Annotated in this window: 63 protein-coding genes and 2 tRNA genes (2 of these 65 only partly in view); 50 read left to right on the top strand and 15 right to left on the bottom strand. The window is 60.4% G+C overall.

What is annotated here, in order from left to right; all coding sequences use genetic code 11:
- The 43 genes from HU739_RS11830 to recX all read left to right on the top strand — a co-directional run.
- Positions 1–7 carry the 3' end of a phage holin family protein gene (locus tag HU739_RS11830; RefSeq protein WP_186550225.1) on the top strand. 332 nt of this gene lie to the left of the window's left edge, so 7 of the gene's 339 nt are visible here — the last part of the coding sequence; the start codon falls outside the window, past its left edge; it ends in the stop codon at positions 5–7.
- Between the two features lie 72 nt (positions 8–79).
- Positions 80–592, top strand: a complete 513-nt coding sequence (locus HU739_RS11825) for a hypothetical protein (protein ID WP_186550226.1) — start codon at positions 80–82, stop codon at positions 590–592.
- Between the two features lie 3 nt (positions 593–595).
- Positions 596–1204, top strand: coding sequence for a phage baseplate assembly protein V (locus tag HU739_RS11820; protein ID WP_186550228.1), 609 nt, complete (start codon positions 596–598; stop codon positions 1202–1204).
- Between the two features lie 15 nt (positions 1205–1219).
- The gene (locus HU739_RS11815; RefSeq protein WP_186550230.1) at positions 1220–1552 is read left to right on the top strand and encodes a phage baseplate protein; all 333 of its coding nucleotides are present in this window, start codon (positions 1220–1222) and stop codon (positions 1550–1552) included.
- Positions 1549–2544 (top strand): baseplate J/gp47 family protein, encoded by a 996-nt coding sequence (locus tag HU739_RS11810; RefSeq protein WP_186550232.1) that lies wholly within the window; start codon positions 1549–1551, stop codon positions 2542–2544. Before HU739_RS11815 ends, HU739_RS11810 begins: the two co-directional genes overlap by 4 nt.
- Positions 2541–3176 carry a phage tail protein I gene (locus HU739_RS11805; protein WP_186550234.1) on the top strand — a complete coding sequence of 212 codons (636 nt, stop codon included), beginning with the start codon at positions 2541–2543 and terminating at the stop codon, positions 3174–3176. The genes HU739_RS11810 and HU739_RS11805 overlap by 4 nt, the downstream gene beginning before the upstream one ends.
- Complete coding sequence (locus tag HU739_RS11800; protein WP_186550236.1) at positions 3177–5108, top strand: phage tail-collar fiber domain-containing protein; 1932 nt, start codon at positions 3177–3179, stop codon at positions 5106–5108.
- A gap of 24 nt (positions 5109–5132) precedes the next feature.
- Positions 5133–5678 (top strand): DUF4376 domain-containing protein, encoded by a 546-nt coding sequence (locus tag HU739_RS11795; RefSeq protein ID WP_186550238.1) that lies wholly within the window; start codon positions 5133–5135, stop codon positions 5676–5678.
- Between the two features lie 102 nt (positions 5679–5780).
- Positions 5781–5966 (top strand): hypothetical protein, encoded by a 186-nt coding sequence (locus HU739_RS11790; RefSeq protein WP_186550240.1) that lies wholly within the window; start codon positions 5781–5783, stop codon positions 5964–5966.
- Positions 5967–5968: 2 nt separating this feature from the next.
- Positions 5969–7135: a phage tail sheath protein gene (locus HU739_RS11785; protein WP_090282035.1), complete on the top strand. Its 1167-nt coding sequence runs from the start codon at positions 5969–5971 to the stop codon at positions 7133–7135.
- Positions 7135–7641: a phage major tail tube protein gene (locus HU739_RS11780; RefSeq protein ID WP_186550242.1), complete on the top strand. Its 507-nt coding sequence runs from the start codon at positions 7135–7137 to the stop codon at positions 7639–7641. Before HU739_RS11785 ends, HU739_RS11780 begins: the two co-directional genes overlap by 1 nt.
- Positions 7642–7789: 148 nt before the next feature.
- Positions 7790–8371 (top strand): phage tail assembly protein, encoded by a 582-nt coding sequence (locus HU739_RS11775; RefSeq protein ID WP_186550244.1) that lies wholly within the window; start codon positions 7790–7792, stop codon positions 8369–8371.
- A 128-nt stretch (positions 8372–8499) separates the two neighbouring features.
- Positions 8500–10893, top strand: coding sequence for a phage tail tape measure protein (locus tag HU739_RS11770; protein WP_186550246.1), 2394 nt, complete (start codon positions 8500–8502; stop codon positions 10891–10893).
- Positions 10890–11273 carry a phage tail protein gene (locus HU739_RS11765; RefSeq protein ID WP_186550248.1) on the top strand — a complete coding sequence of 128 codons (384 nt, stop codon included), beginning with the start codon at positions 10890–10892 and terminating at the stop codon, positions 11271–11273. Before HU739_RS11770 ends, HU739_RS11765 begins: the two co-directional genes overlap by 4 nt.
- Positions 11266–11478 (top strand): tail protein X, encoded by a 213-nt coding sequence (locus HU739_RS11760; RefSeq protein WP_186550250.1) that lies wholly within the window; start codon positions 11266–11268, stop codon positions 11476–11478. Before HU739_RS11765 ends, HU739_RS11760 begins: the two co-directional genes overlap by 8 nt.
- A 9-nt stretch (positions 11479–11487) precedes the next feature.
- Positions 11488–12510, top strand: a complete 1023-nt coding sequence (locus HU739_RS11755) for a phage late control D family protein (RefSeq protein WP_186550252.1) — start codon at positions 11488–11490, stop codon at positions 12508–12510.
- Between the two features lie 145 nt (positions 12511–12655).
- Positions 12656–13240 carry a phage tail terminator protein gene (locus HU739_RS11750; RefSeq protein WP_186550255.1) on the top strand — a complete coding sequence of 195 codons (585 nt, stop codon included), beginning with the start codon at positions 12656–12658 and terminating at the stop codon, positions 13238–13240.
- Entirely contained in the window at positions 13237–13419 is a 183-nt protein-coding gene (locus HU739_RS11745; protein WP_186550257.1) for a DUF2635 domain-containing protein, read from the top strand. Before HU739_RS11750 ends, HU739_RS11745 begins: the two co-directional genes overlap by 4 nt.
- Complete coding sequence (locus HU739_RS11740; RefSeq protein WP_186550259.1) at positions 13419–14915, top strand: phage tail sheath subtilisin-like domain-containing protein; 1497 nt, start codon at positions 13419–13421, stop codon at positions 14913–14915. Before HU739_RS11745 ends, HU739_RS11740 begins: the two co-directional genes overlap by 1 nt.
- Positions 14916–14983: 68 nt before the next feature.
- Positions 14984–15331, top strand: a complete 348-nt coding sequence (locus tag HU739_RS11735; RefSeq protein WP_007908779.1) for a phage tail tube protein — start codon at positions 14984–14986, stop codon at positions 15329–15331.
- Positions 15328–15624 carry a phage tail assembly protein gene (locus tag HU739_RS11730; RefSeq protein ID WP_007908778.1) on the top strand — a complete coding sequence of 99 codons (297 nt, stop codon included), beginning with the start codon at positions 15328–15330 and terminating at the stop codon, positions 15622–15624. Before HU739_RS11735 ends, HU739_RS11730 begins: the two co-directional genes overlap by 4 nt.
- A 130-nt stretch (positions 15625–15754) precedes the next feature.
- Positions 15755–17530 carry a phage tail tape measure protein gene (locus HU739_RS11725; protein ID WP_186550261.1) on the top strand — a complete coding sequence of 592 codons (1776 nt, stop codon included), beginning with the start codon at positions 15755–15757 and terminating at the stop codon, positions 17528–17530.
- On the top strand, positions 17517–18755 hold the full coding sequence (locus tag HU739_RS11720; protein WP_186550263.1) for a DNA circularization protein: 1239 nt from the start codon (positions 17517–17519) through the stop codon (positions 18753–18755). Before HU739_RS11725 ends, HU739_RS11720 begins: the two co-directional genes overlap by 14 nt.
- Before the next feature lie 3 nt (positions 18756–18758).
- The gene (locus HU739_RS11715) at positions 18759–19802 is read left to right on the top strand and encodes a phage baseplate assembly protein (protein WP_186550265.1); all 1044 of its coding nucleotides are present in this window, start codon (positions 18759–18761) and stop codon (positions 19800–19802) included.
- Positions 19803–19945: 143 nt separating this feature from the next.
- Entirely contained in the window at positions 19946–20455 is a 510-nt protein-coding gene (locus HU739_RS11710) for a phage baseplate assembly protein V (RefSeq protein WP_041478093.1), read from the top strand.
- On the top strand, positions 20455–20853 hold the full coding sequence (locus HU739_RS11705) for a phage GP46 family protein (RefSeq protein ID WP_102355692.1): 399 nt from the start codon (positions 20455–20457) through the stop codon (positions 20851–20853). The genes HU739_RS11710 and HU739_RS11705 overlap by 1 nt, the downstream gene beginning before the upstream one ends.
- Complete coding sequence (locus HU739_RS11700) at positions 20843–21889, top strand: baseplate J/gp47 family protein (protein ID WP_186550267.1); 1047 nt, start codon at positions 20843–20845, stop codon at positions 21887–21889. The genes HU739_RS11705 and HU739_RS11700 overlap by 11 nt, the downstream gene beginning before the upstream one ends.
- Entirely contained in the window at positions 21877–22476 is a 600-nt protein-coding gene (locus HU739_RS11695) for a YmfQ family protein (protein WP_186550269.1), read from the top strand. Before HU739_RS11700 ends, HU739_RS11695 begins: the two co-directional genes overlap by 13 nt.
- 14 nt (positions 22477–22490) lie before the next feature.
- Positions 22491–23642 carry a phage tail protein gene (locus HU739_RS11690; RefSeq protein WP_186550271.1) on the top strand — a complete coding sequence of 384 codons (1152 nt, stop codon included), beginning with the start codon at positions 22491–22493 and terminating at the stop codon, positions 23640–23642.
- Positions 23639–24154, top strand: coding sequence for a phage tail protein (locus HU739_RS11685; RefSeq protein ID WP_186550273.1), 516 nt, complete (start codon positions 23639–23641; stop codon positions 24152–24154). Before HU739_RS11690 ends, HU739_RS11685 begins: the two co-directional genes overlap by 4 nt.
- Positions 24155–24287: 133 nt before the next feature.
- Positions 24288–25325 carry a phage tail protein gene (locus tag HU739_RS11680; protein WP_186550276.1) on the top strand — a complete coding sequence of 346 codons (1038 nt, stop codon included), beginning with the start codon at positions 24288–24290 and terminating at the stop codon, positions 25323–25325.
- Between the two features lie 41 nt (positions 25326–25366).
- On the top strand, positions 25367–25951 hold the full coding sequence (locus tag HU739_RS11675; RefSeq protein ID WP_186550278.1) for a tail fiber assembly protein: 585 nt from the start codon (positions 25367–25369) through the stop codon (positions 25949–25951).
- Between the two features lie 83 nt (positions 25952–26034).
- Positions 26035–26958: a hypothetical protein gene (locus HU739_RS11670; protein WP_186550280.1), complete on the top strand. Its 924-nt coding sequence runs from the start codon at positions 26035–26037 to the stop codon at positions 26956–26958.
- The gene (locus tag HU739_RS11665; RefSeq protein WP_186550282.1) at positions 26958–27425 is read left to right on the top strand and encodes a phage tail assembly chaperone; all 468 of its coding nucleotides are present in this window, start codon (positions 26958–26960) and stop codon (positions 27423–27425) included. The genes HU739_RS11670 and HU739_RS11665 overlap by 1 nt, the downstream gene beginning before the upstream one ends.
- Positions 27426–27461: 36 nt before the next feature.
- Entirely contained in the window at positions 27462–28202 is a 741-nt protein-coding gene (locus HU739_RS11660; protein WP_186550284.1) for a gp53-like domain-containing protein, read from the top strand.
- A 2-nt stretch (positions 28203–28204) separates the two neighbouring features.
- Positions 28205–28627 carry a phage tail assembly chaperone gene (locus HU739_RS11655; protein ID WP_186550286.1) on the top strand — a complete coding sequence of 141 codons (423 nt, stop codon included), beginning with the start codon at positions 28205–28207 and terminating at the stop codon, positions 28625–28627.
- A gap of 10 nt (positions 28628–28637) precedes the next feature.
- The gene (locus HU739_RS11650; RefSeq protein ID WP_186550288.1) at positions 28638–29798 is read left to right on the top strand and encodes a glycine-rich domain-containing protein; all 1161 of its coding nucleotides are present in this window, start codon (positions 28638–28640) and stop codon (positions 29796–29798) included.
- Entirely contained in the window at positions 29798–30052 is a 255-nt protein-coding gene (locus tag HU739_RS11645) for a hypothetical protein (protein WP_186550290.1), read from the top strand. The genes HU739_RS11650 and HU739_RS11645 overlap by 1 nt, the downstream gene beginning before the upstream one ends.
- 36 nt (positions 30053–30088) lie before the next feature.
- Complete coding sequence (locus HU739_RS11640; RefSeq protein ID WP_186550292.1) at positions 30089–30655, top strand: glycoside hydrolase family 19 protein; 567 nt, start codon at positions 30089–30091, stop codon at positions 30653–30655.
- Positions 30634–31152, top strand: coding sequence for a lysis system i-spanin subunit Rz (locus HU739_RS11635; protein ID WP_186550294.1), 519 nt, complete (start codon positions 30634–30636; stop codon positions 31150–31152). The genes HU739_RS11640 and HU739_RS11635 overlap by 22 nt, the downstream gene beginning before the upstream one ends.
- Positions 31153–31220: 68 nt before the next feature.
- On the top strand, positions 31221–31721 hold the full coding sequence (locus HU739_RS11630; RefSeq protein WP_186550296.1) for a CinA family protein: 501 nt from the start codon (positions 31221–31223) through the stop codon (positions 31719–31721).
- Between the two features lie 83 nt (positions 31722–31804).
- A complete protein-coding gene (gene recA, locus HU739_RS11625) occupies positions 31805–32863 on the top strand; it encodes a recombinase RecA (protein WP_186550298.1) in 1059 nt (352 codons plus the stop codon).
- 8 nt (positions 32864–32871) lie between these two features.
- On the top strand, positions 32872–33339 hold the full coding sequence (gene recX, locus HU739_RS11620; RefSeq protein WP_186550300.1) for a recombination regulator RecX: 468 nt from the start codon (positions 32872–32874) through the stop codon (positions 33337–33339).
- A gap of 57 nt (positions 33340–33396) precedes the next feature.
- On the opposite strand, the gene HU739_RS11615 is transcribed toward recX, so the two are convergent.
- Positions 33397–34515: an LOG family protein gene (locus tag HU739_RS11615; protein WP_186550302.1), complete on the bottom strand. Its 1119-nt coding sequence runs from the start codon at positions 34513–34515 to the stop codon at positions 33397–33399.
- A 318-nt stretch (positions 34516–34833) separates the two neighbouring features.
- Here HU739_RS11615 and HU739_RS11610 point away from each other — a divergent pair, with 318 nt between their 5' ends.
- Positions 34834–35028 (top strand): hypothetical protein, encoded by a 195-nt coding sequence (locus HU739_RS11610; RefSeq protein ID WP_186550304.1) that lies wholly within the window; start codon positions 34834–34836, stop codon positions 35026–35028.
- Here HU739_RS11610 and HU739_RS11605 read toward each other — a convergent pair whose 3' ends face one another.
- Positions 35029–35454 (bottom strand): PA3611 family quorum-sensing-regulated virulence factor, encoded by a 426-nt coding sequence (locus HU739_RS11605; protein ID WP_186550306.1) that lies wholly within the window; start codon positions 35452–35454, stop codon positions 35029–35031.
- 190 nt (positions 35455–35644) lie between these two features.
- Between HU739_RS11605 and HU739_RS11600 the strand changes: the two genes are divergently transcribed.
- The 3 genes from HU739_RS11600 to HU739_RS11590 all read left to right on the top strand — a co-directional run bounded on the left by HU739_RS11600 (position 35645) and on the right by HU739_RS11590 (position 37702).
- The gene (locus HU739_RS11600; RefSeq protein ID WP_186550308.1) at positions 35645–36391 is read left to right on the top strand and encodes a tRNA-uridine aminocarboxypropyltransferase; all 747 of its coding nucleotides are present in this window, start codon (positions 35645–35647) and stop codon (positions 36389–36391) included.
- A 223-nt stretch (positions 36392–36614) separates the two neighbouring features.
- Complete coding sequence (gene erdR, locus HU739_RS11595; RefSeq protein ID WP_186550311.1) at positions 36615–37265, top strand: response regulator transcription factor ErdR; 651 nt, start codon at positions 36615–36617, stop codon at positions 37263–37265.
- Positions 37266–37339: 74 nt separating this feature from the next.
- On the top strand, positions 37340–37702 hold the full coding sequence (locus HU739_RS11590; RefSeq protein ID WP_003222276.1) for a diacylglycerol kinase: 363 nt from the start codon (positions 37340–37342) through the stop codon (positions 37700–37702).
- Here HU739_RS11590 and HU739_RS11585 read toward each other — a convergent pair.
- Positions 37699–38625: a LysR family transcriptional regulator gene (locus HU739_RS11585; RefSeq protein WP_186550313.1), complete on the bottom strand. Its 927-nt coding sequence runs from the start codon at positions 38623–38625 to the stop codon at positions 37699–37701. The genes HU739_RS11590 and HU739_RS11585 overlap by 4 nt on opposite strands.
- A 132-nt stretch (positions 38626–38757) precedes the next feature.
- Here HU739_RS11585 and fpr point away from each other — a divergent pair, with 132 nt between their 5' ends.
- The gene (fpr, locus tag HU739_RS11580) at positions 38758–39537 is read left to right on the top strand and encodes a ferredoxin-NADP reductase (RefSeq protein ID WP_007908723.1); all 780 of its coding nucleotides are present in this window, start codon (positions 38758–38760) and stop codon (positions 39535–39537) included.
- 156 nt (positions 39538–39693) lie between these two features.
- Here fpr and tsaA read toward each other — a convergent pair whose 3' ends face one another.
- The 6 genes from tsaA to rimO all read right to left on the bottom strand — a co-directional run bounded on the left by tsaA (position 39694) and on the right by rimO (position 44945).
- Positions 39694–40392, bottom strand: a complete 699-nt coding sequence (gene tsaA / locus HU739_RS11575; RefSeq protein WP_186550316.1) for a tRNA (N6-threonylcarbamoyladenosine(37)-N6)-methyltransferase TrmO — start codon at positions 40390–40392, stop codon at positions 39694–39696.
- 181 nt (positions 40393–40573) lie between these two features.
- Positions 40574–41344: an SDR family oxidoreductase gene (locus HU739_RS11570; RefSeq protein ID WP_186550318.1), complete on the bottom strand. Its 771-nt coding sequence runs from the start codon at positions 41342–41344 to the stop codon at positions 40574–40576.
- Positions 41345–41474: 130 nt separating this feature from the next.
- Positions 41475–41945 (bottom strand): YehS family protein, encoded by a 471-nt coding sequence (locus HU739_RS11565; protein ID WP_186550320.1) that lies wholly within the window; start codon positions 41943–41945, stop codon positions 41475–41477.
- A gap of 70 nt (positions 41946–42015) precedes the next feature.
- Entirely contained in the window at positions 42016–42726 is a 711-nt protein-coding gene (locus tag HU739_RS27145; RefSeq protein ID WP_186550322.1) for an rRNA pseudouridine synthase, read from the bottom strand.
- 189 nt (positions 42727–42915) lie between these two features.
- Positions 42916–43389, bottom strand: coding sequence for an acetyltransferase (locus HU739_RS11555; protein WP_186550324.1), 474 nt, complete (start codon positions 43387–43389; stop codon positions 42916–42918).
- Positions 43390–43607: 218 nt separating this feature from the next.
- Entirely contained in the window at positions 43608–44945 is a 1338-nt protein-coding gene (gene rimO / locus HU739_RS11550; protein ID WP_186550326.1) for a 30S ribosomal protein S12 methylthiotransferase RimO, read from the bottom strand.
- A 349-nt stretch (positions 44946–45294) separates the two neighbouring features.
- Here rimO and HU739_RS11545 point away from each other — a divergent pair, with 349 nt between their 5' ends.
- Positions 45295–47136, top strand: coding sequence for a potassium transporter Kup (locus tag HU739_RS11545; protein ID WP_407681958.1), 1842 nt, complete (start codon positions 45295–45297; stop codon positions 47134–47136).
- A 475-nt stretch (positions 47137–47611) separates the two neighbouring features.
- Here HU739_RS11545 and HU739_RS11540 read toward each other — a convergent pair whose 3' ends face one another.
- From HU739_RS11540 to HU739_RS11525, 4 genes are all read right to left on the bottom strand, one after another.
- On the bottom strand, positions 47612–48907 hold the full coding sequence (locus HU739_RS11540) for a virulence factor family protein (protein ID WP_186552631.1): 1296 nt from the start codon (positions 48905–48907) through the stop codon (positions 47612–47614).
- The gene (gene mprF, locus HU739_RS11535; protein ID WP_186552632.1) at positions 48907–51546 is read right to left on the bottom strand and encodes a bifunctional lysylphosphatidylglycerol flippase/synthetase MprF; all 2640 of its coding nucleotides are present in this window, start codon (positions 51544–51546) and stop codon (positions 48907–48909) included. The genes HU739_RS11540 and mprF overlap by 1 nt, the downstream gene beginning before the upstream one ends.
- A gap of 279 nt (positions 51547–51825) precedes the next feature.
- A tRNA-Met gene (locus tag HU739_RS11530) sits at positions 51826–51902 on the bottom strand.
- A 220-nt stretch (positions 51903–52122) separates the two neighbouring features.
- Positions 52123–52199 (bottom strand) — tRNA-Met (locus tag HU739_RS11525).
- Positions 52200–52477: 278 nt separating this feature from the next.
- Here HU739_RS11525 and dinB point away from each other — a divergent pair.
- Positions 52478–53539 (top strand): DNA polymerase IV, encoded by a 1062-nt coding sequence (gene dinB, locus HU739_RS11520; RefSeq protein ID WP_186552409.1) that lies wholly within the window; start codon positions 52478–52480, stop codon positions 53537–53539.
- Positions 53540–53653: 114 nt separating this feature from the next.
- On the opposite strand, the gene HU739_RS11515 is transcribed toward dinB, so the two are convergent.
- Together HU739_RS11515 and HU739_RS11510 are read right to left on the bottom strand one after the other, a co-directional pair.
- A complete protein-coding gene (locus HU739_RS11515) occupies positions 53654–54607 on the bottom strand; it encodes a hypothetical protein (RefSeq protein ID WP_186552410.1) in 954 nt (317 codons plus the stop codon).
- A 16-nt stretch (positions 54608–54623) separates the two neighbouring features.
- A protein-coding gene (locus HU739_RS11510; protein ID WP_186552411.1) for a proline--tRNA ligase crosses the window boundary here: on the bottom strand, positions 54624–54745 show its end. The gene runs 1594 nt beyond the window's last position; the window shows 122 of its 1716 coding nt (coding positions 1595–1716); its start codon lies beyond the right edge, outside the window — the gene reads right to left on this strand; it ends in the stop codon at positions 54624–54626.

The raw sequence follows: 54745 nt of genomic DNA, 5'->3' as shown, positions 1-54745 counted from the left end.
ACAGTAACCCATCACTTTCCTGACTCGCTGCGCGCAGTGCGGCGGGTTTTCGCGTGGACATTCGAAAAGGAGGCCATGCATGCCCACCCCGATCCAGCAGCCCTCGCAGCTGTACACGGCGATGGCAACAACCTTGCGCAACAGTGCCGGGCTCAATGTGCAGGTCGGCCATCAGGAAGATTTCAGCGCACCTGGCGAACAGGCTTGGGTGTTGATCGATTTTGACCGCAATGCACCGGGCGTTCGCGCTGCTGACGGACGTATCGCTCATGTGCTGACGCTGTCGCTGCAAGTCATTCCGGCACTTGCCGCCAGTGCCTTTGCCGCCTGCGATCTGATCGCCGTGCTGAAAAATCTGATCACCGACAATCGCTGGGGGCTGCCCGGCGATCAGTGTGATCTGCCGATGAATATCGATGGCCTGCCGTCAATGCTCGGCCAGCAATACAAAGCCTGGACGCTGACGTTCGAGCAGACGCTCTATCTCGGCCCGACCTTGCTCGACGACCCGCTCGGCATCCCGAAATTCGCCCGTACCTGGGAGGTCAGCAATATCGACGACCCCGACCAGTACACCGCGCTGGAGGCCTGACCGATGTTCGATGCACTACTGCGCATGCAACTGGGCCCGATCATCGAGCGCCTGGCCGAAATGGAAGCGGACATCGAAGACCTGCACCGCCGCGCCGAGAGTTTCTGTCGGATCGGCCTCTGTCAGACCGTTGATGCCGCCAGCAATACCTGCACAGTCAGCCACGGCGGTTTGCTCACTCCGGCGATCAAGTTTTTCAACCCCAGCGCTGGTGCACAAAGCGAATCGCGGATTCCGTCGGTGGGCGAGCAATGCCTGCTGTTCAACTACGGCAGCGGCGAAAGCGGTGCGCAGACAGTGGCCTTGTTTGGCTTGAACAGTGACCGCTTTCCACCCGCCGCCACGGTGCCGACGCTGACCCGTCGAGTGCATCAGGACGGCAGCGAAAGCGGTTACGACGACGCTTCTCACACCTTGCACTGGCAAAACGGCCCGGCCGCGTTCAGCGGTTCTCGCGAATTGCTTGAGCTGAGCATCGGCGCGGCGCGATTGGCGCTGACGCCACAACTGATCAGCCTGCAACTGGGTGCCGTCGGCCTGAGCATCGACGCCTCGGGCGTGCACTTCAGCGGCCCGTTGGTCGACCACCAGGGCCGCGTCATCAGCCCCTGATTTCAAGAGCTTCCCATGATCGGAATCGATAGAGACAGCGGGGCCACGGTCGACGACTGGCTGCAGTTTGTGCAGCGCGCGACCCGAGCCCTGACCACACCGCTGGGCACCCGGCAAAAACGGCCTTTATATGGTTCGCTGATCCCCACGCTGCTGGGGCAGAACCTCGGCGATGACGTCCTGCTGCTGGCGCAGAGTCACGCAGCGCAAGCGTTCTACAACGCACAAAACGGCATCGGCGATTTTCAACCGCAAGTGATCGTCGCCAGCCGCCAGGGCGCCGGTCTGCTCCTGCGTTTCGCCGGCACCTGGAAAAACCGCCAACAAACCTTCGAGGTCGTGACATGAGCATGTTGATTCCCGGCCAGAACCAATTGGCTGAACCGGCGCTGATCAAGGTCGATGCCTTCGAAGAGCTGCTCGCCGAATTCAAGGCCTTCGTCGTCGAGTACGTCGCGGTACGCTCGCCGGACAGTGCCGCGAAACTCAAGACCAGCCTGGAAAACGAAAGCGAACTGCTGACCCTTGCACTGGAAGCGTTCTGCGTGCGGCTGCAAACCCACGAGCGCAAATACAACGCGCGCATCAAGCAGATGCTGGCTTGGTGGGCGACCGGCAGCAATCTGGATGCACGGCTGGCGGACATGGGCCTGGAGCGACAATTACTCGATCCCGGCGACCCGGCAGCCTTCCCGCCAGTGCCCGCCATTTATGAAAGTGACGACGATGCCCGTCTGCGTTATTACCTGGCGCCCCATGCACCGGCCGCCGGCTCGCGCATGCAATATCGCCGCGAGGTGTTCACCCTCGGTGAGCGGCCAACGGTGAAGGTTGAGTCCAGCGATGCCGGTGTGGTGAATGTCACCTACACCTTCAACCCGGACGGCCTCGCTGCGCAAGTCAAGGATGGCAACGGGCGCCGCACGGCGCCGGGCGAAGTTCAGGTCACAGTGCTTGCCCGCGAAGGCGATGGCACACCTTCCGAAGCACTGCTGGAGGGCGTGCGCCAACACTTCGCTCGACCCGACGTGCGCCCTGAGACCGACCTCGTCACCGTCAAGGCCGCTGACATTCAACGCTACAAAATCCGCGTCGTCGCGAAGATCAATTCGGGTCCCGATTCGGGCCTGACGCAAGTCGCTGCGCAAGCGCAATTGCAGGCCTACGCCGACAGTTGCCATCGCCTCGAAGGCCGGGTCGATCCGAGCTGGATCGACTACACACTGCACAGCGCCGGCGCCGTGCAACTCCAAATTATCGAACCGCTGGCGCCGATCATCACCAATGCCTTTCAGGCACCGTACTGCACAGCGGTCGAAGTCGAGGTGCTGACCCTATGAGTGAAAAAACTCAGCGGCCAACCTTGCTGCCGGCCAACAGCTCGCCACTCGAGCGCGCTCTGGATCTGGGATTCGGCGCCTTGCTTGACCGCATCGCACCGCCATTCCCCGAACTGATGAACCCCAGCGAAACGCCGGTCGCCTTTCTGCCGTATCTGGCCGCCGATCGTGGCGTCGCCGAATGGAGCACAGACGCACCGGAAGCGGAAAAACGCCTGACCGTCGAGCTGGCCTGGCCCACTGCACGCCAGGCCGGCACCTGCACAGCGCTGGAGAACGCTGCCAAAGGCTTGCAACTGCGCCCGGAAATCCGCGCCTGGTACGAACAGACACCCCCCGGCGCGCCGTACAGCTTTTCAGTGCGCGCCTTCAGCGAACAACCCTACAGCGAAGCCATCGATGCCCGTCTCGACCGACGCCTGGCCGATGCGAAAAGCGAACGGGACGTGCTGTCGGTTTCGGTCGGCCTTAGCGCGTTCGGCAATCACGTCATCGCTGCCGCGACGTTCTGCGGCGAACTGACCACGGTTTATCCGGTGTTCATCGAAGGGCTTGAAGCCTCAGGTGAAGCGTTCATGGCGGCGGCGCTGTACACCGTCGAAACATCCACTATTTATCCTCAGGGGGCCTGAATGGCTGACTACTACACCCTGCTCACCAACGCAGGGATTGCCTACGAAACGGCATGCAAGGCCGCGGGCGTGCCGATCAAGCTGACACAGATTTCCGTCGGAGACGGCGGCGAGGGCGGGGTCTACAACCCGGCCGCAACCGCCACCGCGCTGAAACGCGAAGTCTGGCGCGGACCGCTCAATGCACTGTTCCAGGACGAGAAAAATCCGAGCTGGCTGCTCGCCGAAGTCACCATCCCGCCGGACGTCGGCGGTTGGTACGTGCGTGAAGCCGGGCTGTGGACCGACACCGGCATCCTCTACGCCATCGTCAAATACCCGGAGTCGTTCAAACCGGTGTTGGCCAGCTCCGGTTCGGGTAAAGAGTTCTACATTCGCTCGATCTTCGAGACCAGCAATGCGTCCTTGGTGACGTTGTCGATCGATGACACCGTGGTCAAAGCCACGCGTGCCTGGGTCATGAGTTATCTGGCCGAAGAACTCGGCAAACTTGATGGCAAGCAATCGGTGCGCGTTGCGGCAACGGGCAACGTCCCGTTGAAGGGGGCGCAGCAGATTGATGGCGTCGCGGTGGTGGCCGGTGACCGCGTGTTGCTGCCGGGTCAGACGTTAGCAAAAGACAACGGTCTGTGGATCGTCGCCAATGGTGACTGGCTGCGGGCGACCGATGCCAACTCCAGCGCCAAGGTCACACCGGGCCTGACGGTCATGGTCGAGGAGGGCACGGCGAACGGAGATTCGCTGTGGCACCTGACCACGAATGCGCCGATCACCCTCGGCACGACCGCGCTGACGTTCAAGATGCTCGCAGGGCGCACCGGGATTGCTGCCGGGACTTACAAAAGCCTGACCGTTGATGAATATGGCCGCGCTACGGCCGGGGCCAATCCTGAGACGCTGGCCGGGTTTGGTATCAAGGATTCGTATACCAAGGCTGAAGTTGAAGCGCTGATTGCCAAGGCTTCGGCGCTACCGGTGGGATCGATCGTGGCGTTCCCGGTAGAGGCGCCACCGCCGGGTTTTCTGGAGCTGGATAACAGCGTCAAGAGCAGCGCGACTTACCCGGACTTGAGCGCTTATCTAGGTGACAAGTTCAACAAGGGTGATGAGGGGGTTGGAAATTTCCGGCTGCCTGAAGCGCGTGGGGAGTTTTTGCGGGGTTGGGATCATGGGCGTGGGGTTGATACCGGACGAGCAATTGGCAGTTGGCAAACCGATACCTTAAAGACGCACAGTCATTATCTTCCAACGGGCTCCGGAGGCGGGCAGTCCGTTGATCCAAACGGAGAAATTCCATCCGTTGTGTTGAAGGATACGACGGCGGATTGGGCGTTGCGCTCCACATTCGGGGGGGATAACGCCGAGCTGCCAATTGGTAGCGTCAGAACTTATAACCTTGGCTCTGCTACGGAAACCCGCCCCCGCAACATCGCCGTCATGTGGTGCATCAAAGCCTGGAATGCTGCGGTCAATCAGGGAAACATCGATATAGCCGCGTTGGCTGTAATCGCGGAGCAAGCGACTGAACTGAATCAAGGGACGGCAAAGATCGCCACCCAGGCCCAGACTGAGTCTGGCACTGATGACAAAACTGTCGTCACTCCCAAAAAAATGCGCTGGGGATTTTCAATTGGCATTTCCGAGAACCTGGGCAGCAGCTACGTCGTATTTCCAACGTGGCTCGGAGGTTTGATCATCCAGTGGGGGATGACCAACGCAATCGCATCCGGGGCGAATTATCTGCAGGCTTTTCCCGTAGCGTTTCCGCTGTATGTGCCAGCAGTATTCACAACGTATCCCAACGCGGCAGTGGATGCGCCGACGGGCTCGACCTATATCGGGCAGGTCCGGGCTCAAAGTAAGGCCAACGTGACCATTCGCAACATTGGGCCTACTCCGGCGCAATTCTATTTTCTGGCGATAGGCCGTTGAAGCAAAAACAGTCGAGGGGCAACTATGAAGTTTGCAACATTTAATGAGACCGGTGAGTTGACCGGGCGTTATGACTCGGCCCTGCACTCAGTCATTCCTGAGGAAGCGATCGAACTGAGCGATGAACTTTTCCTGGCGACCAGAACCGATCAAACCGGCGCTTGGAAATGGGTGGATGGGCAAGTCGTCAAAGTACCGTTTGCCGTAGCGGAGCCGAATTATCCCGAACTGTTCGCGGCAACTCGGTTTCTGCATGAAACGCGTGGTATCGCCGTAGAGGGATTGAAAGTCGAAACAACACGCGACAGTCAGGCATTGATTGCCAGCACCTGTCTTTCGGCCGTTATCGATCCTGAATATGCCTGCAATTTCAAAACGCTCAACGGTTTCGTGGAATTACGCGCGATTCAGATTCTCTCGATTGCCAAGGCAGTCCGCGCGCATGTGCAGGCCTGTTTCGATAAAGAGCTGGATCTCCTCAGATCGCTAGAGGCTGGCACCTACACCGACGACATGCTTGGTGAGGGTTGGCCAGATTCACTCTCAACCGTGTTTACAGACCCGTACTGATCGCCCCGTATCGCCGGGGCTTTTTTCGGCATGCATAAAGTACCTACAACCCGCCAAAGCCCCTCCCTCTGAGGGGCTTTCCCGTTTATGGAGAAACGAAAAATGGCAACCCGCCAAACCTACACCGTGCTCGTCCCATTCCCCACCGGCGGTGGGCACTGGTCGAGCGTCGGTCAAGAACTTGATCTGCTCGACGTCGAGGCCAGCGCCTTGCACAGCGCTGGTCGACTTGCACTGAAAACCCCCATCACCCAGGCCAAAAAGGCCGTTGCCAAGAAGGCTGACTGAACATGGCTGAGGTTCTTAACTTCGAGCACAACGGCATTACCGTCAATGCCACCGAATCCCCCGAGGCCATGGGTGGCCTGGGTGACAACGTCATTGGTCTGGTCGGCACCGCGCCGAACGCCGATCCGCTGATTCCGCGCAACGCGCCGTTTCGCATCAACAGCTTTACCACCCACGCGCTGCTCGATCCGAGCGGGGCGGAGGAGGGCACGCTGTACCACGCGGTTTACCAGATCCTCAAAGTAGTCAAGGTGCCGGTGTACGTGGTCATCGTCGAAGCGGGCGCGACTCCGGCTGACACCGTCAATGCGGTGATTGGCGGCGTCGAGCCGGCGACCGGTCGCAAGCTCGGTCTGGCCGCACTGGGCAGCGTCCCGGAAGACCTGACGATCATCGGCGCGCCGGGCTTTACCGGCAGCAAAGCGGTGGCCGGTGAATTCGCCTCGTTCGGCAAGCGCATCAAGGCCCGTGTGGTGCTGGACGGCAAGGACGTTTCGGTGGCCGATCAGGTGCTGTACAGCCAGGAACTCGGCGGCGCCGAGCTTGGTTTCGACCGTTGCCTGGTGGTGCACAACATGCCAGCGGTGTACTCGAAAGCGGCGAAGAAAAACGTCTTCCTTGCACCGTCCAGTCTGGCGATTGCCGCGCTGGCCAAGGTCAAGCAATGGGAAAGCCCGGGCAACCAGGTGACCTTCGCCGAAGATGTTTCGCGGGTCGTCGAATACAACATCCTCGACACCTCTACCGAAGGCGATCTGCTCAACCGCTACGGCGTCAGCTACTACGCCCGCACCGTGCTCGGTGGCTTCTCGCTGCTGGGTAACCGCTCGATCACCGGCAAGTTCATCAGCTACGTCGGCCTCGAAGATGCGATCAGCCGCAAGCTGGTGAAGGCTGGTCAGAAAGCCATGGCCAAGAACCTGACCAAGTCGTTCATGGATCAGGAGGTCAAGCGCATCAACGACTGGCTGCAAACCCTGGTCGCCGACGAAACCATCCCAGGCGGCAGCGTGTATCTGCACCCGGAACTCAACAGCGTCGAGAAATACAAGAACGGCACCTGGTACGTGGTCATCGACTACGGCCGCTACGCGCCGAACGAACACATGGTTTATCAACTCAACGCCCGCGATGAAATCATCGAGCAGTTCCTGGAGGACGTTCTCTAATGTTTACCAACCGCGTAAGACAGGCCATCGCGGCCACCCTGCAAGGCCTGCCGTTGTCGGCGACCGTTGAGGAATTCACTCCGCCGAAAATCGAATTCGAGATGGAGAACATGACGGGTGGCCGTTTCATCATCGAAGAAATGGCCAAGAGTGCCAAAGCTTTGGGCGCCACACTCAAGCTGCAAGGCATGGGCGCCGAAGTCATGCTCGCGCTGGGTGTGAAGCTGGGCGACGACATCCTGCTGAACGTGCGTGAGGCCGGTCAGGATCAGGACGGCAACACCTGGTTTACCTACCACACCGTTGGCGGCAAGCTGAAATCGCTGGCTGAAGACGCCGTGAAAATGGGCGGCAAAGCCATCACCACGCTTGAGCTGTCCTGCCGCACCTACAACCGTCTGGAAAACGGCGTGCCGGTGATCGACATCGACGTGCGCACGCAAAAGTTCGTGCTCAACGGCGTCGACATCCTCGGTGATGCACGGCGTGCGGTGTTGATGCCGTAAGCCGATCACCACAAAACCCCTGTAGGAGTGAGCCTGCTCGCGATGGCGTCAGAGCAGTCGAATCATCGTTGCCTGACACACCGCTATCGCGAGCAGGCGAAGGCCTACAAAGGGATTGCGATAGCCACAATCACCAAGGAATTCATTCATGTCGTGGATGCCACCCAAACACGAACTGCTGTCGCCGATCACCGGCGACGACGGTTCGCAGATCGAAACGATCCAGCTCAAACCGCTGTTCTACGCTGCACAAAAGGACGCACTGGAACGCGCCGGCGACGATGAAGACGATCAGTTTTTTGAACTGGCGCTGCTCGCCACAGGGCTGTCGGTCAAGGAACTCGACCAGCTCAAGCGCCCTGACTACGTGAGCATTGCGCAGTACGTTCACGAGATGTCGACCCGGCCGAGTTCGTTCTTTCTCGAGCAGGTCGAAGACGCTGAAAAGTCCGCCGACCCCGATCACGTTCAACTGCTGCAACCGCTCGCCATCACCGGCCGTACCGTGAGTTCGCTGAGCCTGGAAATGCCCGTGCTGCGCGCCACCAAAGTGATGAAGAAACTGAAAACGGCCAACGAACGCGCCGAGTTCATCACCGCCCATTGCACCGGCCTGATGATCCCTGATCTGGCCCAGTTGACCGTCCCCGACTGGACGCAGTTGCAGGTGCGCATCGACGATTTTTTAAACCAGCCGGCGGCCTACTTTCGGAACGCGACATCGAAGTAATCCTCGATATCGTCCCGCTCATTTACCCGGTAAGTGAGGCGGAAATTCTGGAATGGGACGCCGAAAAGGCGTTGCGCCGCTACGACATAGCGATCACTCGCCTTGGCGCGAAACAGGAGTAGAGCGGCATGGCAGAGAGTCAATATGCGCTCAGGCTGACCGACATCAATGGCAGCACCATGTTCATCGACACGGGCCTGGACAGTGGGCAACCGGCAAGCGAAACGCTCGCCAAACCGCTGGCAGAGTTGAAACTGGCAATCGTGAATGTGGGTCAAGACATCCGGCTGCTGATCAAGGAGCAGATCAAGCTTCGGGAGGTGCTGGCCGCACAGCAGTCGCTTTCAAAGGGCAGTGCACCGGCATCCGCGGCCGCGAGCGAACCGACTTCCAAGCCAAAGGCAGAGATGGAGCAACGGCCGCTTCCCGGTTTTCTCCAGTCTTCCGCGGCGCTGCAATCGGCCATGGCGCAACTGCGGCAAATCCCGGGTATTGGTAGCGACCTCAAGGGCATGGAGCAGGCCAATCTCGAGTTGGCCGCTGAAAAATCGGTAGCGGCCAGTGGGGCCACTGTTGTCGATCTGGCAAACGTTGAATATGCCGCAGCAAGGTCCGGTGTGGCGGCCAATCTCACCGGTGATGCGAAACAACAGGCACTGCTGGACTTCGGTCGTGACGCGGCAGTCAACGCGACGGCCTTCGGAATTGGGCTCAAAGACGCAGGAGAGATGCTGGCGGCCTGGCGCACCTCGCTGAAACTGGACCGTGAGCGAAGCCGCAATCTGGCTGACGCGACCAGTCATCTGGGCAAAAACTCCCTCAAAGCCACGGCGGCCGATATCGGCTCGGTGCTGCAAAACTCCAGTGAGGCCGGCATCACGGCAGGCATTGCTCCCGAACACCTGGCGGCCCTTGCGGCAGCGTTGCTCAATGCCGATGCGGATAAGAACGCCGCCGGCAACTCGGTCAACACCATCAGTGCAGCGCTGGCCAAAGGCGCCAAGGGATCCGCCGCCGAGCGTGCTGCCTGGAAGTCACTCGGATTGCAGCCAGACACCCTTACTGACGACGTGCCGCAAGCCCTGGCCACGGCGCTGCAAGCGCTGAAGAAAAAACCGGCCAGTCAGCAATCAGCGTTGCTCAAAACCTTGTTCAACGGTGACGAGGGCGTGCGCAAACTGCTGGAAAAACCGGAGGAGGTCGAAAAGTCATTTTCGATGATCACCGCCACAAAACCTGTCGATAGCCAGTCAGCACTGCTGAAGTCGCTGTCCTATGGCAGGGAAGGCGTGCGGTCGCTGATGAACGTGTCGGGCGACACGCAGGCGGCACCTTCACCGTTGCCTCTTCAAGGGCCGACCCACAGCCTCGAGCCGCAATACAAAGGTTCGGTGCAACGCTCGGCGAGTGAGGCGCAGGACACCACTCAATCGAGTGGGAACGCCTTGAACGCCAGTCTCAATCGTTTGGCGATAGCCGTGGCGCCGAATGCCGGCGCGAGCATGGACTTCATCACCGATAAGATTAATGGTGTGGCCGAGGTGGCCGAAGCCAACCCTAAAACGGCTTCGGTTCTGGCGGCGGCAGCGGCCGGGCTTAGCGCAATTGTTGCACTCTTGCTGGCAAAAGCTGCCGATAACTTCAGTGGCATGGTGCTCAAGAGTGCGGCGGCCAGGCTACCCGCAGGCCTTGGCAAATGGATTGCCGATTTGTCCAAGGCCGAACCGGCTGACGGATCGAATGATGAGTCGCAAAAGGGCTCTCCAACCAAGGTAAAGTCTGCAGGCCAGGGGTCTCGTGTAGCAGGTACAAAGCCGCGGACTGGCCGTAAGGGCCGTGGCCGAGGCGCTGCCACGCGCGGCAATGACCTCACCCGTGCGCCTGAAGTCGCGTCTCCCTTGCTGCCTGGCAGTGGATCGATGCCCGGCGGCCTGATGTCATTCAGCGGCTCATCGGGTTTGCGTCCGCCAGTTGCGGCTCCGTTGTCCGGGTCGTATGCCAAGGCTGGTTCATTGCTCGCCAAAAGAGCGCCACCTCTGCGCTTGCTCAGTGCCGGTTATGAATTGGTGAACGGCGTCATGCAGGGCGATACCCGCGCAGTGGTTTCCTCGGGTGCATCGTTGGCCGGATCGTCGGCTGGCGCCGCCGTCGGTGCAGCGCTGGGCACTTTGATCCTGCCAGGCGTGGGGACAGCAATTGGTGGCTGGCTGGGAAGCATGGCAGGTGGTGCGATAGGCGAATCACTGGGCGACAAGCTGGGAACGCAAGTCGACCGGCTGCGCTCTCCCGAACAGGTCAGTAAAGAGCTGACGGGAAATCCGGTGTCACCTGCCAGCGAAACCGCCAATCAGCCTGTCACCTTCAATTCCACCATCAATATCAGTGGCCAGGATCTGGCCAGCGCCCAGGCACTCGCCAATCTGGTGGTGCAAACAACGATGGGGCAATTGGGCCAGATCATGCCGTCCAACCTCCTCGCTACCCGCCGCGACGCAGCCCTCACCGATGGAGCCGCCACATGAAACAACAAATGGCACTGGGCAGTTTCATCTTCGGCCTGTCGCGCGACTTTGCGTATCACTCGTTTGCGCGCAAATCGGACGGCGGCTGGACCGAAATCCAGATCCTCACCAGCAAACCCAAGTCCAGTCAGACCGGACAGAAACCGCAAACCCTGACCATCACCGGCAAATCGATGTACGCCGTGGCCATGGACCGGCTCGATGAATTGCGCGCCTTGCAGGCGCTGCGCGTGCCGTTGCCGCTGATCGATGGCATCGGGCGCAACTGGGGCTTGTGGCGAATCAGCAATATTTCGGAAACCCAAAGCCAGATCATCGATGACGGCACGGCAATGGTGGTCGATTGGGTCATCGAACTGGCGGAGTTCAACAATGCGTAAGGTACGAAGCGTGGCCGGTGATTCGGTGAATCTGTTGCTCTACCGGGAAACCGGGCGCAGCGATGATGCCGCCGAAGACGCACTGTGGAAGCTCAACCCGACCCTTGCCGAATACGGACCGGTTCTGCCTGCGGGCGTCTGGGTCGTGCTGCCGGAACTGGATGTGAAACCCGCCGTGATCAAAGCGGCATCGGCCTGGGATTAAGGAGGTGGCATGGCACTGGGATTCACGCCGGCAGTAAACATTTACGGGGACAACTCAGCGTTGATCAATCAGCGCCTGATCAGTTGGGAGCACATCGACGCTGCCGGTTTCGAGTCAGATCAACTGACGTTGACCATCGACCTTGAGGGCCTTGAAGGGCTGCCGAGTCTGGGCGGAAAGATCGGCCTGGAAATCGGTTATCGAGAAACCGGAATGGTCGATAAAGGCCTGTTCAAAGTGACGCGCCTGACGCCGACACTGTTTCCGTTTCGCCTGACCCTGGTCGCCACTGCGGCGCCGTTCAGCGCCGCAGACGAGACCGGCTTCAAAGAACGGCGCACTGCCAGTCATGGGCCGACCACACTGGGTGGACTGTTTCGTGGACTGGTCGAGCGGCACGGCTTTTCGCCGCGTGTCGCACCGGAAGTTTCGTTGATCAGGATCGCCCACGTCGACCAGTCCAACGAGACCGACATGGGCTTTCTGACGCGCCTGGCAAAGAAGTACAACGTGGTCGCCAAACCCTACGGCGACGTCTACGTGCTGGCGCGTCCGGGCCAGACCAAATCGCTGTCGGGGCAAGTACTGCCCGACGTGCGTTTGTCGGTCACCCACAACAATCGTCCCGGCGACGCGGCGTTCATCAGCGCCACCCTGGAAGAGTCTGCCCGTGAGCAGGCCAAGGGCTGCAAGACGTGTTTCTGGGATGCGGCGGCCGGGTTGTTGCGCTGGGTCGAAACCGGAATTGCGCCGTTCAAGATCTTGCGCCAGAAGCAGCCCAGCGAAGCCGATGCCATCGCGGTCGGTGAGGGCGAGGTGCGCAAGATGCTGCGCCAGAAGTACAAGGTAAAAATCACCTGTCCGGGCGATCCGCGACTGGCAGCCGAAGGCCTGATATTGCTCGATGACACCTGGCCGGACTTCATGCGTGGGCGCTGGTCGATCGACAAGGTCACCGCCAGTGGCAATCGCGAAAACAGCTATCGCTGCCTGATTGATGCTTCGGGCCTGGATTCGAAGGCATCCCCCTGAGTTCGCCGCAATGCAAATCCCTGTAGGAGTGAGCCTGCTCGCGATAGCGGTGGGTCAGCCATATCGATTTCGGATGTAAACCCGCCATCGCGAGCAGGCTCACTCCTACAGGGCCCTGTGGTCAATTTCAAAATTGGAACACCCCATGAAGATCACCCCGATCCTCACGCAACTGCGTGGGCAATGCCCTGGGCTTGCCAATCATATTTCGGTGGGTGTCGATCTGGCGTTGCTGCAAGGCAACCCGGATCTGCCGACACCCTCGGCCCATGTGCTGCCACTGGCCGACCTGGCCGGTGGCAGCTCCGCTCAAAATCTCATCACCCAACCGATCCGCGAGCGCTTTGAAGTCGTCCTCGTGCTTGACGCAACCGACGCGACAACAGCGCTGGATCTGTTGCACGAGCTGCGCGCCGAGCTGTGGCGCGCATTGGTGGGGTTCAAAGTGGATTCCGACTACAGCGCCATCGTTTATGACGGCGGTGAGCTGGTCTCGATCAACAGCAGCCGCGTCTTCTACCGGCTGGGCTTTTATGCCGAGTTCCAACTTGGCCGCAATCTGCCGAGCCAGCTTGCGGAGAGTTGGCATGAACGCGAACTGGACGGTTTGTCGTCCTTTACCGGGGCCACGGTGCGGGTCGATGCGATCGATCCGGCCGACCCCAACCTGAAACGCCCGGGCCCTGATGGACGGGTGGAAATGACTTTCTCTGGAGACGTAACCCCATGAGCAACCGCATCACCGTACTGCCGGCCGCTGGCCGTGTTGTGCCTGACCCGGAGGCGGGCGATCTGCTGCCCGCCGAGGGCCGTGAAGTGCTGGACAGCGCCTGGTGGCGCCGGCGTCTGGCCGACGGCGATATCACCATTAAAACCGCGAAAGCGGCTAAACCACAGGGAGCCAAATAATGGCGATCGGATTCAGCAACATCCCCGCGGACATTCGTGTACCGCTGTTCTATGCCGAGATGGACAACTCGGCCGCCAATAGCGCGACCTCGGCCATGCGCCGCTTGATCGTCGCCCAGGTCAACGACAACATCGCCCCGAGCGAAGTCGGCAAACTGGTGCTGGTGTCCAGCGTGGCGCTGGCGAAAAGTATCGGCGGCCAAGGCTCGATGCTCGCTTCGATGTACGAGACCTTCCGCAAGGCCGACCCGATCGGCGAGATCTGGTGCCTGCCGCTGCATAACAGCGAAGGTGCGATTGCCAAGGGCGTGTTGACCCTGACCGGCACTGCGACTCAGGCCGGCGTGCTCAATCTGTATGTTGGCGGCGTGCGTGTGCAGGCCACCGTGGTCAACGGTGCCACCGCTGCACAGGCGGCCACCGCCCTGGCGCAGAAAATCAACGCCACCGCCGACCTGCCGGTCAGCGCTGCAGCTGCCGAAGGTGTGGTCACGCTGACGGCCAAATGGACTGGCGACAGCGGCAACGACATCAGCCTGCAATTCAATCGCCTGGGCAAGAGCAACGGCGAAGACACCCCGGCCGGCCTGACCACCGCGATCACCGCCATGACCGGCGGCGCCGGCGTGCCGGATCAGATCGCCGCCGTTGCGGCACTGGGCGATGAGCCGTTCGAATTCATCGCACTGCCATGGTCCGATCTGGCAACCCTGAACACTTGGCAAGCGGTCATGGACGACAGCACCGGTCGCTGGTCGTGGGCCAAGCAATTGTTCGGTCACGTCTACAGTGCCAAGCGCGGCACCGTCGGCACGCTGGTTGCCGCCGGGCAAGCACGCAACGATCAACACATGACCATTCAGGCGCTGGAACCGGGCGTGCCGCAACCGTTCTGGGTCCAGGCCGCCGCACTGGCGGCGCGCACTGCGGTGTTCATCTCCGCCGATGCCAGCCGTCCGACCCAAAGCGGCAGCCTGCCAGGCGTCGATCCGGCACCGGCCAGCGAGCGCTTCACCCTGACCGAGCGTCAGTCGCTGCTCAATTACGGCATTGCCACCGCGTACTACGAAGGCGGTTACGTGCGCATTCAGCGTTCGATCACCACCTACCAGAAGAACGCTTATGGCCAGGCCGACAACTCGTATCTGGACAGCGAAACCATGCACCAGTCGGCGTTCATCGTGCGTCGTCTGCAAAGCGTGATCACCAGCAAATATGGCCGGCACAAACTGGCTTCCGACGGCACCCGTTTCGGCGCCGGTCAACCGATCGTCACGCCGGCGACCATTCGCGGTGAGCTGATCGCGCAGTACGCCAAGCTCGAACTGGAAGGCCACGTCGAAAACGCCGAGCTGTTCGCCGAACACCTGATCGTCGAGCGCGACGTGCAGGACCCGAGCCGCGTGAACGTGCTGTTCCCGCCGGACTACATCAACGGTCTGCGCGTGTTCGCACTGCTCAACCAATTCCGTCTGCAGTACGACGACGCCGCCTGATAGGGCGCGTCTGGCGTTAAGCATTCAGCCCACCTCGCGTGGGCTTTTTATTTGAAGGGAGAAACACCATGGGTCAACTGATTGCAGGCACCTGCTACGTCAAGGTCGACGGCGCGCAACTGACCATCAATGGCGGCTGCGAAGCCCCGCTGATGGCGGTCAAACGCGAAACCGTCGTGCCCGGCTTCTACAAGGAAACCGACATTGCGCCGTCGTTCAAAGTGACCGCGCTGCACACCGCCGACTTCCCGCTGAAGAAGCTGATCGAAGGCACCGACATCACCGTCACCTGCGAATTCAGCAACGGCAAAGTCTACGTGCTGGCCGGTGCGTACCTGGTCGAAGAGCCAGTCTCCAAAGGCGATGACGCCACCATCGAGCTGAAATTCGAAGGCATCAAGGGGACCTGGCAATGAGCGGCGCCGTGAAGCTTCAGGTTGCGATCGAAGCTCACGGCGAGCCCTTGACCGAACTCGTCCTGCGCCGTCCGACGGTGCAGGAAGTGCGAGCGATCAAGGCGCTGCCGTACAAGATCGACAAGAGCGAAGAAGTCAGCCTCGACATGGACGTGGCGGCCAAATACATCGCCGTGTGCGCCGGCATTCCGCCGTCGTCGGTCAACCAGCTGGACCTGGCTGACCTCAACGCGCTGAGCTGGGCCGTTGCGAGTTTTTTCATGAGTGCGGCGTCGGCGCCATCACCGACCTGATCGCAGTCGCCTATGACCTGGCCTGGTTCTGGAAGGTTGACCCCGAACAGATGATGGCCAGGCCACTGGATGTGCTCCGCGAATCGCTGGAGCACGCGCAACGGATCAATGCGATGCAGCAGGTGCAGTGATGGCAGACGAAGAAAGCAAAGTGAAAACGCCGGTGCTGATCACGGGCATCGATGAACTGTCGCCCAAACTCGGCGCCCTGCGAGTAAAGGTCGAGAGCTTCAAGAAAAACCTTGAGCAGACCGGCCTCGGCAAGCTGGACATCAGCGGTCTGTTCAAGGGCGGCAGCGTGATCACGCCGTTTGTCGACGGCCTCAAGTCAGCGGCCGCGTTCCAGGGCAAATTGAACGAGGTCAGCGAGACGGCGAAGACCGTCGACCTGCCCGCCGCGCCAACGGCAGCCACGCAAAACATGAACGTGTTCAGTGCGTCGATGCAAAAGGTCTCGGCGGCCGTCGACGCCGCGCTGGTGCCAGCGGTGGGGGCGTTGGTGGTCGGGCTTGAGCCGATGCTGACGCAGGTCGGCGGCTTGCTTGCCGACAATCCGAAACTGGTCGAGGGCCTGGCGGCCGGTGCCATTGCCTTTTCGGCGATGCAAACCGCGGTGACGGGCGCCACGCAAGTGTTCGACGTGATGAGCATGGTGCTCAAGACCAACCCGATCATGCTGATCGCCATGGGCATTGCCGTGGCCGCCGGTTTGATCGTGGCCAACTGGACGCCGATCAGCGCGTTCTTCACAGGGCTGTGGGAGGGCGTGAAAAATGCCGGTGCGAGTGCGATGGCGACGTTGCGCTCGATACTCGATTGGCGACCGCTGGCGGCACTGGCGGCGCTGTGGGAACCGGTCACGGGGTTTTTCTCGGGGATTTGGGACAAGGTCAAAGCAGTCACCGCGCCGGTGACGGATTTCTTGCAATCGGTGTTTTCCTGGTCTCCGGCCGGAATGATCATTGAAAACTGGGGACCGCTGACCGGCCTGTTCTCGGCAATCTGGGAACTGCTCAAGGCCTTGAGTGTGCCGGTGATGGCGTTCCTCAAAGGTTTGTTCGACTGGACGCCGCTGGGCATGATCATCAGCAACTGGGGCGCAATCAGCGGATTCTTCGCGTCGATCTGGGCCGCGTTGCAACCGGCCGCGCAGGTCATCAAGGACTTTTTCCGCACGTTGTTCGACTTCTCCCCGTTGGGGATGATCGTCAACAACTGGGGCAGCATCGTTAGCTTTTTCGAACCGCTCTGGGCTGCGCTGCAAGCTTCGGCACAGCAGATCAAAAGCTTCTTTCAAGGCCTGTTCGAATGGTCGCCGCTGGAACAGATCGCGCTGTACTGGCAACCGATCGGTGAGGTGTTTTCGGCACTGTGGGGCGTGGTGCAAGCCTTGGCCGCGCCGGTTCTGGAGTTTCTGCACACCATGTTCGAATGGACGCCGTTGGGGCAGATCGTCAAGAACTGGGGACCGATCACCGAGTGGTTTGGCGAGCTATGGCAAAAGCTGCAAACCGTCATCGCGCCGATCAAAGAGTTGTTCGAGGGCGGCTTTGCCGGCTTGATCGCCAAGGTCACCGGCAAGGTTGAAACGCTGACCCAAGCGCAACGCCAGACCAACGCCGAAGGCAAGGGCGAACTGGCGCCAGCATTCTTCGGCGCAGGCCCTCCAGCATCGGCAAACGGTGCGCTGCAGGGTGGTTCGCTGCCACAGAGTTCCGGCGCGCTGATTCAACAAAGCGCAATCAACAACCGCACGCAGCTCGAAGGCGGCCTGACCGTACGCTTCGAAAATGCGCCGGCCGGGTTGCGCACCGATCCCCCACAAACCAATCAACCGGGCCTGGCGCTGTCGTCGCGCATAGGCTATCGCTCGCTGTCGGCAGGAGGTTCCAATGAACTGGCGTGACCGTTTGTTGCCGGCATCCTTTCGCGGTGTCGGTTTCTGGATCGATCAGGCGAAAACCCCGGTCGGTCGCAAAGGTCAGTTGCATGAATACCCGCAACGCGACCTGCCGTTTTTCGAAGACCTCGGCCAGCAGGCCAAGACCCACGATCTGACCGCGTTCATCATCGGCCCTGATTGCCTCGAGCAGCGCGACAAGCTGCTCAAGGCGCTGGAGGCGGGCAGTGGTGAACTGGTGCATCCGTGGCTCGGCCGCCTGCAAGTCAAGGTCGGCGAATGCGACATGACCCACACCCGCGAGGACGGCGGGTTGGTGACGTTTGCCTTGAAGTTTTATCCCCACCAGCCGCTGCCGTTTCCGACCGCGACCGTCAGCACGCAGAAAGTATTGCTGATCAAGGCTGACACCCTGTTGGGTTCGGCGGTGGCGCGTTTCGAGCAGGCGATGACGTTGATCAAAGCGGCGCGAATCGGCATCACCAATCTGCGCAACAGTCTCACCGGCGTCTATGAGGTGATCAAGGAACAGCTCAAACCGCTGATCGAGCAGTACCGGCAAATCACCGAACTGGTCAAAGCCGTGAAAGAGCTGCCCAAGGAAGTGGCGGCGGAGTTCAAGGGCTTGCTCGGCGATATCCAGGAGCTGAAAGCGTTCGCCAGGGAAGGCTACCGTGGCGTGATTGCCGACGTGTCGCAACAACTCGAAGCGATTCGCAAGGCCGATGCACCGAAGATCACCACAGGCAAGGACACCAACGCTGCGGCGCAGGCCATGGCTGACCTGGTGCAGGACACGCTGATTGTCAAAGTGGCGCAGTGGGTTGCATCGATGCCGGTGGCCACCCGTCCGCTGAAACTGCCGTCGACGCCCACAGTCAATCAGCAGGCCCATCAGCAAGTCACCCGCCAGGAAGTCCCGGCCACGGACGATTTGCAGGCGCTGCAAAAGGATTTGGTCGAGGCGCTGCAACGGGCGAAGAACAAGGCCGATCCCGCTCACTATCAAGCCATCAGCGATGTGCAGGATGCCTTGGTTGCGCACCTCAAGGCCGTGGCGTCTTCCGGCGTGCGACTGGTCAGCAAATCGTTTCAGGAAAGCCTGCCGGCGCTGGTGATTGCCTACAAACAGTTTGGTGATGCCACGCGAGTGACCGAAGTCATTCAGCGCAACGGCGCGACCAATCCGTTGTACCTGCCGCAAAGCGACGTCAAGGTGTCCAGGGAGTGAGCCATGAACGAGAGCGATAATCAGGTCACGCTGACGGTCGACGGCATGGAATACGGCGGCTGGAAAAGCGTCGAAATCAGCGCCGATCTGGAGCGTCAGTTCCGCACCTTCAAGCTCGACATCACTTGGCAATGGCCGGGGCAGACGGTGGACAAACCGATCAGGCCCGGCGACCCGTGCGAAGTGAAAATCGGCAAGGATCTGCTGCTCACCGGCTACGTGTTCAAAGCACCGATCCGCTATGACGGGCGGCAGATCAGCCTGACCATCGAAGGCAGTTCCAAGACCCAGGACCTGGTCGATTGCGCAGCCCGCAACCTGCCCAGTCAATGGCAGCAGCAACCGTTGCTGAGCATCGTCCAGGACCTGGCCAGGGAATATGGACTGACGGTGGTCAATGAAATTTCCGAGACCTCGCGGCTGACCAAACACACCATCGTGCCCGGTGAAACGGTGTTTCAATCGATCGATCGTCTGCTCTCGCTGTTGCGGGTGTTTTCCACCGATGACGCGCTAGGCCAACTGGTGCTGGCCAAACCCGGCAGTGGCGGCCGCGCCAGCGATGCGCTGGAACTGGGCAAGAACATTTTGTCGGCCAATGCGCCGATGGACTTCAGCCAGGTGTTCTCCGAATACCGGGTGATCGGCCAGCAGAAGGGTTCGGATGCCAAGAGCGGCGCGGCGGCCAGTGAAGTCGAATCGACGGCGGCGGATCTGAGCTTCAAGCGACGACGCACCACGGTGATCAACGAAGGCACGCAACTGACCTTTGAGTTGGCGCAGCAGCGTGCCCAATGGGAAAGCGCCACGCGGATGGGCCGGGCGCAAACCACTACCTATCAGGTGCAGGGCTGGCGCCAGAGCAACGGGGACTTGTGGCGCCACAACACCCTGGTGCGGGTAAAGGATCCGGTGCTGGGTTTCGATGGCGACATGCTGATTTCCAAAGTCACCTATTCGTTGTCGGCGCAGGGTTCGGTGACCACGTTGCAGGTTGCACCGCCGCATACCTTCGATGCCAATCCAATGCCACCGAAAAAAACCTGAGCCCTACGCCTACCCCTGTAGGAGTGAGCCTGCTCGCGATGCGATTCAACAGACACAGAAGTGTCGACTGCCATGCCGCCATCGCGAGCAGGCTCACTCCTACAGTTGATCGCGTTACGCCCACCTTTTTTGAAGGACACCCCATGAGCCTACTGACACGCCTGCTGGCGCGCGGCACTGTCGTGCTCGCCAACTCGGCTTCGAAACTGCAATCGCTGCAAATGCGCCTCACCGCTGGCGAAGTGAACGACGACCTCGAACACTTCGAACCCTACGGTTTCACCAGCCATCCGCTGGCCGGCGCCGAAGGGGTTGTCACCTTCATCGGCGGCGACCGTTCCCACGCCATCGCCCTGGTCATCGCCGACCGCCGTTATCGCCTGCAAGCACTCGCTGCAGGTGAAGTGGCGATCTACACCGACGAGGGCGACAAGATTCACTTCAAGCGCGGGCGGATCATCGACATCGAAACCGCCACGCTGAACATCCGCGCCAGCAGTGCGGTGAACTTCGACACGCCGGTCATCAACCAGACCGGCAAGATAGTTTCCACGGGCGACCAACTCGCTGGCGGTATCAGCCAGATCAAACACGTGCACGTCGGCGTACAGGCTGGCAACGGCCAGACCGGCGCGCCGGCCGGAGGCCAGTGATGTTCATCAGCCAAAACCTTCACGCCGCGCTGACCCGCGCCGTACTCATCAGTCTGTTCACCTGGCGCCGCGCCGCCGATGACGATGCCCTCGATGACGAGGAGCGTTTCGGCTGGTGGGGCGACACCTTTCCCACGGTCGCCGACGATCGTATCGGCTCGCGGCTGTGGCTGTTGCGCCGGGTCAAGCTGACCCGACAGACGCAAATGGACGCCGAGTTTTACGCCCGCGAAGCCTTGCAGTGGCTGATCGACGACGGCCATTGCAGCGCCATCGACATCATCAGCGAACGCCTCGACGCTCAGCGCCTGAACCTGCGCACGGTCCTGACCCTGGCCGATGGCGAACGCCTGGACATCAACCCCGATAACAGTTGGCAGGTGATCTATGCCGTTTGAAACCCCTTCGCTGCCGGTGCTGATCAAGCGCACCCAAAGCGACCTGGCCGGCGATTCGCTGCGCCAGTCCGATGCGCAAGTGCTCGCCCGTACCCTCGGCGGCGCCGCTTATGGCCTGTACGGTTATCTCGACTGGATTGCCGAGCAGATTCTGCCGGACAAGGCCGATGAATCGACCCTGGAACGCATCGCCGCGCTGCGCTTGAATCAGCCGCGCAAACCCGCGCAAGTGGCCACCGGCAGCGTCAGTTTTACCGCGACACCCGGCGCGGTGCTCGACGTCGACACCTTGCTGCAATCGAACGATGGCCGCACTTATAAAGTGACCAGCGCGCGCACCACGGTCAACGGCAGCAACAGCACCACCATCGCTGCGCTGGAGGCTGGCAGCCTGGGCAACGCCGATGCCGGTCTGACGCTGACGCCGGTGCAACCGATTGCCGGCATCGTCGGCAGCAGTTTCGTGGTGCTGGCGCCGGGTCTGAGTGGTGGCGTGGCGCGCGAAAGCCTGGAGTCGCTGCGCTCGCGGGTCATCCGTTCCTACCGCGTGATTCCTCATGGCGGCGCGGCCAGCGATTACGAGACCTGGGCGCTGGAAGTGCCGGGTGTGACCCGCGCCTGGTGCCGTGGCGGCTTGCTCGGTCCGGGTACGGTGACCGTATTCATCATGCGCGACGACGATCCGCAACCGGTACCCAACGATGAGCAACTGGCCGAGGTTCAGGACTACCTCGAACCGTTGCGCCCCGTCACCGCTGAGGTGCATGTGCAGCGGCCAATCCAGGTGCCGGTGGTTTATCGCTTCAAAAGCGTCAACCCGGACACCACTGCTGTGCGCGCCGCCGTCGAAGCGCAGCTGCGCGACCTGCACAACCGCGAGGCCGACCTCGGGGTGCCGCTGCTGATCAGCCATATCCGCGAAGCGATCAGCAGCGCCGGTGGCGAATACGATCACAGCCTCACCGTACCGGCCGCTGACGTTCCGGCCGGAAAAAGCGAGTTGCTCACCTTTGGAGGCTGCGTATGGGGGGCATAAGAACCGCCGCGCAATATCAGGCGCAGTTACGCGCCTTGCTGCCCAGCGGCCCGGCGTGGGACCCGGAACGTGTCCCTGAGCTGGAAGAAGTGCTGCAAGGCGTCGCCGTCGAACTGGCGCGCCTCGACGCTCGCGCCGCCGACCTGCTCAACGAAATGGACCCGGCCGGCGTCAGCGAACTGGTGCCGGACTGGGAACGCGTCATGGAGCTGCCCGACCCGTGCCTCGGTGCGACGCCGCTGTTCGATGACCGCCGCCTCGCCGTTCGCCGGCGCTTGCTCGCAGTCGGCAGTCAGGCCGTCGGTTACTACCTCGACATCGCCAAAAGCCAGGGCTACCCCAACGCCAGCATCACCGAACACGAAGCCCCGCGCATGGGCCGCGCACGGTTTGGCTCGGCGCACTGGGGCACTTGGGAAGCGCAGTTCATGTGGACGCTCAACACCGGCGGCCGCTTGCTGCTTGGCCGGCGTTACGGCGCGAGCTATTGGGGCGAGCGCTTCGGCGTCAATCCCGGCTCGGCGCTCGAGTGCCTGATCCATCGCAGTGCACCGGCGCATACCAAGGTGCACATCAACTATGACTAGGGAGATGTAAGAGGATGGATTATCCGAAGAGTGTGCCCAGCGCCGGGCTGGTGAATGGCAAGTTTGTCGATGAGAACCCGCTGACCGGGACGCCGGGGTCGTTGATTCCGGCCGACTGGGGCAACGGGGTTACTCAGGAAATCCTCAACGTGATCAAGGCGGCAGACCTGACGCCGGACGAGAAGAAATACGATCAGTTGTTGCAGGCGATCCAGAACGTTTCGGCCAGAGGCTGGAATCTGGATTCGGCCTTGCCGATCGGCGCATTGCCAGCGGCTACGGTCGCCACGTCAGACGGCCGCTTGCCGGTCACCGCGACTGCTTTCGCCACCAGTGGCGGCCGCGTATCGATTCTGGCCGGCGTATTGGTCAGCCTCGGCCAGGAAGTCGTTGCCGGTCAGTTAGGACGTTCACGCACCTTTACGACACAAGCCTGGAGCAGCGCCGATCTGCTGCCCAATTCGGGCTATTTTCTGCGCGCGCAAGTGGTCGCTGGCTCGCTGACTTTTTACATGCAGCGCGGCACGATCTACGACGCTGCGCCGGAAGGCTTGAAGGGCACGATCAACGGTGCCGCGGGCGGCGGTTTCCAGTCGACGCCGCTGGATCTTTGCCTTGCCTGGGTAGTGACCGCCGGGCCGGGCACCACACCGACGGTCCGGCCGATCTACAACCGTAGCCGGTTGTCGTGGACGCAGACCGTCAACGGCAGCGGCGTGGTCTATCTGCCGTTGGACCCGCATGCGCGCGCAGCCCGTCTGGTCGTTGGCAACCCGACGCCGCATCCGACCGGCATTACCTCCGTGACGTTTGCGACACCTGGCTGGCTGGGCGGCAATTACTGCTATCTCAACCCGACTGTGGGCACATCCAGCAATTGGGACGGCTGGGCCGTTCCCGGTGGCGGTGCGCTGATTTTTTCCAGCAATCTGGTCAGCGATACAACGGTTTCGACCTTGACGGCCAGCTTCGACCATAACGAGCTGCGCTCGCTGTGGCAGACGTTTCAAGCCGAACACACCTGGGGCGCGGCCAATGCGGCGAGTGATGAGTTGTTGTTCAGCATGGGCCTCAAAAACCTCGGCCCTAGCGACTACGCCAACGGTATCGCGATCAATTTCGCAGCGGCTGTAAACGTGAATTTCTCCTGGGAGTTGATCCGATGATGATCATTCATGAACTGCATCAATTCGAGGACGGACTGCGCCCGGCACAACCGTCCTCAGGCCATGAGTGGGACGGTGAAAAGTGGCAACTCAGCGCCGGGAGAGTCGCCGAGCTGGAGCTGCAAGAAGCTGAACGCCTCTGCGCCAAAGTCGACGCTGCCGCCGACAACGCTCGCAACGCATTGGCAGGCGATCCGCTCAAAGCGATGGAGTACGCACAGGCTGCCGCAGACGCTCAGGCTTTTCAGGACGCCAGTTACCCGAAAAAAGAAGTGCCGCTTTCCGTTGCCGCATGGGTTGTCAAAGGCCGCACGGCCAAACAGGCGGCGGAGCAGATTCTCGGCAAGGCCGATCAACTGACCGACCATTTGCTGACCCTGCGGACCTTGCGCTTGAAGGCCAAGGCGCAGATTCGTACGCAGGCTGGACAAGGCAATTCGAGTCTCGCCCGTATCGCCGCTGACGAAGCGCTGGCTGCCATTCGCGCATTGACCGTGAGGGTCTGCGACTGAGCGTCGAACGTGTTTTTCTGGAGCAAGCAAAACCCACCTTCTTGCGGGTTTTATTTTTTTCAAGGCATCGCTTTGGACTCGAACGACAGGACGCCGATCAGACGGTTTGTTTGTACTTGCAAGGACTTAAACCATGGATTATCCAAAAAGCGTCCCCAGCGTCGGCCTGCTTGATGGCCGTTTCGTCGATGAGAATCCCGTGGCAGGTACGCCGGGGTCCTTAATACCTGCAGTCTGGGGAAACGCGGTCACCGAAGAAATACTCAGCGTCATCAACGGCGCGGGTCTGACGCCTGCTGAAGGTGACAATCGCCAACTGCTCAAGGCCTTACGAGCGCTATTGGCGCTGGCCAGTCCGATGGCCACGGCAATCACAAATGTCGCGGTTTCCAAAGCGTTGACAGCATCGGAACTCGGCTTGGTGCTGGTCGATGCAACCAATGGCGCAACCACCATCAGCCTTCCGCCAGCGGATGGAAACCTCGGCGTTCGCGACGTGATCGTCCGCCGCCTGGACAACTCTTCCTCGCGGCTGGTCGTGCGTGCTGCCGGCACCGACAAGGTGAGATTTCACACTCATCTTGCTCCGGCAGGTTACCCGTTTCTCGTGCTCATGGGATCCGGGGACTGGTGGCATCTGCGCAGTGACGGGGCCGGTAACTGGTGGCCCATCGGACGTTTCGATAGCACACCTTTAGGCCGCATTGCCTTCGAAACAACCGCACTACTGAGCCCCGGCGGATACGGTCCGCTTAACGGTGCTGTATTCAGTCGTAGCGACTGGCCGTGGCTATGGGATCACGCACAACAGTCCGGTGCCTTGACAAGCGAGGCCGCCAGAGCAGGGGCGGAAGGCGGCTGGACCAGCGGCGACGGTAGCTTGACGTTTCGTGGGCCGGAGGGCCGCGGTGAGTTCATCAGGCTCTGCGACGAAGGCCGAGGTGCAGACCCCGCCCGCTCGCTCGGTAGCTGGCAGATCGACCTGTTCCGTTCTCATCGGCATGAACTCAAGAGCGACATGCTCGGCGTGCCGGTGGTTTCGGCCCCAAGCGGTGCACCTGATGCATTGTTCAATCAAGCCAACTTCAGTCTTGGTTTCACCGAAAACACCGGCGGCGCGGAAACGCGCCCGCGCAATATTGCTTATACCGGCAGAATCAAACTCATCTGACGCCGTTTGCGGCTTCTCCCAACAGCAAAAGGAAGTGAACAATGACTTATTACTACGTCGTGGACGAAACAAACCAGGTACTCACTGGCCCGATCGAATTGCCGGTGACGCCGGGAATAGGAGTTCAGGTTCCCGGTAACGTGATTGAGTTGACGCAATTGTTGCCTGAAGCCGAACCGGGCTATGTATGGGTCTGGCGCGACGGCAAGGCATCGCAATTGATCGACTTGCGAAACCGGTTCGTCTATCGAAAAGACAACGGCACCTATGTTTATTGGACCGAACTGGGCCCGCTACCCGATTACCTTACGGCCAAGGTTCGCCCAAGCACTTATTACTTCTGGAAGGATGATGACTGGGTGCTCGACATCGAAGCCGAGCGGGCAGGCCAGGCGGCGCAGGCCGACGTGGATCGCGACGCTCATCTGCGCGAGGTGGTCATTCGGGTCGCGCCGTTGCAGTACGCCTATGACTTGGGAGAAGCGACGGGCGATCAACTGGCTTTGTTGCAGGCGTGGAAACGTTATGCACTGAACCTGGCCCGGATTGAACAGCAGGTCGGTTACCCGGCGCTCATTGAGTGGCCCACCGCACCGGCAAAAAGTGTTGCCTCACCCACTGTCTGACGTATGACTCATCAATAAAAACCTTACAGGTGGCCTTTGTGCTGCTGGCCTTCGGCTGCCTGTAAAACGTGCAGGGTTCTGATGTGGACTATCCAAAAAACATTCCCGGCGTAGGGCTGGTCAACGGCGGCTTCGTCGATGAAAACCCCGTCGCCGGAACGCCGGGTTCGTTGATTCCCGCTGCGTGGGGCAACAGCGTCACGCAGGAAATTCTCAACGCGATCAAGGCAGCCGGGTTGACGCCTGACGAAAGCAAAACCGATCAACTGGCCAACGCGATCGGTGCCTTGGTCGATTTCACCAAACTGAAAAACACCCCGACGACCTTGGCTGGCTACGGCATCACTGATGCGGTGGGGCGGCTGCTGGCGGTCAGGCAATTTGAAGCGGTCGGGATAACGCTGTACATGCCAAATCCCAGAGCCAAACGCATTCACGTGCGATTGGTCGGCGCGGGTGGTTCTGGCGGCGGCTGTACGCCGGTGCCGGCGGGTAGTCAGATCCTGGGCGGCGGTGGTGGCTCAGGGGGCTATGCGCAAAGCCTGTATGACGTGACGGCGCAAATGTCCGCGGGGGTGCCGATCTCTCTAGGGGCGGGTGGTGCCGTCAGCAACACCACAGGCCTGTCGGGCGGAGGTGCGTCTTTCGGCCCTTACATGAGCGTCTCTGGCGGCGGTGGTGGACAAAGGCTTGCGCTCGTAGTCACGGGCACATCTTCCGGCTTCATCCAGGGTGGCGTTGGAGGAACCGTGTCTGGCGGCAATCTTTGCAGTGCTCGGGGAGTCTCGGGTGGATTCGGCATGAGCAACGCCAATTGGGGCTTGCTCTCCGGCTGCGGAGCCGCCAGTGCATTTGATGGAGGCGGTCCGTTCACGGGCTCGAACACCGTTGGCAGCGCAGGAATCCGCGGTTCTGGAGGCAGTGGTGCTTGCTCGGTCAACGCCTCGGCCTCGGTAGTGAGCGGCGCTGGCGGCAACGCCTTCTGTGAAATCTGGGAGTACGAATAATGGCCATTTATGCACGGGTCGAGAACGGCGTGGTCGTCGAGCAGATCGACACTGGGGAGTACGAGATCGGTCAGCTGTTTGCTCCGTCTTTCGTCGAGGCGATGGTGCGGGTGCCGGATGGCCAGGAGGTCGAGGTCGGCGCGCCGCTCGACACGCTACCGACCGCAGACGAACCATTGCCGGCCCCGCAACACTCAGTGCTCCTCCAAACATCCATCAGTGCAGAACCAGCATCGGCAACACCAGCTCGCGCCTGGCGTCAGGCATCGCTTGTAGCGACCGAATGGCTGGTCACTCGCCATCGTGACGAGCAGGCGCTGGGGCGCGGCACCCACCTCCAGGCCGCGCACTATCTGGAACTGCTCGAATATCGCCAGGCGCTGCGCGACTGGCCCGGTTCGCCAAACTTTCCAGTATTGAGTTCCAGGCCGAAAGTACCGCTTTGGCTTGCAAGCGTTAACGGCTGATGCGGCGGGAAGTAAGTTCAACGAAGGAGATGGAAAATGGATTACCCAAAAAGTTTGCCAAGTGCCGGTTTGGTAAATGGCAGATTTGTCGATGAAGATCCCGTCACAGGCACGCCCGGTTCGCTGATCCCTGCAAGTTGGGGTAACAGCGTAACGCAGGAAATTCTTGAAGTTATCAAAAGTTCAGGCGTGGCGGCGGACGAAGGCGATAACACGCAGCTTCGATCAGCGATCAACGCGTTAATCCTGAAGAAACAAAACGAAAGCCTGGCCGCTCAAGAAGACGCTGAGGCTGGTACGAACGCAGCGAAACTGATGACACCCTTGCGGGTTTTTCAAGCAATAGCCAGGAAGGTTCAGCAAGCGACAGAGGCGTTCGTGGGGACGGCGAAAATTGCCTCTCAGGCCGAGGTCAATGCGGGCACTGCGGATTCATCGATCGTTACCCCTAAAAAACTCAAACTTGGATTTATGGTGCGACTGGGTACTTCTGGTTATGTGGTTTTCCCTTCATGGATGGGCGGAGTCATCATCCAGTGGGTTAACGGCAGTGCCAGTCAGACCGGCAATAACAATAATGGCGAGCTGAATTTATGGCCGCTGGTATTCCCGAATGCATTGTATGTCGCCGTGGCTACTCATGAAGGTACGTCGACAGCAACTTTCCTGACATGGAATGCCGTTTCGACCGTCAGCAGGCAGGTAGGCATCAATGTGCGCTGCCCTGATTACTCCAACTCCACTATCTCTGCGCGCATTATCGGCATAGGGAATTGAATATGTATTATTTTTCCCCGACTACCAGCGGTTTTTATCATTCTGATTTGCACGGCCTGAATATTCCCGCCGATGCGTTTGTACTCAGCGAAGGCGAGTACTGCGCGCTGGTATCGAATGCTCCGGAAGGAACGGTCCTTTCCCTTGATATTGACGGCCGTCCGAAGCGGGTTCCAGTGGTTGCCCAACGCCATGACTCAATTGAGCGTGCCTGGCGCAACCAGATGCTTCAGAGCACCCAATGGCTGGTTTTGCGTGACGCCGAAGAATTGGAAACCGGCGAGGGCACGACCCTGCGCGCTGAAGAATTCAAACAGCTACTGGCGTATCGGCAGGCATTGCGCGACTGGCCTGATCACCCGGAGTTTCCAGATGCGCGCTCGCGGCCGGTAGAACCCGATTGGTTGGGCGCTCTGACTTTCTAAGGAATTAAACGTGGATTATCCAAAAAGCGTTCCCAGCGTAGGGCTGGTAAATGGAAAATTTGTCAATGAGGACGCCATCGCAGGTTTGCCTGGCTCGCTGATCCCTGCGGCCTGGGGCAACGGCGTTACCGATGAGTTGTTGAATGTCATCAACTCCGCCGGGCTCGAACCGAGCGAAACGGACGTGAACCAACTGCTGCTGGCGGTGAAAAAGCTCAGCCAGGCTGGTGAAGACAAGCACGCCTCGGACATCGGCGCGGCCAACCTCTACATGGTCAACTACGTCCCGGCGGTCAGCGTGTTGAAGGATGGCTTGGCACTGCGCTTCACCGCGGCAAATGCCAACACCGGAGCGAGCACTTTCGCCCCGAATGGATTGCTGCCCAAGCCGTTGGTGAGCCTCGCACTGAGCGCATTGCGCCCGGCCGAAATCGTCGGCGGCAGCGTCTGTTCGGTGGTGTACAGCGCAGCGCTGGACAGTTGGGTGCTGGTGTATGCGAGCGGCGGTAATGCGGCAAGCGGTCGGTTGTTGGGGGTGAAGACGTTTACTGCGTCGGGCACTTATGTGCCGACAGTGGGGATGAGGAATGTGTTGGTCTCGCTCGTCGGCGGAGGCGGCGGCAGTTCGGGCATCGCCGCGACGAATTCCAATCAGATCTCTTTGGCTGGCGGCGGCGCTTCTGGTAGTTATGCGCAAGCATGGTTGTCCGCTGGTGTGATCGGACAAAGCCAGATCATTACCGTCGGGGCCCGTGGTGCGGCTGGTTCGGTCAGTACAGGTGGAGGGAGTGGCGGCACCAGTTCGATAGGTTCACTGGTTTCAGCCACCGGGGGTGGCGGGTCTCCATGGAACGAAGCGCTTGTTCTCCCTGGATTCGGCTTGTACGTGGGCGGCTTTCCCAGCCTGATCTCAAGCGGCGGCAATATCATCAATACTGCGGGAGCAGCAGGTAGCCCCGGGATTTGCCTTAGCGGCTCGACACTGGCGGGCCATGGTGCGAATTCACCGCTTGGAAGTGGCGGTTACGGCAACAGTGTAGCGTTGAGTCTCGCTGCACCGGGATCCGGGTTTGGCTCAGGCGCGGGCGGAATCGCTAACACATTCAATCAACCGGCCAGACCCGGCGGCGCAGGTGCCCCGGGCGTCGTCATCATCCACGAGTACGCCTGATGAAGACTTACGCACGCATCTCCAGTGACACCGTGGTCGAGTTGTTCACTACCGACGGCAATATGGCCGAGATGTTTCACCCGGATCTTCTCTGGGTCGATATCAGCGAGGTCACACCAGCACCACAACTTGAGTGGACAGCCCACTTCGGAACGCTCGGTTGGGTGTTCGCAGCTCCCGAAGGCACGCAGGTTGAAAAGGGCCTGAAAACTCTGGCAAATAAATGGCTGACACGCATCAGCCGCCAGCCATGATTCAATCGGGGCACTATCCAGGGAGGATCAAGCATTATGCAAATCACTGAAAAACACCTGATCGACATCATGCCCAACGCCCGCTCCCAAGCGGGCGTTTTTGTTTCGGCTCTCAACTCCGCCATGGCCCGGCATCGCATCGACACGCCGAAACGTGTTGCTGCGTTCCTGGCACAGGTCGGTCACGAGTCCGGTCAATTGCGTTACGTGCGGGAGCTGGGCAACAACCAGTACCTGAGCAAATACGACACCGGCACGCTGGCGCTGCGTCTGGGCAATACTCCGGAAGCAGACGGCGACGGACAAAAATATCGGGGGCGCGGGCTGATTCAGATCACCGGTCGCGCCAATTATCGCCAGTGCAGCCTCGGATTATTTGGCGATGAACGCTTGTTGTCGTTGCCTGAATTGCTCGAGCAGCCGCAATGGGCCGCTGAATCGGCGGCGTGGTTCTGGGCGCAAAAGGGCCTGAATGAACTGGCCGACGCCGATCAGTTCAACACCATTACGCGCCGGATCAACGGCGGGTTGAACGGCTTGCAGGATCGTCTGGATATCTGGGCGCGGGCGAGGGCGGTGCTATGTCCGGCTCCTGGCGGGTGATCGGCCTGTTGCTGCTGGCTGCCGGGGCGTTCGCAGCAGCGTGGCAGTTTCAGGACTGGCGCTACGGCCGGCAACTGGCCGAGCAGGCCCGGTTAAACGCCGAAACGCTCAATCAACTGACGCAGGCCGCTGCGAGCGCACAACAGGCCGAGCAGGTTAAACGGCTGGCTCTGGAGCAACGGCTCGCGGCCAGTGAACAAACCCATTACCGAGCGCTGAGCGATGCCCAACGTGATCAGGATCGCCTGCGCGATCGCCTTGCCACTGCTGATGTCCGGCTGTCAGTCCTTCTCGACGCCGGCGACGTTGCCCAAGGCTGCAACGTGCCTGCCGCCACCGGCGCCGGCGGCGTGGATCATGCAACCGTACGCGCCCGACTTGACCCGGCGCATGCTCAACGAATTATCGCCATCACCGACACCGGTGACCGCGCATTGATTGCCTTGCAGGCTTGTCAGGCCTATGTCAGAGCGTTGCAGCCCGAACATCTTGAATGATCTTGTGTATTGAAAGCGCGAGCGGCTCGTGTACGGTGATACGCATTCCACACGATCCGGAGTGCGCCGTGAAAGAGATCACCCAACTGGCCGCCGAGCTTGGCCGACACCTGCAAGTGCTCAATGCCCACGTGACCACCGCCGAGTCGTGTACCGGCGGCGGCATCGCCGAAGCGATCACTCGGGTTGCGGGCAGTTCGGCGTGGTTCGAGGCAGGGTATGTCACCTATTCGAACCGGCAGAAAACCCAGCAACTGAATGTGCCCGGTGAGTTGTTCGAAACGGTGGGCGCGGTCAGTCGGGACGTTGTCGAAGCCATGGTGCGCGGCGCCCAGGATAAAAGCCTGGCGCGGTTTGCCGTGGCGGTCAGCGGAGTCGCCGGTCCTGACGGTGGCACACCGAACAAGCCGGTGGGCACGGTGTGGCTGGCCTGGGGCGTCGGTGATGCGGTTTCCAGCGAGGTGCAGCACTTTGCCGGCAACCGCGACGAAGTCCGCCGACAAACGGTGAAGGCCGCGCTAGAGGGGCTTGTGCGACTAGCGGCACGAGAAATCGAAAATCAGGGGTAGGCGATCCGCGAACGCTGTGGAATAATACTGGCTACTTATACAGGTGTTGGCCGTCAGGCCTTATTGATTACGTGAGGACTTTAATGGACGACAACAAGAAGAAAGCCTTGGCTGCGGCCCTGGGTCAGATCGAACGTCAATTCGGCAAGGGTGCCGTAATGCGTATGGGCGATCAGGACCGTCAGGCGATCCCATCCATCTCCACTGGCTCTCTGGGTCTGGACATTGCACTCGGCATCGGCGGCCTGCCAAAAGGCCGTATTGTTGAAATCTACGGTCCTGAATCTTCCGGTAAAACCACACTGACGCTGTCGGTGATCGCCCAGGCGCAAAAAGCTGGCGCGACCTGCGCATTCGTCGATGCCGAACACGCCCTCGATCCTGAGTACGCCGGCAAACTGGGCGTTAACGTCGACGACCTGCTGGTATCCCAGCCGGACACCGGCGAACAGGCGCTGGAAATCACCGACATGCTGGTGCGTTCCAACGCTGTTGACGTGATCATCGTCGACTCCGTGGCGGCACTGGTGCCGAAGGCTGAAATCGAAGGTGAAATGGGCGACATGCACGTCGGCCTGCAAGCCCGTCTGATGTCTCAGGCGCTGCGTAAAATCACCGGTAACATCAAGAACGCCAACTGCCTGGTGATCTTCATCAACCAGATCCGCATGAAGATCGGCGTGATGTTCGGCAGCCCGGAAACCACCACCGGTGGTAACGCGCTGAAGTTCTACGCCTCGGTTCGTCTCGATATCCGCCGTACCGGCGCGGTGAAAGAAGGCGACGAAGTGGTCGGCAGCGAAACCCGCGTCAAGGTTGTGAAGAACAAGGTCGCTTCGCCGTTCCGTCAGGCCGAGTTCCAGATTCTTTACGGCAAGGGCATCTACCTCAATGGCGAGATGATCGACCTGGGCGTGCTGCACGGTTTCGTCGAGAAGTCCGGCGCCTGGTATGCCTACGAAGGCACCAAGATCGGTCAGGGCAAGGCCAACTCGGCCAAGTTCCTGGCTGACAATCCGGAAGTCGCCGCCAAGCTCGAGAAGCAACTGCGTGACAAGCTGCTGGCACCAGTGGCAGACGTCAAGGCTTTGGCCTCCCGGGACAAGGTCGATAACATGGCCGAGGCCGATGTCGACGTTTGAGTCGTTGAATGACACTTGTACTCGATACCCTCGTCGCGGTGCGGCGAACCGCCATGGACCTGCTCGCACGTCGCGAGCATGGTCGAGTCGAGCTGACGCGCAAGCTGCGTCAGCGTGGCGCTGAGGCGGAGCTGATCGAAACAGCCCTCGACCGTCTGACGGAAGAGGGACTGCTTAGCGAAGCCCGATACCTTGAAAGTTTTGTCTCCTATCGCGCCCGCTCTGGCTATGGCCCTCTGCGAATTCGCGAGGAGCTGAGTCAGCGCGGTTTGCAACGCGCCGATATCGAACTCGCTCTGCGCGAAAGCGGTATCGACTGGCAGGCGCAGCTTCAGGATACGTGGCAACGCAAGTTCTCCGGGCATTTGCCCATTGATGCGAAGGAGCGAGCCAAACAAGGCCGTTTTCTTGCGTATCGGGGGTTCTCGATGGAGATGATCAACCGCTTGTTCAGCGGTAGAGGGATGGACGATTAACCCGATTCAATGAAAACGGCCCGCTATTGAAAAATAGCGGGCCGTTTTTTTTTGCTTTCAAATCACGCTGGAAGGTTCGCGCGAGCGTTGTGCTGTGGGCGGTTTGGAATCGGCCCAGTTTTCAGGCAGATTGATATAATCGACCAGTTCACGCAGACGCCCGTGCGTGCGGCCATTGAAGGCAAATGCCAGGCGCGCCAAGTGGCTGAATTGCGCTTCGTCGTGTTCTTCACCGCTGTAGGCGTGTTGATGAAACTGATCGCTCAAACACAGATCCGCGAATTCGTCCTGCATCTGCGCCAGTGCCTGATCGCTGAGCTTATGGTTCATGCGGATCACGAACTGCCGTTTGAGCCAGCGGCTGGAGTGGAAGTTGCTGTAGAACTGATTGATCTGTTCGACCGCTTCGTCAACGGTGTAGACCAGACGCATCAGCTTCATATCGGTCGGCAGAATGTAGCGGTTGTTCTCTAGCTGATTCCGGATGAAATCCATCGCGCCTTGCCAGAACGTGCCGCCCGGCGCATCCAGCAGGACCACCGGCACCAGTGGACTTTTCCCGGTCTGGATCAGGGTCAGCACTTCCAGCGCTTCATCCAGCGTGCCAAAACCGCCCGGACACAGCACCAGGGCATCAGCTTCCTTGACGAAGAACAGTTTGCGCGTGAAGAAGAAGTGGAAAGGCAGCAGGTTGTCGGTGCCGTCCACGGTGGGGTTGGCATGTTGCTCGAAGGGCAGGGTGATGTTGAACCCCAGGCTGTGATCACGTCCGGCTCCTTCGTGCGCGGCAGCCATGATGCCGCCCCCGGCACCGGTGATGACCATCATGTCGGCGCGCGTCAAGGCTGCGCCGAGTTCGCGCGCCATGGCGTAAAGCGGATGTTCCACCGGCGTGCGCGCCGAGCCGAACACGGTGACTTTGCGTCGCCCCTTGAATTGTTCCAGTACCCGAAACGCTTGTTCCAGTTCGCGCAGGGCTTGCAAGGTGATTTTGGCGTTCCAGCGGTTGTGATCTTCCTGGGCCATGCGCAACACGGTCAGGATCATGTCGCGGTAAATGGGCAGGTTGGGGCTGTCGGGTGAAACACGCTTGAGTTGTTCTTCGACCTGGCTGACGAGGTCGGGGCCGTTTTCCTGAAAATGACGGCTCAAGAGGTCATTCGGTTGGTAAGGCATTCAACGTCTCCTTTTGCACAGAGCGGGTGGTCCGGACGAGCGATGTCAGTGCCGCGCTGCAAAAAACACGCATCGGCGGCAGTTCCTTTTCTGCCGTTTGCAAGTGTTCGGGAATACTCTGAATCTAGACCCTCGCGCGCATTTGCGCTGAGTTGATCATTGCGCCGCAACGTCCTGGCTGGCAACTGCCATTTGAATGAAGGCCAGTGCCGCCACCGTTCGTCCGAACATAAACCGCGCGGCCAACCCTCTGATTTACTGACAGACAGGTAGCGAGGATTGCTTCAAGGATTTGCGGGTGGCACGGAGGCGGGCCAAATGGCCAAAGTGATTCTGGAGATCGATACACAGCTGTATCGAATGTTGAAGGCATCAGCCGAGGCCAATCAGGTCAGTCTCGAAGAAGAGTGCTGCCGACGGTTGGCCGGTGGCGAGCGTCGCTCGCACTATCTGCAGGCCTTGCTGGCCGAGTTGCGCGCCGAGGATGAACAGCGGCGCGCCAATTCGCGTTGATTACTTCTTCTTCCCCGGGGCGGCTTTCGGGCAGTCCGATTCCTGATAACTGGCGGAACCGATGGCCTTGTTGGTTTTCACTTCGGTGAAGTCGTAACGCATGATCGCACCCTTGGCCATCAGCTTGCGGTACGACGGGTTGTTGCAGACCGAGGCACCGAGCTGGAAGTACACCGCTTTCGGGTCGGCACGCATTTTGTCGGCGTGGCTCTTTTGTACGCTCAGGTGGTTGATCAACTGAGTGCCTTCGACGGTGTAGCCCTGGTCAAGAATGTCTTCATTGATTGCCCGAGGCGTGCCGACGCTGCTTTGGGCGGCGACGTTGCGCAGCTCTCTGTTCAGATTCTGCTCACTCAGGGATGCAGCCTGAGCGGTGAAGGACGACGCCAGCAGAATGGCAGCGGTGGGAACGATAAGGCGCAGCATGAAACTCTCCTGATTCGGTGACTGGTGGTTCGACCAACCACGGGGCTGTGCGTTCAGTGGGGGCGAATTATAGGGGAGCCGGTCTGGACGGTACAGGCTTGTGCCTGTTGCTCTGGTAAACTGCCGCGCTTTACTGCCCCTGCCGAGTGTTGTTCGTGTCGAGTTTTCCTGTCTGCCGGCGTTGCCCGCAATGAATCACGCCCCCAACGCCGTCGCCCGTTTGCGCGACCAGCGCGAGGATGAAGGCATCAAGCCGATTCAGGCCCGCGGCTTTCGCTCCGAGCGTTGCCGTGATTGCCGGGTGATCATCAGTCATTGCCTATGCGCCTGGCGTCCCAGCGTCGAGACCCGTTCCGGCGTGTGCCTGATCATGACCGGCAAGGAAGTGTTCAAACCGAGTAATACCGGTTGGCTGATTGCCGACGTGGTGCGCGATAACCACGCGTTCATCTGGTCTCGCACCGAGCCTGACCGGCGGATGCTGGCGTTGCTCAACGATCCGCAATGGCAGCCCTATCTGGTGTTTCCCGGCGAATACGTCGAGCCGTCGCGCGTGACCAACAGCGTCGCCCTCGATAGCAGCAAGCGCCCCCTGTTCATCCTGCTCGATGCTACCTGGACCGAAGCCCGGAAGATTTTCCGCAAGAGTCCGTATTTCGATCGCTTGCCGATTCTGAGCCTGCTGCCCGACAAGCTGTCGCGCTACCGCTTGCGCCGCTCGACCCGCAGCGAACATCTGTGCACCGCCGAAGTCGCGGCGCTGTGCCTGGAGCTGGCCGGCGACCGTGATGCCGCTTCAGCGCTGGACGCCTATTTCGACGTGTTCAGCCAGCATTACCTCGGCGCCAAGCAGCAGCTGGAAATGAATCAATCGACGCCGGCCCACGCTGAGTTGCTGCCCTATATACCAAAGCCGCAGCCGGAGTTGGCCCAATAGTGGCCCATACTGTCAGCCGCAGCGGCCCTGCTGCTTGACCACCCCGGCTTCGCTGGGCATGCTTGGCGCCGATTAGGGTGCGGCCAAGGTTTGAAACGCCGTGTTTGCTGTTGATTGGCGTTGAACGTGCCCCTGTGGATCTCGCTTGAAGCGGCGTCTCGAGTTGCTTTGGTCAGACCGGAATGCACCGGGTCTGCCATCAAAAAACAGGATCATTTGAAAAATGGCCACATACGACATCCTGATTGCCGACGATCACCCGCTTTTTCGTAGCGCGCTGCATCAAGCGCTGACGCTGGGCCTTGGCCCGCAAGTCCGTCTGGTGGAAGTGGCGAGCATCGCCGAACTGGAGACCCGTCTGACCGAAAAGGCCGACTGGGATCTGGTCCTGCTGGACCTGAACATGCCCGGCGCCTACGGGTTTTCCGGGCTGGTGCTGCTGCGCGGTCAGTACCCGCAGATTCCGGTGGTGATGGTCTCGGCCCAGGAAGAAGCGTCGGTGATGGTCAAATCCCGCGAGTTCGGTGCCAGTGGCTTCATTCCCAAGTCCAGCGATCTGAGCGTGATTCAGCAAGCAGTGCGCCAAGTGCTGGATGGCGATGTGTTCTGGCCGCCGCAGGCATTCGAAGCGGTCAGCGTCTCCGATGAGGCCAAAGCCGCCAGCGATGGCCTCGCCAGCCTGACACCTCAACAGTTCCGCGTGTTGACCATGGTCTGCGAGGGCCTGCTGAACAAGCAGATTGCCTATGAGTTGAGTGTGTCGGAAGCGACCATCAAGGCCCACGTCACGGCGATCTTTCGCAAACTGAATGTACGCACCCGTACACAAGCGGCTTTACTGCTGCAACAACTTGAGTCAATTCCGAGCCAGTGATGGCTGCGGGTTTCACGCTTTTTTGACTCTTGTTGATCTAGCTTCCCCACTCCTTTTTGGTTGGTCTCAACGTTATGTCACCTTTCAAGGGCCAGACCGGCCTGAAACGCATCCTCAACGCGTCTGGCTATTCGCTCGACGGCCTGCGCGCGGCCTTCACCGGCGAAGCCGCGTTCCGTCAACTGGTACTGCTCAATGTCGTGCTGATTCCGCTGACGTTTTTCCTGAACGTCAGCCGTGTCGAACAGGCGTTGTTGATCGCAGTATGTCTGCTGGCGCTGATCGTCGAATTGCTGAACTCGGCCGTCGAAGCGGCCATCGACCGCATCTCGCTGGAGCTGCATCCGCTGTCGAAAAACGCCAAGGACATGGGCAGCGCCGCGCAATTTGTGGCGCTGAGCATGATCGCGCTGGTGTGGGCGGTGATTCTGCTTTAAGCGATGTTGGGCAGGACAATCTCGTCGCTGCGCTGCACCCCGGCGGTAAAAGCGCGGCACAGATCGAGAAACTCGCGCATGGCCGAGGTCTGGTATTTCTGTTTATGCCAGATGAAATAAAACTGCCGGGCCAGGTCCAGGTCCGGCGTTTCCACTGGCACCAGGCTACCGCGGCGAAACGCATCGCGCAGCGCCAGGCGCGAGATGCAGCCAATCCCCAGGCCTGATTCCACTGCGCGCTTGATCGCTTCGGTGTGTTCCAGCTCCAGACGGATGTTTAACGCGCTGCGATGGTGGCGCATGGCCTGATCAAAGGTCAGGCGCGTGCCGGAACCCTGTTCGCGCAGAATCCACGCCTCATGGGTCAGCTCTTCCATGCTCGCGCTGCCGCGCTTGGCCAGTGGATGCTGCGGCGCGCAGAACACCACCAGCTCATCTTCGACCCAGCTCTGCACTTCAATGTCGGGATGGCTGCAATCGCCTTCAATCAGACCCAGGTCAATTTCGTAGTGGGCGACTTGTTGCACGATATTGGCTGTGTTCTGCACATGCAGCTTCACCTGACTTTCCGGGTGGCGCTGCATGAAGCCGCCAATCAGCAGGGTCGCCAGATAATTGCCGATGGTCAGCGTCGCGCCTACCGACAGCGAGCCGAAACCGGATTTGCCATTGAGCAGGTCTTCGATCTCCTTGGCCTGATCAAGCAGAGCCACCGCTTGCGGCAACAGCTGTTTGCCGAGAGCGTTGAGGCTCAGCCGTTTACCGGCGCGGTCGAACAGCTGGCAGCTGGACTGGCGCTCAAGTTCGGTGATCGAGGTGCTGGCAGCCGACTGCGAGAGGTTGAGCAGACCCGCAGCACGGGATACGCTTTCCTGCTGGGCGACAGCGACGAAGACTTGCAGTTGACGGAGAGTAAATCGCATATCGATATAACCGATAACCCTTATCTTAATAATCCAGTTAACAGATATTGTCGTCGCTATTAGAATGCGATGCAATTGCGCACGTTGAGCCTCATCGAGCCGCGCAGACCAATCTCCAGGAGTCAAACGTACATGAGCAACATGAACCACGAGCGTGTCCTCAGTGTTCATCACTGGAACGACACTCTGTTCAGCTTCAAGTGCACCCGCGATCCGGGCCTGCGCTTCGAGAACGGTCAGTTCGTGATGATCGGCCTGCAGCAGCCCAACGGCCGCCCGCTTATGCGCGCTTACTCGATCGCCAGCCCGAACTGGGAAGAGCATCTGGAATTCTTCAGCATCAAGGTGCAGGACGGTCCGCTGACCTCGCAACTGCAGCACTTGAAGGAAGGCGACGAGATCATCATCTCGAAAAAGCCTACCGGCACCCTGGTGCTGGATGACCTGAACCCGGGCAAGCATTTGTACCTGCTGAGCACCGGCACCGGTCTGGCGCCGTTCATGAGCGTCATTCAGGATCCGGAAACCTACGAGCGCTTTGAAAAAGTGATCCTGGTTCACGGTGTGCGTTACGTCAACGAAGTCGCCTACCGCGAATTCATCACCGAGCACCTGCCGCAGAACGAGTTCTTCGGCGAAGCGCTGCGTGACAAGCTGATCTACTACCCGACCGTGACCCGCGAGCCGTTCGAGAATCAGGGCCGTCTGACCGACCTGATGCGCAGCGGCAAGCTGTTCAGCGACATCGGCCTGCCTCCGATCAACCCGCAGGACGACCGCGCGATGATCTGCGGCAGCCCGAGCATGCTCGACGAGACCAGCGAAGTGCTCGACAGCTTCGGGCTGAAAATTTCGGCGCGGATGCGCGAGCCGGGTGACTACCTGATCGAGCGTGCGTTCGTCGAAAAATAACACCCTTTGTAGGAGTGAGCCTGCTCGCGATAGGGCCGTGTCAGTCGAAATCCATCTTGACTGATCCACCGCAATCGCGAGCAGGCTCACTCCTACAGAAAAGCAAAAAGCCCGCGTTGCCTGAGAAGGCAGCGCGGGCTTTTTCGTTTCCGGGGTTTACGCAGAGACCGGGATAACTTCCAGCACGCGGATCTGCTCGGGCGTCGGATAATGCCAACGCACGTCCAGATCCCAGAACTGCGCACCGTATTCACGTTCCGGTGCCGGCGTCTGATAGGCCGGACGCGGATCTTGAGCCAGGCACTGTTCAATCAGCTCAACCAACGGCTCATCGAGGCGCTGAGCATGTGTATGCGCCTGTTGCAGCGCCGACTCCGCCCACTGCACGTCAATCAGTTGCGGCGCGGCGCTGGCGATATCGTTTCTCGCCCCCGGGATGATATCGGCATATGGCACGTAGGGTTTGATGTCGAGAATCGGCGTGCCGTCGAGCAGATCAATCCCGGAGATGAACAGGCGATGGGCTTCGACCCTGTCCAGTTTCACCACCGATTGGCCGATGCCGTTAGGGCGATGGGTGGCGCGAGTAGCGAACACGCCCATCGACTTGTTGCCGCCCAGGCGCGGCGGGCGAACTTTCAGGCGTGGCTTTTCCTCCAGCGCCTGATGGAACAGGAACAACAGCCACACATGACTGACCTGCTCCAGGCCCTGCACGGCATCACCCTGGTCGAACGGAGCGACCAGTTCCAGCACACCACGGGCGGCGGGGGCCAGTTGTGGCTGGCGGGGAATGGCGAACTTCTCCTTGAAGCAGGAGCGCACGAAGCCGATGGGGGAGACGCTGTAAGTCATGGTTTTGAATCGACGCGGGGTGGGGGGGGATGATAACCCGGCAGCCCTTAGATCTGGTGGTGACTGGCTGACGCTATCGCGAGCAGGCTCACTCCTACAGGGTCATGGGTGTACACAAAATCTGTGCTCGCTGAAAATCCCTGTAGGAGTGAGCCTGCTCGCGATAGCTTCACCGTCGATCTCAGAGGCTGAACCCCCCATCCAGCGGAATAATATTCCCGGTCATATAGGCCCCGGCCGTACTCGCCAGGCTGATCGCCAGCGCCGCCATCTCTTCCTCACGCCCCCAGCGCTTCATCGGAATCAGCGCAGTGTCTTCAGCCAATGCCCGCTCATCGCTGCCAATATGCTGAGTCATCTTGCTCGGAAACCGCCCCGGCGCAATCACGTTGACGTTGATGTGCTGACTCACCAACTCCCGCGCGAGAATGCGTGACAGCTGATGCAGGGCCGCTTTACTCGGGCCGTAGGCATACGCCTGCTCGCCGAACGAAGAAATCCCCGCTACCGAACCAATGTTGATGATCCGCGCCGGATTCGCCGCCGAACCGGCCTTGCGCAGCAGCGGCAGGAACTGCTGAATGCAGCTGAACACCGAGGTCACGTTCAGTTGCATGACCTTTTCCCAGCCTTTGACGGGGTAGCTTTCCAGCGGTGCGCCCCAGGTGGTGCCAGCGTTGTTCACCAGAATATCCAGATGGGTGATCTGCTCGCCCAGGCGCGCAGCCAGTTCCCGCACGCCTTCTTCGGTGGCCAGATTCGCCGCCACGCCATGGCAAATGCCCAGCGCGGCAAGTTCTTCAGCGGTTTGATGGCAGGCTTCTACGTCGCGCGAGCAGACATAGACATGGGCGCCGGCCTCGACGAAGGCCTTGGCGATCATTTTGCCGATACCACGGGTGCCGCCGGTCACCAGCGCGGTGCGGCCTTGCAGGGAAAAGTAGGGGTGCATGGCGACTCCTGAGGGCTAGGGATCAGTACACCCTAGTCGTCAGCCGCAAAAAGCGGAGCCATTATTTTCGCGGGGAATAAGCGGTCATGCGCTGCGGCGGCGATAGGTAGCCGCCACCGCAGATAAAGGATCAGGCAGGGCGAACGCGTAGGGTCAGGCCCTTGAGGAAGTTGCGCAGCAACTGGTCGCCACACGGACGATAGTTGGTGTGGCCGACCTTGCGGAACAGCGCGCTCAGTTCAGGTTTGGACACCGGGAATTCGGCGGCCTTGAGAATCGCATGCATGTCGTCTTCTTTCAGTTCGAAGGCGACGCGCAGCTTTTTCAGGATGATGTTGTTGGTCACCGGCACTTCGATCGGCTGCGGCGGACGGCTTTCGTCCTTGCCGCGCTTGAAGATCACCAGACCATCGAGGAAGTGCGCGATGACTTCGTCCGGGCAGCGCACGAAACCTTCTTCGTCTTCTTCCTTCTTGTCGAGCCAGGTCAGGACGTCAGCCAGCGCTACGTCCATGCCGCCAAGTTTGATGATCTCTACGACTTTCTTGTCGCTGATGTCGAGCATGTAGCGCACGCTGCGCAGTACGTCGTTATGAACCATGTCGGTATTCCTGATGCGTGGTGGGCAGCGCTCGGGGGCGCTGCCGAAATGTGTGGCGGCAGTGCAAGCCCTAGAACTTCTCTTTGCCGGACAGGTAGCGCCATTGGCCGAGCGGGACTTTGCCGATCGAGACGCCGCCGATGCGGATGCGGCGGATGCTGATGACCTTCAGGCCCACCGCTGCACAGAACTGCGCGATGATCCCCGGCTGCGGGTTTTTCATGGCGAAGCGCAGGCGGTTTTCGTTTTGCCAGCTGGCCTTGACCGGCGGCAACTCCTTGCCCTTGTGGGTCAGGCCGTGCTGCAGGCGGTTGAGGCCGTGGGCGGCCATCTCGCCTTCGACTTCGACGATGTATTCCTGCTCGATCTTCGCCGCGTCGGCGGTGAGCTTGCGCAGGATTTTCCAGTCCTGGGTGAACACCAGCAGGCCGCTGGCGTTGGGCTGCAGGTCGGCGCTGGCGGTCAGGCGCAGGAAATGTCCGCGCAACGGACGCTTGCCGTAGCGATGCTCTTCGCTGAGGGTTTCGGCGCTGAGCGATTGCATGGCGCTCTCGACATCCATGCCGGTAGGCGCGTTGAGCAGGATGGTCACCGGCTCCGGCGCGGTGGCCTTGGCATCCTTGTCGAGTTCGACTTTCTGGTCGCCGACCTTGAATTGCGGCTCGTCAATCACTTCGCCGTCCACGGTGACCCAGCCGCCCTCGATGAACAGCTCGGCCTCCCGGCGGGAGCAACCAACCAGTTCGATGAGGCGTTTGGAGAGGCGAATCGGGTCAGTCATGACAGGGCCGTAACAAAAAAGGGGTGGGCATTGTACCTGTGTGGAAGCGGTTAAGCCCGGTTCCATTTCGGTGTGTGGCTTTTTGTAGGAGTGAGCCTGCTCGCGATTCGCATTCTGACATTCAGCATTGATGTCGGCTAATCCGGCGCTATCGCGAGCAGGCTCACTCCTACAAGGGATTGTGTGGTGTCAGGCATGGTTCGAGCGCTGCTGGGACTGCCGCAACCGCATGTGCAGCAACGGATACGGCTGGCCCATGCCATCGACTTCGGAGCGGCCGATGACCTCGAATCCCTGTTTCTGGTAAAAGCCCAAGGCTTGCGGATTCTGTTCGTTGACGTCCAGTTCGTCGGCATTCAACCGTTCGATAGCGTATCTGAGCAACTGCTTGCCCAGGCCCTGACCGCGATGCTCGGGGTCGATAAACAGCATTTCAATCTTGCCCGCCGCGACACCGGCAAACCCGGTGATGCGTTGCTGGCGGTCCCGGGTGCAGATCAGCATCACCGCATCGAGATAGCGGGTGAGCACCAGATTGCGCAGCAGCTCGATGTAGCTGTCTGGCAGAAAGTCATGGGTGGCGCGGACCGAGGCCTCCCAGACCCGGGTCAGTTCTTCGTAATCGCTGATTTTCGGTGTGTGGATGACCGAATGCTGACGCATGTGCGTGTGCCTCTCGTGCGTGTTCAAGGGAGTCCGTCCCCCGCTAAACGATAGCCGCAAAAAAGCCCCGCATCCTGAAAAAGAGCGGGGCTTTCGAATTCTGCACTGTCCCCTGTGGGAGCGGGCTTGCTCGCGAATGCGTCACATCAGCCGACATCTTCACTGACTGATTCACCGCTTTCGCGAGCAAGCCCGCTCCCACAGGTTTTGCGTGGTGCTTAGATCTGCTCAGCCCACAAATCGTATTCGTCGGCGTCAGTCACCTTGCACCAGACTTTGTCGCCCGGCTTCAGATTGCTGCCGTTGTCGATAAATACGTTGCCATCGATTTCCGGGGCATCGAAGAAGCAACGGCCAACCGCGCCTTGCTCGTCAACCTCGTCCACCAGCACTTCGATCTCACGGCCGATGCGCATTTGCAGGCGTGCCGAGCTGATTGCCTGCTGGTGCGCCATGAAGCGGTCCCAACGGTCTTGCTTGACGTCGTCCGGCACCACGTCCAGGTCCAGATCGTTGGCTGGCGCGCCTTCAACCGGCGAATACTGGAAGCAGCCGACGCGATCGAGCTGGGCTTCGGTCAGCCAGTTGAGCAGGTATTGGAAGTCTTCTTCTGTCTCGCCCGGGAAACCGACGATGAAGGTCGAGCGGATGATCAGGTCAGGGCAGATTTCACGCCAGTTCTTGATCCGCGCCAGGGTCTTGTCTTCGAACGCCGGGCGTTTCATCGACTTCAGGACTTTCGGGCTGGCGTGCTGGAACGGGATGTCCAGGTACGGCAGGATCTTGCCGGCGGCCATCAGCGGGATCAGCTCGTCGACGTGCGGGTACGGATAAACGTAGTGCAAGCGGACCCAGACGCCCAAGGTGCTCAGGGCTTCGCACAGCTCGGTCATGCGGGTTTTCACCGGTGCGCCGTTCCAGAAACCGGTGCGGTATTTCACGTCGACGCCGTAAGCGCTGGTGTCCTGGGAAATCACCAGCAGCTCTTTCACGCCGGACTTGACCAGACGCTGAGCTTCGTCGAGCACATCGCCCACCGGACGGCTGACCAGTTTGCCGCGCATCGACGGGATGATGCAGAACGAGCAGCTGTGGTTGCAGCCTTCGGAAATCTTCAGGTAGGCGTAGTGACGCGGGGTCAGCTTGATGCCTTGTGGCGGCACCAGGTCGATCAGCGGGTTGTGATCCTGACGCGGCGGCACGACTTCGTGCACGGCGTTGACCACTTGCTCGTACTGCTGAGGACCGGTCACAGCCAGTACGCTCGGGTGCACGTTGCGAATGTTGCCTTCTTCCACGCCCATGCAGCCGGTGACGATCACCTTGCCGTTTTCCTTGATCGCTTCGCCGATCACTTCCAAAGACTCAGCCTTGGCCGAATCGATGAAACCGCAGGTATTGACCACCACGACGTCGGCGTCCTGATAGGTCGACACCACGTCATAGCCTTCCATGCGCAGCTGGGTCAGGATGCGCTCGGAGTCGACCAGTGCTTTCGGGCAACCCAGAGATACAAAGCCAACCTTTGGATTGGCCGGCGCAGGAGTGGTGGACATGTCTAACCTCGGTGTTTTGTGACGTCGCCTCCGGGGTACGGAAGCCGACGGATGGGCGCTTAAGGCGCGCCTCTGATCAAAAAGTGCGCAATTCTAGCGGCGGGCAACGCACTTGACCAGCTTTATACGGGGAAATACGACGAGTGCTGCGCTATGCTTCGCGCCGTTGAGCTTTACCAATTTTTTACAGTCAACAAAACGTCTGTAACAACAGGTAAAACAGCGCATGCTGCAGCACAAAGCATAGTGCTTCCTTCAGAGAAGCCGGTATTGAGATCAGGAGTGTTGGATGGGTCAGGCAAGTAGTCATGCGGCAGGCGCCGAAGGTTCGGCAAGCAGGCCGCTGAGCATGCTGGTCGCGGCGGTCGGGGTGGTTTACGGCGACATCGGCACGAGCCCGTTGTACACCCTCAAAGAAGTGTTTTCCGGCGCGTATGGCGTACCGGTGAATCACGACGGCGTGCTGGGTATTCTGTCGTTGATTTTCTGGTCGCTGATCTGGGTGGTCTCGATCAAATACATGATGTTCGTCCTGCGCGCCGACAACCAGGGCGAGGGCGGCATCATGGCCCTCACCGCACTGGCGCGGCGAGCAGCGGCGGGGCGCAAGCGCCTGCGCACGTTGTTGGTGGTCTGCGGACTGATCGGCGCGGCGCTGTTTTATGGCGACAGCATGATCACCCCGGCCATTTCAGTGCTTTCAGCGATTGAAGGTCTGGGCCTGGCGTTTGACGGCATCGATCACTGGGTGGTGCCATTGTCGCTGGTGGTGCTGGTGGCGCTGTTTCTGATCCAGAAGCACGGCACAGCGCGAATCGGCATTCTGTTCGGGCCGATCATGGTCACCTGGTTTCTGGTACTCGGCGCCCTCGGCGTGTATGGCATCAGCCACGCGCCAGAAGTGCTGCACGCGATGAACCCGGTCTGGGCCGTGCGCTTCTTCACGGTTCACCCGGGCATGGGCGTCGCGATCCTCGGCGCCGTGGTATTGGCTTTGACCGGCGCCGAAGCGCTGTACGCCGACATGGGCCACTTCGGCCGCAAGCCGATTGCTCGTGCGTGGTTTCTGCTGGTGCTGCCGGCGCTGGTGCTGAACTACTTCGGCCAGGGCGCGTTACTGCTGGAAAATCCTGACGCGGCGCGTAACCCGTTTTATCTGCTGGCACCGAGCTGGGCATTGATTCCGCTGGTTGGTCTGTCGACCCTGGCCACGGTGATCGCCTCGCAAGCGGTGATTTCCGGTGCGTTCTCCCTGACCCGTCAGGCGATCCAGCTCGGCTACATCCCGCGCATGTACATCCAGCACACCTCCAGCGACGAGCAGGGCCAGATCTACATCGGCGCGGTGAACTGGGCGCTGATGGTCGGGGTGGTCCTGCTGGTGATCGGCTTCGAGTCCTCCGGCGCACTCGCGTCGGCCTACGGCGTGGCGGTGACTGGCACCATGCTGATGACCACCATTCTGGTGTCGGCGGTGATGCTGCTGCTGTGGAAATGGCCGCCGATCCTCGCGGTCCCGGTGCTGCTCGGTTTCCTGTTGGTCGATGGCCTGTACTTCGCCGCCAACGTGCCGAAGATCGTTCAGGGCGGCGCATTTCCGGTGATCGCCGGTATTGCCCTGTTCGTGTTGATGACCACCTGGAAGCGCGGCAAACAACTATTGGTCGACCGCCTCGACGAAGGCGCGCTGCCGCTGCCGATCTTCATCAGCAGCATCCGCGTGCAACCACCGCATCGCGTGCAGGGCACCGCTGTTTTCCTCACCGCGCGCTCCGACGCCGTGCCGCATGCGCTGTTGCACAACCTGCTGCATAACCAGGTGCTGCATGAGCAGGTGGTGCTGCTGACGGTGGTCTATGAAGATATTCCGCGTGTGCCGCCATCGCGACGCTTTGAAGTCGAAGCGCACGGGGAGGGCTTCTTCCGGGTCATTCTGCATTTCGGCTTTACCGACGAACCGGACGTGCCGCAGGCGTTGAAGCTGTGCCACCTCGAAGACCTCGACTTCAGCCCGATGCGTACGACTTACTTCCTCAGTCGGGAAACGGTGATCGCCTCGAAACTCGAGGGGATGGCGCGTTGGCGGGAAGCGTTGTTTGCGTTCATGTTGAAGAATGCCAATGGCAATTTGCGCTTCTTCAATTTGCCGCTGAACCGGGTGATTGAGTTAGGGACGCAGGTGGAGATGTAGTCCTGCATCCACTGAAAAGCCCTCGTCAGCCTTGTGGTTGGCGGGGGCTTTTTTGTGCCTGGGCACTTCGCTTGAATCCTGCACCAATCCCCCAGTGGGAGCGGGCTTGCTCGCGAATGCGTCATGTCAGTCGACATCTCCAATGGCTGATCCACCGCCTTCGCGAGCAAGCCCGCTCCCACACGTTATGAGGTGCGTACAGATGGATCCGCTTCAGATTCGCTCTTGGCGCGTGCAGGTCTCGGAATCAGCGCGTGACGGTCGGTGTCTCTGTTGAAAGCTGCGTCTTCTGCGAAGGACTTGGCCTGTAGGAGTGAGCCTGCTCGCGATAGCGGAGTGTCAGCCACTGATTTGCAAGCTGATACTTCGCTATCGCGAGCAGGCTCACTCCTACAGGGGATTGGGTGATTCTCGGAAATGTAAAAAGCCCCCGTAATCGCGAGATGGCGGGGGCTTTTTGTGGGGGCGTTTCAGATCACTCTTCGGCCACCGAATCCTTGCTTTGACGCTTCTGAATCAGCTCCACCAAGCGCTTGGCCAGTGCCGGGTAGTTCTCGTCGAAGTGGTGCCCGCCGGGTAGTTTCACCGCTTCGCCAACGGCAGTCTTGTCGGTGCAGCCACTTTCGTCCGTCTCTTCTTCGCCATAGATGCACACGACCTTCGCCGCTGGCAGCTTGGCCATTTCCGGGCCGGTGGCGGCTTCTTTGCCGGCGTTACCCAACCAGCCTTCGACTTCGATTTCAAAGCTGCCGGTGCGGGCGAAGGCGAGCAGGATGATGGCGTCGACGCGCTGCTGTTCGTTCTCTGGCAGGCGGTTGTAGATCGCCGGGAGGACGTCGGCGCCGAACGAGTAACCGGTGAGGATGAAGCGCTTGGTGCCCCATTTCTGCCGGTAGTGCTGCATCAGTTCGGTGAGGTCGAGGGCGCTTTGTTCCGGGCTCTTGTGCTGCCAGTAGTAGCGCAGGGTGTCGATGCCGACCACCGGGTAGCCGATCTTGGCCATTTCCCCGGCCACATCGCGGTCGAGGTCGCGCCAGCCGCCGTCGCCGGAGAGGAACAGGGTCACGGTGTCGTTGGCCTGGCCGGCCGGCACTTCCACCACCGGGATCGCCAGGCCGCCGTTGGCCTTGTCGCCGCCGACGAGGATCTTGCGCAGTTCGTTGTTCAGCACTTGCGGCAGGTTGATGTCGTAGTCGCTGATGCTGGTCTCGGCGTTCGGTTGATCGCGCACGAAACCGGCGCTGGTGTCGTCCGGGTTGTCGTTCCACGCGACCAGCCAGTGGCCGTGGGCGGCGGATTTCGGCAGCAGGTGCGTGCAGCCCGGTTTTTCCAGCGCGAGGTCGACGGAGATGGCCTGAGCCTTGTCGTCTTTCTGTTCCGCCAGCCAGCGCCACGCCAGCACGGCGCCCGGGCCGATGCCGCTGACCAGTGTCGCCGGGCCGTTCAGTTCGCGCAGGCCCGCTTGCAGGGCGCGGCTTTGCAGCAGGCAGTCCTTGGGCAGGATCACCTGAACGATCTGCGCCGAAGCGCTGCGGCTGAGGGTAGTCAGTTGTTTCTCGGAGAGCTTCTGCTCGTCGGTGACAGCCACCAGCACCTGGGCCTTGGCTTTGGTGCCCGGGATCACCCGGGTCATGGCCGCGCCATCGGCGGGTCTGAGCTGTTCGACGGTCGGTTCCGGTGCCGGGCGTTTGAGGTACCAGAAACAACCGCCGGCAATCACGGCCAGCACGATCAGTGCGGCAAGGATGTACTTCAGGGAGCGTTGAATCATCAGCGTTTCACCAATCCAGTCAAGCCGCCCGCGATCAGGGCAGCAGTGTCGGCCAGCGCCACGAGCGGATCGAGTCCGGCGGGCACGGCCATATAACGGGGTTCCCAGTCAGGCTGGAACTTGTCTTTGAAGCGGCGCAAGCCTTGGAAGTTGTACAACTGCTCACCACGGCGGAAGACCATCGAGCCCAGTCGTTGGGTCAGCGGTGCACCACGCCGGGGTTGCAACCCCGACAACGGCACCATGCCCAGGCTGAAGCGCGCGTATCCGTGACTCTTATAGTGTTGAATCAGGCCGACCATCATGAATTCCATGGTCAGCTTCGGCGCCTCCGGGTGTGCGCGCATCAGGTCGAGACTGGCCAGATCATGACTGTAGGTTTCGAGCAGATTGGCGAACGCCACCGGGCGGCCCTCGAAGCGAATCACCGCAATGCGGAAATGCTTCAGGTAGTCGTCGCTGAAGCGACCAAGGGAGAAGCCTTTCTCGCGCACGTTCTTGCCGGTCAGCCAGGCATCGGAAATCACCTTGAGTTCAGCCATCGGCGCCTGACCCGGCTCATGGATTTCCAGCGACAGGCCGTCGCGGGTGCCACGGTTCCAGGTGTAGCGCAGGTCCTTCATCTCCTTGCCCTTGGCTTCCAGGTCGAAACGCTGCAGATCGACCCGCGCTTCTTCGCCGAGCTTGATTGCGGTCAGGCCGATGTCCATGTAGTAGGGCAGGTTCTCGGCGCGGACCTGATAGAACACCGGGCGAGCGTGATGGATGTCGCACAGGTCACGGAACTGCCAGATCATTTCCGCGCGTTGCTGGCTCGGCCCGATCGGGTCGTACAGCGCCACCAGGCTGCGGCCACGGCGGGCATACATCAGAAACGCCTCATCGTTGGGGTGGAACAGCAACGCCTTGTCACCGGTCAGGGCGAGGCCGCCGTCGGGTTGTGCCGACGCCATGAGGATCTTCGCCGCGCGTTCGAGTTCTTCGGGTGTCGGCAGATGAATCACTGGGCGTGCGGTGCGCAGCAGCCAGGTCAGGGAAATCACCACCAGCAACACCGCAGCGCCGAGCAGCGAGCGCAGGCCACGCGGGGCGTCAGCATCCAGAGTGAACTGCCACCAGAGCTGGTGGCTGTAAGGTACGTCCTGATAGGCAAACAGCAGCAACCACGCCGAAGCACCCAGCACACACAGGCTAGCGACCAGATACAGCGGCGAAAACGGCAGTTCGGTCAGACGGCTCGGGCGATAGAAGGAGCGGCGGAACACACCGAGCAGGGCGGCCGTCAGGGTCATCAGCGTGGCTTCTTCCCAGTCAAAGCCTTTGAGCAGCGAGAGCAGGGCGCCGACTAGCAGCAAAATGGTGGTCAACATCCACGCCGCCGATAGACGACGACGCAGACCCTGGGCGAGCAACAGACAGAGCACGCCAATCAGGCTGGCGCCGAAGTGCGACGCGTCAACCAGACGATGCGGGATCAGAAAGCCGATGTGCTCCAGACGCGTGTCGATCTCCGGGGTGGCGCCGGAAAACAGCAGCACCACGCCCGACAGGAACACCAGCACCGCCAGAATCGGCGCGGCCAGTCCGGACGCCGCACGCAGGGTCTGGCTCTGAAACAGACGCTGGCCTTCGTTGATCAGCAGCAATACGCAGGCGACCAGCAGCGGCAGCACCACATAAATCAGGCGATACAGCAGCAGGGCGGCGGCCAGTGGTGCGGCACCGAGCTTGTCGGCAAATGCGGCGAGCAGAATCGCTTCGAACACACCGACGCCGCCCGGCACGTGACTGAGTACGCCGGCGGCCAAAGCCAACAGGTACACCAGCAGGAACGGCGCAAAGGGCGGCGCTTCCGGCAGCAACAGGTAGAGCACCGTGGCGGCAGCCGCGACGTCGAGGGCGGTGATCACCAGTTGCAGGATGGTCAGCCGCCGGCCCGGCAGGCGCAGCGTGCGGCGCCCGGCCTTGACCAGCAGGTTGTCGGGGTAGGGTTGTTCCGGCAGGCGTCGGCGATAGATGCCGATCGCCAGCACCGCACCAAGGATCAGCACAGCGGCGGCGACGGAGCCCAACAAAACCTGGGACAAACCCAGCGCTTGCGAGGCGGCCGGCAGGTTGCTCAAGGTGGCCAGCGCAGCCAGCGGCGGCAAGGCGCAGCCCAGCGAGAGGCTGGCGAACAGGGTCATGTGTGCGACTTCCGACGCACCGACGCCCAATCGCGCATATAAACGATAGCGAACCGAGCCGCCGGAGAGCAGCGACAGGCCAATCGCATTGCCAATCGCAAATGCGGTAAAGCCGCCGAGGGCGAGCATGCGCGGCGGCAACGTTACACCGGCGTAGCGACTGGCCGACCATTCATAGCCGAGCAGGATGACGAAGCCGACCACGGTCGCCCCGAGAGCACCGAGCAGGGCCGGTTTCGGTACGTCGAGAATCGAGTCATGCAGCGCGTCGAGATCGAGTTCGGCGAGCAGATGGCGGCAGGCAATCAGGGCAACGGCAAACAGCAGCAACGTGACGGCCAGGCCGATCGGTTGACGGTATTTGCTTAACCGATCCAGCCAGCGCAAACGCTGGGGTTTGATCGGTTGCTCTGCTGTGACGGTGTCTTGTGGATCAGACGAGTTGGCGCGCATCAATCACCTCTTGGATTGTGCGCGACAGGATGGAGGTATCCAGCCAAGTTACCAATCCCTGTAGAAAAAAATAATCACAAAATACTACGCCTCTCGTCGGGCATCGGCGAGGGCAGTTCCCGGATTGCGAAGGGCCTTTCTGCGTCTTGAGTCAGGTCGCAGATGGCGGCTCCGATGATCCCCAGCGGTTTCACTGCACAGTGACAGATCATTGTTGCGAAAGGACTTTTTCGACAGATACAAAAAAGGCCACTCTTTCGAGTAGCCTTTTTTGATGTTTGGTTGCGGGAGCCGGATTTGAACCGACGACCTTCGGGTTATGAGCCCGACGAGCTACCAGACTGCTCCATCCCGCGTCTGTGTGGCGGCATTCTACAGGCGAACGGCGAGGTGTCAACCGCTAATCCTGTAATGGCTGAAATAACCGCGCAATCGCGGCAAACGGTCGCAGGTACGCGTTAAGTTTCGGAAATCCAAAGAAATCCTCTTTTGCGTTTGCCGTGTCGCATGACGCTGGCTGTACAAAACAGACGCGCACAAAAAAGGCCACTCTTTCGAGTAGCCTTTTTTGATGTTTGGTTGCGGGAGCCGGATTTGAACCGACGACCTTCGGGTTATGAGCCCGACGAGCTACCAGACTGCTCCATCCCGCGTCTGTGTGTCGGTATTCTACAGAGGATCGCCGAGCTGTCAACCTTCAATTTGGATAAATCTGTTGAGGTTCAAGCGCTTAGCTCGTTTTCAAGGGCGCCTGTCGGCGCGCAGCCCAGAGCGTACAAGGCTTCCAGCTCTATTGGCCGTTGGTCCGTGATTGAAAAAACAAATCCTTATGAAGTTTCCTACTGTCGGAAAAGATCCTTCAACCACTGGTGCTATATACAGGTGTCGGTGAGATACTGGCGCTCCGGCTTGCCACGTTTGTTTTTCCTACATGACTCAGCGAAAAATCATCCACATCGACTGTGATTGTTTCTACGCCGCCATCGAGATGCGCGACGATCCGCGTCTGGCTGGCAAGCCGTTGGCGGTCGGTGGTTCGGCGGATCGACGCGGAGTGATCGCGACCTGCAATTACGAAGCGCGCGCCTATGGCGTGCGCTCGGCGATGGCCTCCGGGCATGCCTTGAAGCTGTGCCCGGACCTGACCATCGTCAAGCCGCGCATGGAGGCTTACCGCGAAGCGTCGAAGGAAATTCATACGATCTTTGCCGATTACACCGACCTGATCGAGCCTTTGTCATTGGATGAGGCCTATCTGGACGTGTCGGACAGTGCGCATTCCGGCGGCAGTGCCACGCGCATTGCCCAGGACATTCGTCGCCGGGTCTCCAATCAATTGCATATCACTGTTTCCGCTGGCGTTGCGCCGAACAAGTTTCTGGCCAAGATCGCCAGTGACTGGAAGAAGCCCAACGGCTTGTTCGTGATCACGCCGGACCAGGTCGAGGATTTCGTCAGCGGTTTGCCCGTGAGCAAGCTGCACGGCGTGGGTAAAGTTACCGCCGACAAACTCGGCAAGCTGGGCATTGTTGACTGCGAGCATCTGCGTGAGTGGGGCAGGCTGGCGCTGGTGCGTGAATTTGGCAGCTTCGGCGAGCGATTGTGGAACTTGGCCCGTGGGATTGATGATCGGCTGGTGCATAACGACAGTCGTCGTCAGTCGATCAGCGTGGAAAACACCTACGACGTTGATCTGCCGGATTTGCGCAGCTGTCTCGACAAGTTACCCGAACTGCTGGACACCCTGAAAACCCGTATGGCCCGGATCGACAGCAGTTATCGACCGGGCAAGCCGTTCGTCAAAGTGAAGTTTCATGACTTCACCCAGACCACGCTGGAACAGGCCGGGGCAGGGCGGGATCTGGGCAGTTATCAGTTGATGCTGACGCAGGCGTTCAATCGCGGCGGCAAACCGGTGCGGTTGTTGGGGGTGGGGGTGAGGCTGGAGGACTTGCGCGGTGGGTTTGAGCAGATGGAGTTGTTTGAGCGGTAGTGCAGTTGCGAGGCTGATGACGCTTTCGCGAGCAAGCTCGCTCCCACATTGGGTCTGTGTCGTATACAAAGCCTGTGGGAGCGAGCTTGCTCGCGAAGCTCTTGGTTTTTGCTTTTAATTCGGTCCAGGATCAGCCACTAAACGCCCGGCATCCTTGGTCAACGCCTTGAGAAACTCGGTTTGCAGTTCAGGATCGTTGCGCGTCAGTTCGATCAGGCTTTGTTCCAGTTCGCTGGCTTCTTCTTCCAGACCCAGTTCCGACAGACGCTTGACCCGGTGTACCCACTGGCTCACTTCGTCGTCTTCCAGATCGTCATAAATCAGCCCGTGCGCCTCCAGCAACTTGCCCCGCAGGTGAGTGCTGATCATCAAGGTCGAATCGGAATGCACGTCGTCCTTGGCATCTTCCACGCTGATCTGCAATCGGCCGACATGATTGAGGTCATTTTCGGCAAATGGGCTGTCGAGCAGATTCAGGCGCAGCACGCCGTTGCGATCGGTGGTCATGTCGAAGGTCTGCTTGCCGGCCTTGACCTGCACCGGGCGCTCGCTCCATGGCAGGCTCGAATACTCCGTGCGCTTGTCGCGCTGAACTTCATCGATGCCCGCCAGGTTCTGCTGCGCGCGGCCGTTGGACTGCACGTTCATGAGCGGGTTGAGCCCGGCGAAACCGTAGCTCAGCCAGTCCCGGGTGATGCTGTCGGGCAGGTTGCCGAGGGCAAACACGTTGACCACGTTGGCGCCGACACCGCCGACCACCGCCACCGCGCCCAGCGGAATCTCGTAGACTTCGCGCCAGGGTTGGTACGGCGTGTAGCGGTCGTAACGGCGGGTGACTTCGAACTCGGTGACTTCGAAAGTCTTCTGTTCGTTGATCTTCACACGCCGCTGCGGCAGCTCAAGCACCTTGGGCTCGCCGACATCTATCTGCAGGCTGTGGTCGAGCAATTTACGCTCGACCCGCTCCTCGTGCTCGCTGCGTTGGGACATGTGATTGGCACAGCCGCTGACCAGCAGGGCGCCGCACAGGGCGGCGCCACCGAGGCCTAAGGTGTTTCGCTTGAACATGACGTCTCTACTGGTTTCAGCGGCGGATACGGGCCTGCAGGAAGGACAGTACGTCGGCCACCGGCAACGCTTGCGCCTCGCCTTCGGTACGACTCTTGTATTCCAGGTTGCCTTCGGCCAGGCCGCGGTCGCTGACCA

Origin of the sequence: Pseudomonas hamedanensis, from assembly GCF_014268595.2 — a bacterium.
GTDB classification, from domain to species: Bacteria; Pseudomonadota; Gammaproteobacteria; order Pseudomonadales; family Pseudomonadaceae; genus Aquipseudomonas; species Aquipseudomonas hamedanensis.
The sequence above is the reverse complement of the archived record's forward strand: the minus strand, read 5'-3'. Positions and strand labels throughout refer to the sequence as shown.

Excerpts from the sequence above, each read along its gene's own strand:
- HU739_RS11775 (WP_186550244.1), top strand. The coding sequence starts at position 7,790 with ATGTCGTGGATGCCACCCAAACACGAACTGCTGTCGCCGATCACCGGC.
- HU739_RS11610 (WP_186550304.1), top strand. The coding sequence starts at position 34,834 with ATGGCCAAAGTGATTCTGGAGATCGATACACAGCTGTATCGAATGTTG.
- HU739_RS11695 (WP_186550269.1), top strand. The coding sequence starts at position 21,877 with ATGGGGGGCATAAGAACCGCCGCGCAATATCAGGCGCAGTTACGCGCC.
- HU739_RS11750 (WP_186550255.1), top strand. The coding sequence starts at position 12,656 with ATGAAGATCACCCCGATCCTCACGCAACTGCGTGGGCAATGCCCTGGG.
- rimO (WP_186550326.1), bottom strand. The coding sequence starts at position 44,945 with ATGTCCACCACTCCTGCGCCGGCCAATCCAAAGGTTGGCTTTGTATCT.
- HU739_RS11590 (WP_003222276.1), top strand. The coding sequence starts at position 37,340 with ATGTCACCTTTCAAGGGCCAGACCGGCCTGAAACGCATCCTCAACGCG.
- erdR (WP_186550311.1), top strand. The coding sequence starts at position 36,615 with ATGGCCACATACGACATCCTGATTGCCGACGATCACCCGCTTTTTCGT.
- HU739_RS11725 (WP_186550261.1), top strand. The coding sequence starts at position 15,755 with ATGGCAGACGAAGAAAGCAAAGTGAAAACGCCGGTGCTGATCACGGGC.
- HU739_RS11605 (WP_186550306.1), bottom strand. The coding sequence starts at position 35,454 with ATGCTGCGCCTTATCGTTCCCACCGCTGCCATTCTGCTGGCGTCGTCC.
- HU739_RS11565 (WP_186550320.1), bottom strand. The coding sequence starts at position 41,945 with ATGGTTCATAACGACGTACTGCGCAGCGTGCGCTACATGCTCGACATC.
- HU739_RS11665 (WP_186550282.1), top strand. The coding sequence starts at position 26,958 with ATGGCCATTTATGCACGGGTCGAGAACGGCGTGGTCGTCGAGCAGATC.
- HU739_RS11745 (WP_186550257.1), top strand. The coding sequence starts at position 13,237 with ATGAGCAACCGCATCACCGTACTGCCGGCCGCTGGCCGTGTTGTGCCT.
- recA (WP_186550298.1), top strand. The coding sequence starts at position 31,805 with ATGGACGACAACAAGAAGAAAGCCTTGGCTGCGGCCCTGGGTCAGATC.
- HU739_RS11680 (WP_186550276.1), top strand. The coding sequence starts at position 24,288 with ATGGATTATCCAAAAAGCGTCCCCAGCGTCGGCCTGCTTGATGGCCGT.
- HU739_RS11735 (WP_007908779.1), top strand. The coding sequence starts at position 14,984 with ATGGGTCAACTGATTGCAGGCACCTGCTACGTCAAGGTCGACGGCGCG.
- HU739_RS11545 (WP_407681958.1), top strand. The coding sequence starts at position 45,295 with ATGCTGGTCGCGGCGGTCGGGGTGGTTTACGGCGACATCGGCACGAGC.
- HU739_RS11825 (WP_186550226.1), top strand. The coding sequence starts at position 80 with ATGCCCACCCCGATCCAGCAGCCCTCGCAGCTGTACACGGCGATGGCA.
- HU739_RS11645 (WP_186550290.1), top strand. The coding sequence starts at position 29,798 with ATGAAGACTTACGCACGCATCTCCAGTGACACCGTGGTCGAGTTGTTC.
- HU739_RS11815 (WP_186550230.1), top strand. The coding sequence starts at position 1,220 with ATGATCGGAATCGATAGAGACAGCGGGGCCACGGTCGACGACTGGCTG.
- HU739_RS11655 (WP_186550286.1), top strand. The coding sequence starts at position 28,205 with ATGTATTATTTTTCCCCGACTACCAGCGGTTTTTATCATTCTGATTTG.
- HU739_RS11760 (WP_186550250.1), top strand. The coding sequence starts at position 11,266 with ATGCGTAAGGTACGAAGCGTGGCCGGTGATTCGGTGAATCTGTTGCTC.
- HU739_RS11720 (WP_186550263.1), top strand. The coding sequence starts at position 17,517 with ATGAACTGGCGTGACCGTTTGTTGCCGGCATCCTTTCGCGGTGTCGGT.
- HU739_RS11570 (WP_186550318.1), bottom strand. The coding sequence starts at position 41,344 with ATGCACCCCTACTTTTCCCTGCAAGGCCGCACCGCGCTGGTGACCGGC.
- HU739_RS11660 (WP_186550284.1), top strand. The coding sequence starts at position 27,462 with ATGGATTACCCAAAAAGTTTGCCAAGTGCCGGTTTGGTAAATGGCAGA.
- HU739_RS11790 (WP_186550240.1), top strand. The coding sequence starts at position 5,781 with ATGGCAACCCGCCAAACCTACACCGTGCTCGTCCCATTCCCCACCGGC.
- HU739_RS11640 (WP_186550292.1), top strand. The coding sequence starts at position 30,089 with ATGCAAATCACTGAAAAACACCTGATCGACATCATGCCCAACGCCCGC.
- HU739_RS11780 (WP_186550242.1), top strand. The coding sequence starts at position 7,135 with ATGTTTACCAACCGCGTAAGACAGGCCATCGCGGCCACCCTGCAAGGC.
- HU739_RS11700 (WP_186550267.1), top strand. The coding sequence starts at position 20,843 with ATGCCGTTTGAAACCCCTTCGCTGCCGGTGCTGATCAAGCGCACCCAA.
- HU739_RS11710 (WP_041478093.1), top strand. The coding sequence starts at position 19,946 with ATGAGCCTACTGACACGCCTGCTGGCGCGCGGCACTGTCGTGCTCGCC.
- HU739_RS11765 (WP_186550248.1), top strand. The coding sequence starts at position 10,890 with ATGAAACAACAAATGGCACTGGGCAGTTTCATCTTCGGCCTGTCGCGC.
- dinB (WP_186552409.1), top strand. The coding sequence starts at position 52,478 with ATGACTCAGCGAAAAATCATCCACATCGACTGTGATTGTTTCTACGCC.
- fpr (WP_007908723.1), top strand. The coding sequence starts at position 38,758 with ATGAGCAACATGAACCACGAGCGTGTCCTCAGTGTTCATCACTGGAAC.
- HU739_RS11515 (WP_186552410.1), bottom strand. The coding sequence starts at position 54,607 with ATGTTCAAGCGAAACACCTTAGGCCTCGGTGGCGCCGCCCTGTGCGGC.
- tsaA (WP_186550316.1), bottom strand. The coding sequence starts at position 40,392 with ATGACTTACAGCGTCTCCCCCATCGGCTTCGTGCGCTCCTGCTTCAAG.
- HU739_RS11755 (WP_186550252.1), top strand. The coding sequence starts at position 11,488 with ATGGCACTGGGATTCACGCCGGCAGTAAACATTTACGGGGACAACTCA.
- HU739_RS11685 (WP_186550273.1), top strand. The coding sequence starts at position 23,639 with ATGATGATCATTCATGAACTGCATCAATTCGAGGACGGACTGCGCCCG.
- HU739_RS11715 (WP_186550265.1), top strand. The coding sequence starts at position 18,759 with ATGAACGAGAGCGATAATCAGGTCACGCTGACGGTCGACGGCATGGAA.
- HU739_RS11675 (WP_186550278.1), top strand. The coding sequence starts at position 25,367 with ATGACTTATTACTACGTCGTGGACGAAACAAACCAGGTACTCACTGGC.
- HU739_RS11540 (WP_186552631.1), bottom strand. The coding sequence starts at position 48,907 with ATGATTCAACGCTCCCTGAAGTACATCCTTGCCGCACTGATCGTGCTG.
- mprF (WP_186552632.1), bottom strand. The coding sequence starts at position 51,546 with ATGCGCGCCAACTCGTCTGATCCACAAGACACCGTCACAGCAGAGCAA.
- HU739_RS11555 (WP_186550324.1), bottom strand. The coding sequence starts at position 43,389 with ATGCGTCAGCATTCGGTCATCCACACACCGAAAATCAGCGATTACGAA.
- HU739_RS11600 (WP_186550308.1), top strand. The coding sequence starts at position 35,645 with ATGAATCACGCCCCCAACGCCGTCGCCCGTTTGCGCGACCAGCGCGAG.
- HU739_RS11785 (WP_090282035.1), top strand. The coding sequence starts at position 5,969 with ATGGCTGAGGTTCTTAACTTCGAGCACAACGGCATTACCGTCAATGCC.
- HU739_RS11730 (WP_007908778.1), top strand. The coding sequence starts at position 15,328 with ATGAGCGGCGCCGTGAAGCTTCAGGTTGCGATCGAAGCTCACGGCGAG.
- HU739_RS27145 (WP_186550322.1), bottom strand. The coding sequence starts at position 42,726 with ATGACTGACCCGATTCGCCTCTCCAAACGCCTCATCGAACTGGTTGGT.
- HU739_RS11635 (WP_186550294.1), top strand. The coding sequence starts at position 30,634 with ATGTCCGGCTCCTGGCGGGTGATCGGCCTGTTGCTGCTGGCTGCCGGG.
- HU739_RS11810 (WP_186550232.1), top strand. The coding sequence starts at position 1,549 with ATGAGCATGTTGATTCCCGGCCAGAACCAATTGGCTGAACCGGCGCTG.
- HU739_RS11805 (WP_186550234.1), top strand. The coding sequence starts at position 2,541 with ATGAGTGAAAAAACTCAGCGGCCAACCTTGCTGCCGGCCAACAGCTCG.
- HU739_RS11770 (WP_186550246.1), top strand. The coding sequence starts at position 8,500 with ATGGCAGAGAGTCAATATGCGCTCAGGCTGACCGACATCAATGGCAGC.
- HU739_RS11705 (WP_102355692.1), top strand. The coding sequence starts at position 20,455 with ATGTTCATCAGCCAAAACCTTCACGCCGCGCTGACCCGCGCCGTACTC.
- HU739_RS11740 (WP_186550259.1), top strand. The coding sequence starts at position 13,419 with ATGGCGATCGGATTCAGCAACATCCCCGCGGACATTCGTGTACCGCTG.
- HU739_RS11615 (WP_186550302.1), bottom strand. The coding sequence starts at position 34,515 with ATGCCTTACCAACCGAATGACCTCTTGAGCCGTCATTTTCAGGAAAAC.
- HU739_RS11795 (WP_186550238.1), top strand. The coding sequence starts at position 5,133 with ATGAAGTTTGCAACATTTAATGAGACCGGTGAGTTGACCGGGCGTTAT.
- HU739_RS11690 (WP_186550271.1), top strand. The coding sequence starts at position 22,491 with ATGGATTATCCGAAGAGTGTGCCCAGCGCCGGGCTGGTGAATGGCAAG.
- HU739_RS11585 (WP_186550313.1), bottom strand. The coding sequence starts at position 38,625 with ATGCGATTTACTCTCCGTCAACTGCAAGTCTTCGTCGCTGTCGCCCAG.
- recX (WP_186550300.1), top strand. The coding sequence starts at position 32,872 with ATGACACTTGTACTCGATACCCTCGTCGCGGTGCGGCGAACCGCCATG.
- HU739_RS11820 (WP_186550228.1), top strand. The coding sequence starts at position 596 with ATGTTCGATGCACTACTGCGCATGCAACTGGGCCCGATCATCGAGCGC.
- HU739_RS11800 (WP_186550236.1), top strand. The coding sequence starts at position 3,177 with ATGGCTGACTACTACACCCTGCTCACCAACGCAGGGATTGCCTACGAA.